Genomic DNA, 57671 nt, shown 5'->3' on the forward strand with positions numbered 1-57671 from the left:
ATGGCTTCCAGAGAGATACCACATCAGTTTTATAAATTATATCAGCATAAATATTAAAACATCTGATTGTAATGGCTCGGGTTTCTGTACAGGAAGTAATCAGCTTTTTTGTGAAATTTTTTAAACCAAATTAAATCATCATATTATGAACAGTAAAATAAAAGTCGCTTTAGCGCTTATCGGAGCAGGAGCTCTTGTTGCCTGGGGAATCAAAAGAAAGAAAAACGGGAAGCTAAAAACATTTACAGCACCGGATGGGAATACTTATCAGGAAAACCAGCTTTACAGAACCTTTGACAATAAACTCTATAAGAACGGAAAACAAATTCATTTTGAAACTCCTGTAATGGAACATAGTAAGTCGGGCAATCATGCATTCGACGAGCATTCCAATACAATTCCGAAAAATTACGAAAGCGTAAATCAGAATATCACTTATCATCAGAAAGGCGTAAGACATCACTAAATCAACAAAGCTTCGGTCATCTAACCGGAGCTTTTTTATTAAACACCACTGAATTCGTAGTAATAATCTTCAATAATAATAAGTTATCAGTATTTTTTTGGTATTTTTAATTAATTAAAATGAAAACACCTTTCACCTTAAAATATTATACTAATGAAAAAACTGACTTCTTTTTCAATCCTTATTCTTCTAATGGCTTTTTCTTTTTTGAAAGCTCAGAAAATATCGGATGGACAGACAATCGATGTTAATGGTTTATCCGTTACATTCAATATACTGAATAAGGAATCGATTACTGTTTCAGGTAAGGATTTTGACCGGTATAAAGTATCTGCCAAGCTGGTGAACAATTCTCAGAAAAGTTATACTGTAAGATTAAGCAATGCTCCACAAATTGTCACTAATACTTCATTAGTAGAACTTAACTGCATCAATGCTACCGGCGCAAAACTAACCTCAAAAAAAATTGAGCTTAAGCTCAAAGCACAAAATGTAAATGTTACTTATTGGGCTTATGCAAAGGACGGAAAATACCAAAGCTTTGTTATCCCAATCGTAGCAGGATATTATCTTGATGGTGGAGATTCTGTAAGTGATGACGCTATCTTTATTGTACCTAAAGGAGAATCTCCGAATGTTAATGTAAGGAGTTTACAGTAATAATTTAAGATTTGTTTTTTATTTAAACTGCAGCGGCGGCATCAACTGTAGTATAATCTTCCTTTTTAGGAATAGTAAACCAGAAAGTACTTCCCTCACCTATTTTGCTGTCAACTCCTATAGTTCCGGAATGTTTCCTTATGATCTCCGAACAAATATACAATCCCAGACCAAGTCCCGAATAGGAAGCTCCCAAATGGTCTGCACGGTAATAACGATCAAAAAGATTAGGAATAACGGACTCTGAAATTCCCTGACCAAAATCCTGCACAGACACTTTAATATGATCATCAAACGACTCGGCAAAGATATGGATCTCAGGAGATTCTTTCGCATATTTCACAGCGTTATTCACCAAATTGACCACTACTTGTTCGATCCGGTGTTCATCGGCAAATATTTCAAGAGATTCATTACTTTTCAGAATGAGCCGGTGTTTATTTTCAAGCCTTACATGATGGCAGCTTTTGTTAAGCATCTCATATAAATTGAACTTTTTATATTCTAGCATAAGCTGATCCTGCCCCAGCCTGCTCATGTTAAGCAGATCGTCTATCAGCAGGCACATCTTCTCTATACCTTTATCGGATTGCTCGATCAATCGTATGTGTGTTTGTGAATACGGTTGATGTTTAATTCTGTTAAGAAGCTGTATAGAAGCTTTTACAGCAGTAAGAGGGGTTTTAAGTTCGTGGCTGGCAACACTCAGGAAATCATCTTTTCGCTGTTCTGCCAGTTTTTTATCTGTAATTTCAGTGGTCATCCCTACCATTCTGTCGGCAACGCCATTTTTATCATATCTCGGGCGGCCGTTTGCCTGAATCCAGTGGATGGAACCATCTTTCCACTTTACAGGATATTCAGCTTTGTAAATTCCGTTTGTACGGATGGCTTCCTGCACCAATCCTCTGATATGCTCTCTGTATTCCGGGAGAATTGCTTCATAGAGATCGGAATAATTAAATTCTTCATCCGGTAAAAAACCAAAATTATATTTAAACTGAGCCGAACTTTCCATTGTTCCGGTGGCAAGATTCACTTCTGTCGATCCCAATCGGCTTGCATCCATAGCGATCTCCAGACGGTTTTTGAATTCTAAAACAGCATCTCTTGCATTTACCTGCTCTGTAACGTCACTTGCCACCACAAGAATCGAAGTGCTTTTATTGTTTTCGTCAAAAATAGGCTGATATGCAAAGTTTAGATAATATTCATTCAGCTCATTTCCATTTTGTATTAAAGCCTTGATTTCTTTACCATAATAAGGCTGTCCTGTTCTGTACACTTCCAAAAGAACATCAATAAACACCTGCCCTTTCAACTCCGGAATAGCTTCTGACAAAGGCTTTCCAACAATTGAACGATCTTTGTTCCAGATTTTAAGAACCAAATCATTCACAATTTCCACCTCAAAGTTTTCGCCTCTTAGGGACGCCATAGCAACAGGTGATTTTTCAACTAAAGTTTTGAAACGTTTTTCATTTTCAGTCAAAGTATGATTGGCAGTGAGCAATTCTTTTCTTATTTTAAGGAGTTCACTGTTTGTAGCAAAAAGCTCTTCATGTTTAGAAAAAAGATCTTCGTTGGTGGTGAGATATTCTTCATTTAAAGCAGAAAGATCATTAATAAGCTTCTGTTCGGATTTGGATTTTTCTTCTACCATATTCATGGCTTTTTTTCTTTCGGTAACCTCAAATGCGGTATGCAGAATATATTCTGTTTTTCCGTGTTGATCCAGAATGGCTTTATATTCAAAATCAAAATAAAACTCCTGGGGTCCTTCATCAGTAAGCAGAACGGCAGGATAATTTTTAGCCTTAAAAGTTTCTCCCGAATCCCAGACATTCTTCAGAATAGTAAAAAAAGGCTGCTCATTCAACTCGGGAAGAACAGTCCGAAAATCTTTACCAACAACACTTCTGTCCTTACCCCAAAAATCAAGCATTGCCTGATTGGCGCTTAAAATCCTGATGTTATCACCCTGATAAACAGCAGTAGCATTGGGAGAGTAAAAAAGTACTGACAGTAATTTTTCTGCCTCAATTTGTTCCGGAGAATTCATATTGCTAAATATTATTAAATATAATTATTAAATGTAATACTGTCTGTACTGCAGAACATTATTTCAAATTCACAGTACAGAATAATGTAGTTCAGCAATGGGAAAAAGTAAACCATAACAGGAACAACTGCTATGGTTTAATGATCATTCTATTTCTAATCTTTATATTTAAAAGAGTATAAAATACATCCATTAAAAAAGATCGTTGAATTTGGGACTTCCTGATGCTCCTTTAGGAAGAAAAACGACTTTTCTTTTGATCATTTTTGCTTTTTCAAGAGCTTTTAAGGCTTTCTGACGTTCAATCTCTCTGTTAATAGACGGGGAATTTTCCCATTGTGTAAATTCTTTCATAATTTAATATTTTAAGTGTTGGTGTCTGGTGTGACTTATTATAGTCTTAGCATAAAGCAGACCAATTTTTAACAAACATTAAAATATTTTTTAACTTTTTAAAATTATAAAATTTCTGATGCAATCATTCCAAATGAAATCTTCTGGGATCAGGATATTTAAAAATAAAACCAAGCTCAGAAACTAGTTTTTCAGATGAGATCATCCTTTGTTCATCATTATAAAGCCTATCATTGAGAGGAATATTATTTTGAGCCGAGATAACTTCCTGTTTTGTCGGATGAAGTGGTGCCACAACATTATAAACTTTAGATTCCACATTCTTTTCCATCATGATCCGTATTACTTCTGCAACATCATTATAATGAATATGATTAACAATACCTCCGAGATCTGAAACTGTAAAATTTTTCAGGAGCCTCCTGTCGCCCATCAATCCTCCGAGTCTCAGGATATTAATATGCGGAAACTTTTTAGATATTTCGTTTTCTATAAACACATTTTCTACAGGCATCATTTCTTCAGTATAAATTCCCGGTTGATTGGGATAAACACCTGTTGTACTCGTAAAAAACATTTGTTTTTCATGTTTTCCGATAAATGAAAATAGCTTTGAAAGTATTGTTTGTAATGACTCTCGGGACGATCTTCTTTCCGATAACGGAATGGTAATGATCACAGCATCAAGCTGATGAATTATTCCCCAGGATTCCGGATAACCATTATCTGTACTGTTACTGAACACTGCTATTTCAGCATGAAATCCCTGTGACTGAATGCCATGGAGTTTATCAGAAGATGTAGTTGTCGCGTAAATATCAAATTTTCCATCCAGATGATCAGCAATTCTCGATCCCAGCCATCCGAAATCCTATAATTCCTATTTTTTTCATTTAAATTTAATAATTAAAAGAAATCTCTGTTATTCCCCATGAATAAAGGATAAAGATATTGAATTTAAACTAACATCAGATCACAGAAATATGAAATTTTGTAAAATAATCAGGCATATTATTATATTGTAGGCATATTATTTGCGTTGGAGATTATTGAATATGCAATTTGCAAACCGACGGACTTTTCCACATATTTGCATATCAATGAAAGTTTAAAGCTATTTCACAAAACAGCTATATCCGATGAATAACAACATTGAAATATATATACAGGCACTTAACTCGGCAAACTGTGGGATTATTATTACAGATAATTTGCAGCCTGACAATCCTATTGTGTATTGTAACAAAGCCTTTGAAACTATAAGCGGCTATTCTCACGACGAGATTATCGGTCACAACTGCCGGTTTCTGCAATCTCAGGACAGATCCCAACCCGAAAGACAATATATCAAAGACTCCATAAGAGAAGGAAAAGATTGTAAGGTGGAAATACGAAACTACAACAAAAAAGGAAATCTTTTCTGGAATGAGCTTTTTATCTCTCCCGTAAAGAATGATGATGGTGTTATCACCCATTTCATTGGTGTTCAGAATGACATTACGGAAAGGAAAAAAGCAGAACACGAATTAAGAGAAGAGAAATCTTCTGTAGAAAGGAAAATTCAGGAAAGGACTAAAGAACTTGTTGATAATGAAGCGTTTCTTTCGAGTATTATTCAGACGGTAAGAGAAAGTTTGCTTGTTCTGGATGCCGATTACAAGGTTTTAAGTGCCAATAGTCATTTTTTAAGTTCATTTAAAGTAACTCATGAAGATACGGTAGGTAAAATTCTGTTTGAGTTAGGAAATCATCAATGGGATATTGATACATTGAGAGAGCTTCTCATGAAAATTCTGCCGACTAATAATCCGGTTATTGATTATGAAGTAGAACATGATTTTCCACATATCGGTAAAAAGGTTATGCTTCTTAATGCTTACCGAATTGAATTTGAAGGACAGTATAAAGACCGAATACTCATTGCTATTGAAGATATTACTGAGAAAAAAGAAATTGACCGCCGGAAAGACGATTTTCTCTCCATCGCAAGCCACGAGCTGAAGACACCGCTGACAACCATCAAAGGATTGGTACAACTCCTTCAGCGAATGAAACCCGATGGTTCCTCTGAGAAATACAATGGAACATTAAATAAAGTATCAGTGTACGTAGATCGTCTTAATATATTAATATCTGATCTTTTAGACACCTCCAAAATACAATCGGGAAATATAGAACTTCATGTGGAACCATTTGATATTGATAAGACAATCCATGATACTGTTGAAAATCTGTCTGTATCAGCTCCCGGTCATACTATCACATTATCCGGTACTACCAACGCAACACTTTTAGGAGATGAGCTACAGATATCACAGGTAATCAATAATCTGATTTCCAATGCTATCAAGTATTCTCCCGGCTCAGATAAGGTAGATGTTTATATCAACAGAGTTGGGAATTTTGTAAAAGTTTCGGTAAAAGATTACGGAATGGGAATCAGCTCGCAGGACAAAGCCAAAGTTTTTGACAGATTTTACAGGGCAAGAGATATACAGAAAAAATTTCCGGGGCTTGGTATAGGACTCTATATTTCGCATGAAATCGTAGCCAACCACAACGGCACTCTATGGGTCGAAAGCGAGGTCGGAGAAGGCTCAACATTTAGTTTTACGTTACCCATAATGAAAAATCACTAAGGAAATGAATAGTAAAAAGATAATGGTCTGTGATGATGATCAGGGTATATTGGATGTCCTGCAGATGCTTTTAGAATCGGAAGGGTTTACCGTATTTACAGAAATTAACAGTACAAATCTGATTAAACAAATCCATATTGATAATCCGGATCTTATCCTGCTGGATCTATGGATGCCACTTCTTTCCGGTGATCAGGTTTTAAAGGCAATAAGAAGCACCAATGAGATAAAAGATCTTCCGGTAATTGTACTTTCGGCGAGTGTAGACGGTGACGATATTGCTTCAGATGCGGGTGCTAACGACTTTGTTGCCAAACCGTTTGACCTTGATGTGATCGTTTCAAAAATAAGAAACCTTTTAGTTTAAATATTTACAAATTAAAATAGTAAAAAAGGAATATGTGTACTTTACCACGTATTCCTTTTTTTGCAATTATTCACCAAATAAAAATTCCGTAGAATTAAACTTGCGCTAATTCTACGGAATAGATTGGATTTATAATTGAATATATTTAGAAATTAATTAACGGCTTTCTTCGCTTTTTCAGATTCCATCAGGTGATGCTCCAAAGTAGGTAGCGTTGTACTTGCGAAAGATTTCAGAGATGCTTCTGAACCTTCAGATGCCTGTTTTTTAAATTCAGCAATATCTTTTTTATGATCGGTTACCATCAAATCAGTGTATGCACGATCAAATTCTGCCCCTTTTTTAGATTTCAGGTCGTCATACATTTTCTGTTTTTCTGCATCCAGGCTCGTTGGTAATGTATATCCTGCAGTTGATGCCCACTTTTTAAGCTCATCATTTGCCTTTCCATGATCTTTCACCATCATTGCCCCCAAAGATTTTACGGTTGCATTACTTGCATTGCTCGCGGCAAGCTGTCCCATCATGACTTCCATCATTCCTCCTATTGCTGCTGCATCTGCAAATTTCTTATCCTGAGCGCTCAGTGTAGCCGTTGCTGTATTGGTATCTGACACAGCAGTTGTAGCAGAATCTGTCGTAGCCATCGAAGTATCGGCGGGTGCAGACATTGAAGCCGTACTATCCGCAGACTGATCAGAATTCGTTGTTTCTTTTTTCTTGCAGGCTACCATAGCAGCCACTGCCAGAATAGTTAAAATTGAATTTTTCATAATATAATTGTAAATGGTTAAATAAAACAGCAAAGAATATTGCTTATCGCTGATAGTAACAATTAATTTGCCAAAGTTTTTAAAATCAATTATTTATGATACCACAAAAGTATTTATGGAAGAAATTTTTAATCAACACAATGGAATATGTCGTATATAAAAAAATACAGTTTAAGTTGATTAATTGCAGTTCAGATAAAAAGATTATTCTGTTTAATAGGAAATAAACATTTCCATCATTATCATGATAGAGATGAACTTTTTGGAAGACTGATATTCTAGAAGTAAGCATTAAAAACTACAAAAACCACCATCACAGTTTACAAAAGCTGCTGACCCCAAAAATCCGGCATCTGGCAAAAGAGGTAAAATGACGATAAAGTTTAAATTGCCCCAAAAGATACGCTTCCGGGGCAGCTTATTTAATTTTTAATGAATTTTGAGCTTTTCAAGTCTCCATCCGAATAGATGGTAACTAGGTAATTTCCTTTAGGCAGCTGAGAAATATTTAAAGTACTTTTTACCTTTCCTATATCCTTTTTAAAGAGTTCCCGCCCGGAAAAATCAGAGATCGTTACATAATCGATTTTGGTTTCGCTTTCAAGATTGACTTCATCCTGAGCAGGATTTGGATAAATTTTAACATTCTTTACTTTCCGCGTTTCCGAAGTTGATAAAGAATTATTTGTTATCTGAAATACATAGTCTCTTGTTTCACCGGATCCGAAAGTCGAACATGCATCGGTTGCCAGGATAGAACTTCCGTAGGCGCGCGACCGGATTCTTACTTTTATACTTCCGGAAGGAACGGAAGACGGAACAGAAAAAGATGAGGTATTCTGTGTAATCATCGAATTTGTCAACAGCTTATATTCCTGATCTTCAAACAATCCGTTATTGTTAAAATCCAGCCAGATGGCGGTTACAGCTTCTGAAGATGTAGAAGTATAAATATCATAGCTGTTGCCGGCTACTAACGTTGCTGTCGTCTGTCCTATTGCAGGATAGCTGTGATAGTAAGACGTAAGTGATGAATACGTCAAATGGTCGAAAGCAGTATTATTGATCCTGATCTCAATAAAAACCGGATCATCTCCACCGCCAAGATTTGAGGTACAAGGATCTGACTGAGCCTGTAAAATGCTGCTCAGCAGAACGCTAAAAAATAAGATTGATTTCATAAGGTATTATTTAAATTAAAAAATATGATAACAGCAGTCCTGTCTTGCCAGTAAATGAACTGCAAAACTGATATGATTTGTAAAGGAATAGTGCGGGTAAAAGCTCTCGTTTATTCTACTAAAGCCGCTTTCAGCATAAGGTAATGTAAATCTGTATTTTTAATAAAAGGCTGTAAAAGTTCACTTCCGGGGCCAAACATGGCCAGCTCTACATAATCTCCGGAATGATCCATGCTGATCCATCCTACGGAATTATGTTTTTTCTGAATTTCAGAATATGCTTTAAATGGAAGTTTTTTGTAATTGTAAAGACCTGCTTCCTGTTTTTCAAGACCTGAATAAAAACTCAGCATATATTTGGCTTCGTCATCGGCCAGCCTTATTTTATTGGTTTCATAGATCCAGTCTTTTATCTCTTGAATATTAAAATCTGCATGAATGGAATTCAGGATAAATTCATTGGTATATCTGTAGTTGGCAATGCTGTTGAATTTCTCAGTCGCCTCCGAACCATAAATCGTTCCCGGATTTGCATTTCCGTGATCGGTAGTAATAATTACGAGTGTGTTACCGTCTTTTTCTGCAAAATCCATCGCTACTTTTACGGCTTCTTCAAATGCAATCTGATCATGAAGCAAAGCAGCAATATCATTGGCATGAGCCGCCCAGTCTACTTTTCCACCTTCAACCTGCAACACAAAACCTTCTTTATGATCCTTCATCTGCGAGATGGCCGATGAGGTCATTTCCGCGAGTGTAGGAATAGTCTGCAATTCAGGGATATTTTGTCTGTCGATACTGTAAGGCAATGCACCTGTATTGAAAATACCGAGCGTTTTTGTATCTTTTTTTAAATTTTTCAGATCAGCTTTCGTTTTGAGAACCTGATACCCTTTCTGCTTGTAAAGATTATACAAATCTTTTTTATCCTGTCTTTTTGAAGGATTAAAAAATTCGTCTCCACCGCCCATCATCAAGTCGAATCCTATATTGGCATACATTTCGGCAATCTCGGGTTCGGCGTTTCGGCTGTCGGAATTGATGCAGAATCCGGCAGGTGTCGCATGGGTGATCGTAACCGTCGTTACACAACCTGTCTTTTTCCCTGATCTTTTGAATTTCTGCCAAAGAGGAAAATATCTTTCACCGTTCGGTCCGACATTGAGAACTCCATTTTTTACCCGGAATCCACCACCAAAAGAAGAGCTGGCAGCGGCAGAATCCGTAACAATAGAACTTGCAGAAGCAGTATCCATCAAAGCTCTTGAGATTTTATTTTCCCGGTAAAGATTCATCCAGTTTCCGCCGTAGCCCATGATATTACGCGAATATAGATCGGCCATAGCCAATGTTCCCGAGCTCATCCCATCACTGATCATGAATATTATGTTTTGGGCCTGCTTTCTTTTTGCTGACAAATTGCGTTGGCCAGCTAATAAATCCCAGGAATTTAATGTTAATGCTCCCGACAATAAAGCCGATCCTTTTAAAAACTTACGTCTGTCCATTACAATGAAATTAGGCGTGCAATTTAGATATAAAACTTATTTATTGAAACAATGTTGCATTAAAGAATTATTAAATTTCAGATTTAGAATTCTTATTGTAACTTTGTTGCAAAGATAGTCATTAGAATTAAAAAAGCAACACTGTTGCATTATCATGAGACAAATACGCAATACTCAGGCAAAAACGGAAATACTGAATCTTCTTGATCATACAGAAAGCGCTTTGTCACACAGCGAAATACAGGAAAAACTTGATGGATTATGCAACCGTGTAACGATCTACAGGGTTCTTGAGCGACTGGAAAAAGAGGGAAAAATTCACAAAATTGTAAATGTTGATGGGGTGATAAATTATGCAAAATGTCATCACTGTAAGGAAGATAAACATTCTCATAATCATCTTCATTTTAATTGTGAAAACTGTAAACTTGTAACGTGCATAGAAAATGTAGTTCCTGAAATCGAACTTCCTGAAAATTTCATTGCACACAGTTATAACTTCATCATCAGTGGAATTTGTCCGAAGTGTAAATCTCTACTCAATGTTTAGTAAATAATCATAATTTCTTATCAAAAACTTTAAAAAGCATGATAATAATCAGCAATTTCTTAGGAAGTTATCTGATGTATTAGGATAAATAAGAATTTTAGAAAAAATCAATAACTATAAAAAAGCTTTTGAACGGTGTAACAATATTAGCCTTAACAGCTTACACAGTAAGCAATCGCATGATTATTCACTATTTTAAGACATTTGAAATCTTTTGAAATATATACCAAATATTTTATTTATTCGTTAAAATTTTAATAGAATGTTATAACTTTGCGCAAAAATTATTTTAATCTATGCGGAAAACGTTACCAATTCTACTAGTACTGAATGTTTTCATTTTCTTTAATGCTCAAAACAAATCAACCTTAAACATCAACTCTAAATCATTAAGTACTCTTACCGTAGAGTATAATAAAATCTATGAGTCTGCTAAGGAAATTATTTCAAACTTATTGGCTGATAATAAAAGTACTGCTGAAAAAAGCAACTATGATTTTACATCTGCTGATGTCTCACTACACAAAAATGACTTCACTTTCAACACCAAAACTTCTGAAGACAAAAACAGGCTTCATCTGAACTGGGTTTCCGAAATGAGCTACAATTTCAGCCCCGGATTTGGTGATGATGAAAATATCTTTTATCGCGCTAGGGTATCTTCAGGGCTAGACTGGCTGGCTTTGGGAGAAGGAAGTTCAAAAAACCAGAGAATCCAGAATTCTTTGAATGAAAAACTAAGAAATATTGATCTTTTAGAAAAAGTAAAATATAAAAGAGAAATTGACCACAGACTCAATATTGATCATGTAAGAGCCGCTTTTGACGAAAAAAAGATCAGCCTTTTATCTGATTACGAGAAAATTTTAAAGCTTCTGAACGATTTTACAATCAACCAGAATAAAATCGGGCTGAAGAACAATGCTGAAGCTGCACAGTCAAAATATCTTCTGGCAAAAATTTCAATTGAAAAAAAATCACTGGAAGATCTTCTGAAAACTTCTGGCAGAAATCCTGTAAACAAAGAGATTTTTACGACAGATATCCCGGATCTGATCCCTGTAGAAAATATTGATCTGAGCGTATTGATAAAGGATAAGGCCATGGCTTTAAAGATGGAAAAGGAAATACTGGACATCAAACGCAAGAGAGACAAGCAGCTTGATCTTAGGTTTAAGCTTCGTTATAATTATTACTCAGCATTATCAAGAGACCGTAATTTTGCCAGCGTAGGCGCTACGATCAACCTTCCGCTAAGCAAAAGCAAAACTGATCTTGAAAGTGATAACGATCTGAAAGCTAAGGAAAACAGCCTTCAGGATATGCAGATGATTTATCGTAATAATCTCAGCAATATGTACAGAGATTATTATCTTCTGAAATCTGAAATAGAAATATTACAAAGCGAAAGCACCTATCTGGAATCTGAACTTAAAGTAAATTCTACCAACGAGAAGAGCAATACCTTCAGTCCGGCAGCTTATCTCGCTACAGCTGAAAAATTTTTGAACAACCAGATACAGATCTGTGACAAAAAATCTGATCTGTACGAAAAATATCTTGAATACAGAATGATTTCAGGAACAGACAATAAAACAGAAGGTTTACAAAACCAGACCAACGACGACAACGCAGGGCAGGAAACTTATATCTGGAGCAGTTTCTTTACAAACTATTCTAATACATATATCATCAATCTGATGAACCACTGGCACATCAACAGGGTTTTTCTGTCGGTGGGAAAAGTAGCGGATATGGTAAAAGTAGCAGACTTTATGACGAAAGCCGCAGAAAACAATATTCAGGTGTATCGTCTTATCGGTGAAAATTCTTATGCTAAAACAGATGATGGATTTGCAGACTTGCAATTGGTGATGGAAGATGCTAAAACCCTTGGATTTACTGGAATTCACCTTGATATTGAGCCTCATACTTTTGATGATTATAAAGCCAATGTTGATCTTTATGCACAAAGGCTCATCAATCTGTTTACCAACTCAAAAACATGGTGTATCCAGAACAATATGGATCTTGGAGTGAGCGTTCCGATGCAGCTGCCGGCGGAAGTTGCAACAGCATTACATGACAACAACACTATGGCTTACATTATGGCTTATGATGTTCTGAGCCTTGACAAAAAGCTCAATAAGACAGCCATTATTAGAAATATATTAGGTCCGGATTATTACGTTTGGGTATTCCGTATTAATGATTTTCAGGCTTTCAGTGATCTGCTGGACGCCGAAGAAGCGGTTCAGACGGCTGGTGTTACCAAAATAGGATACTACGATCTATCACAAATGAATAATTTTAAACCATAATGGAAATCAATTTTAACGACGATAAAATAACCGAAGAGTCTTACGAAAAACCCATAAAAAAACGAAAATGGGACCGCTGGATTTACTTCGCCATCATGTTGTTGATCGTATTTTCTGTTCTGAGGTGGCTTATTTCATCCTGGATCTTTGATTATGCCGACGGCTTCCTGAAGCAGCAGCAGTTTGATGTGAAATTTACCAGCGATGTAAGAATTCTTAATTATAACATAAAGGAAGGTGCTGCCATAAAAAAAGGAGATACCCTATTCAGCTATGAATTCTATGATGCCAATTTTCGCAAAAATTCTGTACAGGATTCATTAAAAAATCTTGTCGACAATACGACTTTTGAAAATCATCTTGCTTCCATCAGCTCAGAGATTTCAAAAAAACAGAGCCTTGTTGCCGATTTGAGAAAAAGAGTTGACTTCTGGAAAAAAGAAAAAAGCAGAAAAGAAAAGCTGGTGTACATTAATCAGATTACACCCAATGAGCTGGCCAATGTAGAGCGCTCAATAGATGACCTCCAGTACGAGATATCCTCTCTTGTTGCAGATATCAGGGCTCTCAATGATGAGAAGGGGAAAATCTCACTGATCAATAATCATAAAAATCTTCTCGCAAAAGAGGAAAACAAAGCAGCTGCCATTCAGAATTATTACATTTCACCCGTTAATGGGAATATAGATCGTTTCCGTGTGACAGACGGACAGGTTGGATATAAATCTGATATCATCACTTCGGTAATCCGTAAAGGACAGTTTGTACAAGCCTATATCAATATCAGTGATGTAGATGAGTTTCATGAAGGTGATCATGTAGCCATTAAACTGCCATACGGATTCAATAAAACACTTACCGGCAAAGTAAGAAAAATTTATTCTATATCGGAGATAAAGGATAATACCATGATCAATAAAAATGTTAATGAAGATAAATACGGAGTAGTCATTGATATTGTACCATTAGACGGAAAATCATGGGACAACGTAAAGATCAGTAATATTCCGGTGAAAGTAAGGAAACTAAAATTTACATAAAACGATGCCTGATAAAATACTGACCCTTGAAAACGGAATTAGAGCTCAATTATTGTCTGACTGTATCGACAGAAATGAAATACCTGATACCAGCCTTGCGGACATCTGGATTATCAACAACGAAAAAGCCTTGGAGGTAAGAAAATTTTTAATTTCCGTTATCAGACATCCAGATCCGAAGGTTTTTCTAAAACCGGTTTTCCTGCAGAAAGATTTAAAGAAAATCTATAAAGAATTTAAGAATTATAACCTGAAACATTTGTGCGACGGGTATATTCAGGATTTAAATATTCAAAATAAAATACCCTACATACAGTTTATTTTAAATTTCATAGCAAAGCTTGATGCTTCCCTTCATCAAGGAGATTTGCTGAAAAAAACATTGCTGTATTATCATTCAAGAAATAAAGATATTGATTTCTACGAAAGTGCCAACTCGCTCAACGGATATTCTTACCCGAGAATTGAAGCCTATTATGATGGTACTACCGATGCGTATATCAATGGAAGAGCTTTATTGCATGATGCTTACAAGGATGATCTTCTTCATAGAAAATATGTAGATACCTCGCATATCTGCAAAAAATGTCATTCCGGATTTCTGAACTACCGGGAAGAATGTCCGAAGTGCAAAGAACACAACCTTCAGGTAAGAGTTCTGATCCATCATTTCAGATGCGCTCATGTTGCTACAGAACAGAGTTTTCAGCAGGGAGACAGGCTCATTTGCCCAAAATGCAGCATGGAGCTGAGAAATCTGGGAGTTGATTATGACAAACCCGGGAAAGTATTTTACTGCCTGAACGAAAAATGTAAGAATGAATTTCAGAAACCTCTGATCGGGGTACACTGTATCAATTGTAAAACAGAGCAGGCCCCTGCTGAGCTGCACCTGGAAAAGATTTACAATTACGAGCTTACTCAGAAAGCAATTAACGAAATTCTCAATTAAAAGCAGACGTGGACAGTTTCTGGGAAATTATCTATTCAAACTTAAGGTATTCGGATTGGTCTACAATCCTGAACTGGGGCTGGTATGTCTTTATCATAGATATTCCAAGGTTTCTTGTTCTGGAAATCATCGTACTTTTCGTAACCTTCAGAAAGCGGTTTCTCGCCAAAGATGAATGGCAGCTGGCACGTAAAAAACTGATGAATGAGCTTCCGCTGATAACGGTTCTTGTTCCGGGACATAATGAAGGGAAGCATCTCCACAAAATGGTGATGTCTATGCAGAAACAGACGTATAAGAATATTGAAATCATTGTGGTGGATGATGGTTCTACCGACCACACCGGAATTATCGGGAGATCGTTTGAAGAAAGAGGGCTTATCACTAAATTTCTCCGCTCCGAAATCCGTGGTGGTAAAGCATCGGCAGCCAATCTTGGCCTCAAATACTCGAAAGGGAAATTCATTGTACATATTGACGCCGATTCGTCACTCGACAATGATGCGATTGAAAAGTCACTACTCCCCTTCTATGTGTACAAAAACTTAGGAGGTGTAGGTGGAAACCTGATGGTAAGGAATGATGAAGACTCCCTTACTTCAACCATGCAGTATCTGGAATATCAGCAATCGATAAGCATATCGAGAATTGTGACTTCCAGTCTGGGGCTTTACAAGATCATTTCAGGAGCTTTCGGTGTTTTTCCGAGAACTATACTGCAGAGAATCGGCGGATGGGATGTGGGGCCTGGCCTGGATGGTGATCTTACGGTGAAGATCAGAAAGATTGGTTATGATATTCACTTTGAACAGACAGCGATCTGCAATACGCACGTTCCTATAGAATGGGGAAAGCTTGCCAAGCAGAGGTTAAGATGGTCGCGTTCGCTGGTACGTTTCAGACTTAGAAAACATTATGATATATGGCTGCCCAATAAGAATTTCAGATGGACAAACTTTTTTTCGTTCTTCGAAAATGTATTTTTCGGATTGGTGCTGGATATCACCTGGCTGATTTATATGCTTAGAATAATAATTGAGAACCCGGAATTCTTACTTTTTTGGTTGCCTTTCAAATATTTAGTATATTTGCTGCTGTATTTCATGCAGTTTCTTATTTGCTTGTTAATAGTGAAAAATAAAAGAAAATATTTCTCAAAAATCATTTATGTTCCGCTTTATCCCTTGTATATGGGATACTTTATGCGTATCGTAAGAACAATTGCCTATTTTGATGAATTCTTCTTTTATGATTCCTATAAAGACCCCTGGAACCCTCAGAAAACCTCTAAAAAAGCCCGTGAATTCGGTGCATGATATTTAATAATAAGACCCTAATAAAATAATATTTACCCTTAATGACAAAAAAACTAAGCGTAGCAATGGGATTTTTCCTTCTTGTTGCTGCAACCGGGTGTTCTTCAGAAGAGAGTTCGCTTACTGAAAACAGTGAAAGTTCTAATTCTATTACCAATGGCGACATTACCCTTCGTTACGGAAGCGGCGATCTCAGCAAAAGTATTGAACTAAAGAACGCTGCTGTTAACTTTATCAAATTCGATCAGAGCGGTCAGAAACTTTCTGCATCACAGAACAAAACAACGTATACCCCTAATCTGTCCGGTGCAATAGCAGCGGTAGGCAGCAACTGGTATAACATCAACAACGGAGAGACCTATTACATCCCGGAAGGAACTACTTTTACCGGTGGATTCAACTTCAATTCAGCAGGAAAGATCATTATTCTTGGTGAGCTGGGTGGTTCAAATTGGATGAATGTTCCCAACGGTGGTAAAGTAGAAGTAGGAAACAACGGTAAAATCTCAAGTTCAGCCAATTTCCACCTGAATTCAGGAGGTAGATTAGACAACTACGGATTCGTGACGTACACTACAGGATCTGTCGACGGTATAATCAACAACTACAACAACCTAAACTTCAGCAATTCTGAAAGCCTTAACGGAAGCTCTACAGTAAATAACTACTGCAGAATGGTCTTCAATGCACAGAATAATTACCTGAACGCAAACCTGAACAACGAAGGATATCTTACGTTCGAGAAAGGATTCCATATCAATGGTTCCGGAGTACTGAACCTGAAGCCTCAGTCTTACACAGATGTTACCGGCGGAAGCGTATCGGTAGACGGTAAAGTAAGCAATACAGGAAGCGGTTTTGCTAGAATGGATTTTTCAAATATGTCTTTCGGGAATCTTAATGCATCTCCGGCCTTCACAGGACTTATTGACATGAACTTTGTTAATACTTCTTATACTGTACTTCAGAGCAATAATAAGATTAATAACCAGGTTACTTTAAATTCAAATGCATACATCCAGGCAGCAGAATGTACTCCTCAGAAAGGTATAGCGCCTTGCTCAGACGATCAGTTGCAGTTCACGCTGGTGGCAAATGTAGTAAGCCCATCTATCACCAATACTACGCTGAGCGCAACAGGTGTTACCATGAACAACGGTTTCGCTTATGTATCTTACCATACCAATGATGCTGTTGCAGGAAGTACTACAAAAGGTGCAATCAGAATCTTTAATGTAACAGATTACAGCGCTCCTTCTTTGGTGAGCGAAGCATTATTCAACAATATAGAATTCAACAATGTAGATGTTGCGAATAACAAATTATATGCAGTAGGTGGAGACAAAAACGGTTCTAAGCTCGTTACCGCTCCATTAAACAATAATGTGTTTAATACTCAGGATCTTTCTTCATTCCTAACTTATACACTACCTAGCTCTACTGCTAAAAATTCTTATTTCTACAACAATTATCTGTATGCATCCACAGGGACAACCGGCGGAGGATTCTTTAAACTTGATCCGAACAATGGATATACTGTATCTGAGCAGTTCAATTTTGCAGGAGACAGAGCAAAATATGTGGCACACAACAATACGTATCAGGTATTTTTTGCAACTCAGACCAACGGAGCATCACTGAGAGTTGCCAATAACGACGGTTCCAATCCGAAAGTGTACAATTATCCGGCTCTTACACAAACGGTTACCGACGGGAAGAATGTAATTGTTCTTGATGAGGAGTATGTGTATGTTGCTTTAAGTGACAAAGGGGTAGCTAAAATCAGATTGAACGACGGACAGCTGATGAATAATTTCGTACCTAGAAACTTCAAGGTAAACAATCAGAATGTATTCAGCCAAACCGGGCTTACCAATGCTGTTGCCGTAAACAACTGCTACCTGTATCTGGCTAACGGTACAGACGGGGTAATCGTTCTGAACAAAAACACCTTTAAAGTGGTAGGTTATTACAAACTGAGCGGTTCTGCAAACTACATTTACATCAATAGCAATCTTGCTTTTGTAGCTACAGGACAGTCCGGACTTAATATCCTTAAAATAAACTAATCGTTCTGCAGACTATTGATCGTCAGTAACGAAAAAACAATCATCCGTCCCGGTTTTGGGACGGATTTTTTATGTATAAATGAAGCTGAACTTTATTAACTATCAGAGAAAAAAATTTAACTAATATTCAATTTTTATATTAGATCTGTTTAAACTAATATAAAATTTAACCGCAAAAGGTTCAAAAGAAATTATTGAAAATAAGAAATTCAAAAGCTTATAAATGTATGATTTTTCATTCTCATTTTTCCCTATTTTGAATAGCTAAATAACCTGAGTTCGGGATAATTTTATATAAAAACGCAAAGCTAAACAAAAGTATTAATCACATGGTTTTTAAAAATTTAAGATATACAAAGGCGTGAAACTTATCAAAGTAATACAAAATTCTTGTATTACTTTAATAAACGAAGTGGCATTGTTTAACTTAAAAGTGCTTCAAAAATTAAACATTTCTTTGTTTCTCTTTGCGATAAAATAATTTTATTTTGAAAATCAATTATTTAAAATATCTCTTATCCCGAACTCAGGTTAAATAATAAGAGAAGATCTTTTGTAACTTTTGTGGTTAAATAAAAAGTTTAAGCAATAATTAAAGATTGGCTTTGTTTTTGCCCGCCAAGGGTATGAAAACAATTTTTATACTTGAAGATGAGACAGGCATCAGAGATGCATTACAATTGCTCCTGTCATTTGAAGATTATGATGTACGTTCTTTTTCCACGGTAGATTCATTCAACAAAAGAGATCTGTCTGCCAAGCCTGACATCTTTATATTGGATGTTATGATGCCCGACGGATCGGGAATCGAAGTATGCAATGAATTGAGAAATACTCCGGAAACGGCCAATATCCCGATTATGATCATGAGCGCACACGCAAAAGATACGGAAGTAACCAGCAGATGCAACGCTGATGAATTTGTAAGCAAGCCATTTGATATCGATGATGTACTTGTAAAGATCGAGAATCTGATTGGTCAGAAAGCAAGCATTTAAAAGCATTGACGATCAATCAAAAATTATATCAGCAATAAAGGAGACCGGCATGGTCTCCTTTATCATTTGCAAAAAGTGACGGCACAGCCTTTGAATGAAGGATAAAATGTTAATATATCTAATCTTTATTTAAATCATCATTCTCTTATAACAGAAAGATACACCGAGCGTACGAAATATGAAAAAAACCCTGACTGCCATTATAGCCGGAACTTCAGCGATTGTCGCAGGCATTTACCTGTCCGGATACGGATTTATCTTTAAAGCTTTTGTAATGAATGTGAAGAAAGGGCCGATCACCCCTTCAAGCGATGATGCAGAAAAATTTCCATCACGCAGCATTCCCAATCTTCATCCCGAGCCGTGGCAGAAAGATAAGGATTATAATACCTTAAATCTAAGCGAAAGCTTAGTCGATGAATTAAAAAAAACACGTGCTTCATCGCTCATTGTCATCCGCAATAACAAGCTTCTTTATGAAAACTACTGGAAAGATCACGATGCTTCCTCATTGATGAATTCCTTTTCAATGGCTAAGGGCATTCTGTCGATACTCGTAGGATGCGCCATTGATGACGGTTATCTGGAATCTGAAAATCAGCTGGTATCCTCGGTTCTTCCTCAGTATAAAAACAACCGTTACGGAAAGCACCTTACCTTCGCTCACCTGATGACCATGCAGACCGGACTGAACTGGAAGGAAGAATACCACCACCCTTTTTCGGAAAACTCTAAGCAGTATTTTGTGGAAGATCTTGCCCAACAGGCTTTCGAAGTAGAATTTAAAGAAATGCCGGGCTGCAATTATGAGTATCAAAGCGTTGCGGCGCAGCTGCTCGGTTTGGCTTTAAGGAAAGTTATCCGAAAAGACCTCACAACCTACCTCTCCGAAAAAATATGGAAACCTCTGGGAATGGAGCGCCCTGCACAATGGAGCATAGACGAGAAGGGAGTTGAAAAAGCTTTTTGCTGTATCCATGCAACCCCGCGAGACTTTGCTAAAATAGGACAGCTCATCATGCAGAACGGTAACTGGAAAGGCAGACAGCTCATCAATGAAGACTACTGCCAGAGAATGCTCACTCCTACTAAAGCCAATGATGCTTTCTGCTTTACGGTTTGGGCAGACGACGAACATCAACTCAAATACCGGTTTTTCTACGGCTTTTTGGGACAGTTTATCATCATGATCCCGGAGAAGCAAATGGTTATCGTAAAGACGGGCTTCTACAACAGGCTTGATGTGGATGAGAAAAAAAGGCCCCTTCAGGTAAAACTCTTTGCCGAAGAATTTGCTCGGATGATATGATTGAATGATTCGTTGTAAAGCTTTGATCTGTCATCTTTCAACGTAAACCCATATTTAGAAAACTCATCGTATTAAACGCAAAGTTCGATCATCATTCCGTTTATTTTTAAGGAAGTGAAGTAAGGTGACAAAGCCGCTGATTAAGCGTGCGTATCATCCGTAAGCTTTATCAGATCAGCTTGCTGGTCTTCTTTGCCTCTTCAACTATATACAGAGAAATATAAAACTTCGCGTTAAAAGAGCTGAAAAAAAGCTGAGTGATAGCTCAAATTTAGTATCAAAGTTTAATTTTAATAATAACTTATCATACCACACGCTCTACAACAGGCTGCTACTGGCATACGCTTTGAATGAGACACAACGACTGCAATACATCACAGATTCAATAGTCGTTAGCTATTGATATTCTTGTTTATACATTGTATCACTGCAAAAATAGAAATATAGATATGAAAAAAATCGACAGTATCGGAATTGTCGGGGGCGGCCCGGCAGCACTATTCGTTGTGAAGCATCTGATCTCCGAAAACGTATGCCCTCAAACGATATATATTTTCGAAAAGAGCACAAGACTTGGTGCAGGAATGCCCTACAGCCGGGAGGGTGCTGCTCACGAGCATGTGGCCAATGTTTCGGCGAATGAACTTCCCGAACTGCCGGAAAGCTTCACTTCATTCATTGAACGTAAACCACATAAGGACTACAAAGGTTTTGGCAATGACCAGGATATTAATGAATATAAAGTAATCCCCAGGCTTGTTCTTGGCGATTATCTTGAGGAGCAGTTTAAAATTCTCCTGAAAAACATCAGGAAAATGGGTGCACAGGTAAAAGTATGCACCGAAACAACCGTTACTGATATCCGCAAAAAAGAAGATTCTTTTGAAATTGTTACCGAAGACGATAATGTTTACGAATGCTCTGCGACCATCATTTGCACCGGTCATCACTGGCCCAAAATACATGAAGAAAAAGTTCCGGGATGGTATGATTCCCCTTATCCCCCATCAAAATTCTCAGAAATCACAAACCATCCCGTAGCCATACGCGGGACTTCCCTTACCGCTGTCGATGCGATAAAAACACTGGCACGTCTCAATGGTAAATTCAGTGAAGAAAAGGATGAAATTATTTATACCCTGAATGAAGGAAGCCCTGATTTTTCCCTTACGCTTTTCTCTAAAAGAGGTTATCTACCCGCATTACGCTTCCACTCGGAAGGAAGCGCATTTTCTGAAGGCTGGATTATGTCGCAGGACGAAATTTTTGAATATAAAGCCAGCCACGGCGGGTTTGTAGATCTGGATTATGTATTTGAACGGAATTTCAAGCAGCCGCTAAGAAAGAAAAATGAAAAATTCTACAACGAGATCAAAGACCTCAGTATCGAGGATTTTGTAGAGAAAATGCTCAGCATACGCGAAGAACTGGATAGTTTTGAGCTTTTTAAAGCAGAATACGATGAGGCACAGAAATCAATAGAACGACACCAGACTATTGCCTGGAAGGAAACACTGGCAGCATTCAGCTATGCCATTAATTATCCTGCCAAACATTTCGCGGCAGAAGATATGATCCGCATGAGAAAGACACTGCTTCCCCTCATTTCCGTGATCATTGCTTCATTACCCCAGTCATCGTATAAAGAAATCATCGCCCTTTACAATGCAGGACTGATCAGACTGGTAAGCGTGGACGACGAAAGCTACGTAGAACCCCACTCGGGAGAAGGTATTGTCTATCATTACACCGATCATACAGGGGATAAAAAATCTGATCATTACAAAATGTATATAGATGCTATCGGGCAGCAGCCGGTACAGTTCAATGATATTCCTTTCAGCACCTTGCGTGAAGATGGAATCATCAGTTCGGGATATCTTAAATTCAAAGATACCGATGCCGGGAAAGAGCAGTTTCAGCATAATAACGGAAATATTCTCAAAGTAGAACCCGATCATTTTTACCTGCGTGTTGACGGTCTTAATATCAACGACCATTTTCAGGCACTCGATTATTACGGAAAAGCAAGTCCTTATCTTTTCATCATGGCAGTTCCTTTTATTGCAGGACTCAATCCCGATTATTCCGGTCTTGATTTCTGTGATACCGCCGGAAAAAGAGTCGCCCGCTCTCTGAAATCAATTATCACCGCTGATCAAACAGTATTTTAACTGTATTCTTATTGGTGGTTGTTTTGTCATTCTGAACACTGCGAAGCGGAGTGAAGAATCTCTATTAGCGCAACGATTTCGCAAGGTTTTATTTTAAAGGATCGCGTATATTTCCTTTCGCAAAGGTACTTCGACAGGCTCAGCATAAACTATAACACTCAGCAAATGATAGTAGCGAAGTGATGCGCGCAGTTACTTGAACACGGAGAACACGAAGGTTTCTTTTTACGGGGACGCATAAGTTTCGCAAAGGCGTTTGACTACGTCGAATCTTCGATTTCACTTATAAAGCGCTCAGAGAATACAAAAGTCTTCAATTCCTATGGTGGCTGAGGCAACTCGAAGCCACCTTTCCCTCCAGTGTACGCGAACCTTAGGGAGCCTCAGGGTCCGCCAGCCGACTACTTTTAGTCGTTCCATAGAAAATTCCATATTCATATACTCTAAAACCCTCCGACTCTAAAACACACACCTTGTCATTCCGGTAGGAATCTCGGCATAGCTTTTAAAAGTTAGCATGGAAAGATTCGCGCTTAGATTCTTGAACCACCCCGTCAAAAATTCTTTGAATTTTCGCCACCCCTCCATGGGAGTGGAATTTAGAAGTTGTGTTTATTATCAATTGCAGCCAGCCTTTACAATAGGGGCTTTGTGTTCTCTTTTAAGTGGAACGCCTTTGTGAAACTAAATATACGTAATGCTTTCAAAAATCTTAGTGGGCTTCGTGTTCAAAAAACAATTGAGTATTGTTACAACGTCCCTGTCATTCTGAACACAGTGAAGCGGCGTGAAGAATCTCTAATAATAAGAAGCTGTAGATATTAACGCAAGGATGCAAGGATTTTCTTTTAAATTAATTGCGCACATTTTCCGTTCGCAAAGGTACTTCGACAGGCTCAGCATAAACTATAATGCTCAGCAAATCATAGCAACTCTTAATAAAGTCTCGGTGGCTGAGCGGAGCCGAAGTCACCAAGATTTCCCACTCTCAAACTCCAAAACCCTCCCACAAAAAAGACTGCCCTTCCGGACAGCCTCTCTACTAAAATATTCACGTATTGTCAACACCGCTTACATCGTACCGTCAACACACCCTTGACAGTACGGTCAACACCTCGTTGATGCTACCATCTACACCCCCTTGATCGGGCGGTCAACGAGGTGTTGACAAATATGACTGATTTTCTTCATCATACTACCGTAAGCAATTTATCGAATGTAGCGGTTCTCGGTTCCTTGAGCAGGGCACCTTGGGTAAATTGCGTCAAGATCTCTAAGCGATAGGTTCCTGCTGACAAGTTCGGAATCACCACCATAACCTCCGAAAGATTATTGGTTACCATATCACTTTCTTCTACCATCGTTCTTAGATTAGTGCTTACATTCACAAAGAATACCCCGATAAAAGGATCGTTGCCCGCTACTTTGATCTTGCTCCCTGCAATTTTAAGGTTTCTGCCCGGAGTAAGAAGATCATTGATTGAACCGCTCTTCACATCTGTTACCTGCAAGATTATTGTAGAAGCCTCCGCCACACCCAGGATTTCGACCTCAATATTAGGAATCTCTGCCCTTAGCTTTTCTCCCTGGTTGAACTGGAAAATAATGCTGTGCTTATCTTTATTAAAAGTCTCCGAAGGACTATCGAAGACCCCGCGGATGGTGGTATTGGCTGTAAAGTAACCCGTATTAATGGAATACCCATCGCACAATTGATACGTCATTTCTTTCAGGAAAAGCTCTGTGGCATGTTCCATCGCCGAAGCGGAGATATCTGCCCCGCCACGGCTCACGGCTGACTGACAGATCTGTTGTACATTGAGACTTCGTTCGCTTGTCGTTCTGGCGGTGAAATCATTGGGATTATCTTTGGTTAAAACATTATCGTAGAGATACGCTTTGATTCTGTGAAGAATTGTTGCCATTGTTGTTTATTTTAAGTATTGATATATTGAATTTTGGTTATTAAAACCTCACAGGTTTTGAAAACCTGTGAGGTTTAGTGTAAAAGGTATAAAACTAGATTTTGGACTGCTGTCGTATTCCATTCGTGACCACATCCTATCTAAAATTGACACGAACACAACAGCGGAGGAATTACGTATCGTTACTTCTGATATTCTACGTATATATATCCTAGTGCGCCAAATCCTAAACCATCTCCATCAGCAATGTGAACGTTAACCCTGTAATATGTACGATCAGTATAGGAGAAAAAAGAGAATTGAGCATGTCCGTCGTAAACACAGTTGAGCGGGTACGATGTAAGATCCGAAAAGGTTGTTGAAAGCGTGACAGGCATAACATTTACAAAACCTGATCCTGATTGATTATCTGTAAAAGCTCCATGAAAAATACCTGCATTATTTGCTCCAGAGGCAGATCTTACCTGTAGGTATCTATTACCATCGATACAGGTTCCTGTAAATCTAAACTCCAGACTTCCCATAGAAAATAATGAATTGGTAGCTACATTACTATCAATAGAGAAAGACTTAAACTTGGTTTGTACCGGGGCGGCACTTTGTACTACTACATTTCCACTGACATCTACTCCTAAAGTTGACGCATTAGTGGTAGAAGTAGAAGTACTATTTAAATTTGTAAATTTTAGCCCGGATGTATTACTTGTACCTGAGTTTACTTCTAACTTAGCAGACGGAGCGCTTGTGCCTATTCCGACTTGTCCGTTATCTTTTACTACGAAATCTGCTCCTGTGGTTCTTATTGTTGTCCCATCTGAATTTGTTCCTAACTTTACCATTGCATTAGTTGTATCATTAGTCCACGCATCGTTAGTATTGTCAACAGCAGTGGGAACCCAGGCTGTTCCGTTCCAACCTAGCACCTGCCCGCTGCTTGGGGCCGTTGCCGAAACCGCATTATTCTGGATTTTAGCAACCGTAGGTGATGTGGCGGTTCCTGCCAAGTCTCCGGCCAACTGAACAATCCCCTTAGCCGTGGTAGTAGCATCTGTTGCAGAAGTCCCTGTCATTTTCTGCCAAACACTGCCGTCAAAATAATAATATCCCGGAGCGGTAATACTGGCCGTTGCCCCTGCCGGAGCTGAATCAGCGGTGGATGCATAGACGATGAGACCCTTTTGTGCCGTTCCGTACACCGGTGTGGGTGTTGCTGTGGTGGCTATACGGATCTGATCTCCGGTTAATTGTGGGATGATCAGTCCTTCTGGTTTGGTTCCGTTGGTTTTGGAGGTAATGTCGAGAGTTGCTTTAGGAGAAGTATTGTTAATCCCCACCTGAGCGAATGCTGTCATACTGAAAAGCAGAACAGCTGGTGTAATTAAATGTTTCATTGTTTTGTATTTATGTTTGTTGTTTGTATTTTTTGATGACTTAGTAAGCGTTTATTTGAACACTAAGTGTGCTAAGATTTTTTTATATATGATGTGTTTTTAGTTTCACAAAGGCGTTTCACTTATAAGAGCTCGCAGAGTTTTTAGAGTTGGAGGGTTTTAGAGTTTGAGTGTAGGAGAGTCCTGGTGGCTGAGGTGACTCGAAGCCACTATTTCCCCTCTTAAATCCTCCCATATTCTCCAAACCTAAAACCCTCCCACTCTCAAACCCTCCGACTCAATAATAGCTTCGACAGGCTCGTCACTTCGAGTAGATTTTGAAGAAATCGTATCGAGAAGTTTGTGAGTTTGAAGATAAGTTCATTCTCGATACATTTTTTCTTCACCTTGTTACGAAAAAACACTCGAATTGACGAACACGAATGGCACTAATGGCACGAATGGTTGAACACTAATTTCACAAATGTTATGTGGAATTTTTTGTTGAGATCCCTACGGGATGACAAATAGAGTGGATAATCTCCTTTGCTAAAGCATTTGTTTTATTGGCGTTCAACAATTTGTGTCATTTGTGATAAAACATTCGTGTTATCCGTGTTTAAAATTGGGCGGAGGACGACCGAAATGATTGATGGTAATGCGTATAATTTGAAAAGGATAGAAAGTGACATAATCATGTCTTTCTTGATCCCTTCTTGCGCTTATAAATAGAAGAAAAGATGATGGTATTATTTTATGCTGAAGCTTTATCGGAGAAGGATTTACGATAATAGCTGTAAGTGAAGAATTGAAAAGGAGTCCAAGACTATGTTTGCCTGTTGGACCATTTTTATAGCAAGTATTCTCCGCTGGACTATTTATGGACTTCTTATGGGAAACTTTGGAACAAGAGGTTTTGATCAAAACCCTGGACCACTTTTTAAAAGAATCGTTTCTTAAGTTCTGACCGGAAATATATATTGGAGATTCTGCATATAAATAGGAGTCTTTGGATACAAAGACTACAGAATCGGAGGATACAAAAGTTTGAGCGCTCAACAATGATGAAACTATGACCACAAAAAAGCACAGCAACACCACGCGAAAGCGTTTGAGGGAGAGGGTTTTAGAGGGGATCATTTGTAGTTTCATTATTTTGTGTAAAAAAGTAGTCTAGGTTAGACTACTTTTTTACATAACAAACTGACCAATATAAAACGTCGTAAAAAACAGATGAAAAACGGTGCGAAATTCCGGTTGTTTTGCTCCAAAAATTTGTAATGAACAGATTTATGATACAAAAAAGCAAGAAATTAGAAAACAATATCTTAGTGTTTGGAGGTAAAAAGAATTTGTTTACATTTGTAGCTGTAAAAAGTAGTCTAACCTAGACTACTTTTTTTGTGATGTTCTACCGTCCCTCAGGAAAGCGCATCAATAAAGAGTTTAGAGAGCGTCTGTGATTTACTATTACTGAAGATTACATACAAAAGGAGCTTACCTTGCGGTAAGCCCCCATCATAAAAAATTTAGTAAAGCATTTATTTCTTGATAATACTTGGAGGAGTCAGCGCATTCTGATCCCATCCTCCACCAAGTGCTCTGTAGATTGCGACGCTGGCTTTCAGCTGGCCGACTCTCTTTTCAACAAGCTCAAACTTAGACTCCAACGCATCGCGCTGGGTAAGCAGTACCTCCATATAATCGGCTCTTGCATATTTGAAGAGGTCGTTGGAGATATCTATGGACTTCGTTAAGGCATCCACTTCTTTTGCCTTGATGTCATAACTGCTGTTCAGGTTTTTGATCTTAGACAGCTGGTTGGCCACCTCAATATAAGCACCCAGAACTGTCTGCTCGTAATGATATACTGCCTGTACCTGTTTGGCATTGGCATTGTAATAGGCTGCTTTAATGGCACTTCTGTTGATGAGCGGAGCGGTAAGTTCTCCCGCCAGCGAAAACAGGAATGACTCCGGCTTGATAAGATAAGCAGGATTAAAAGCCTGTAAGCCTACTCCTGCACCAATATCCAGCGAAGGATAAAATCTTGCCTTGGCAGATTTGATATCCAGCTTTGTGGCAGCCAGCTCATATTCTGCCTGCTTGATATCCGGACGGTTTTCCAGAAGCTCCGAAGGTATCCCGGCATAGACTGCCTGAGGAACGACCTCATCAAAATTGTCGTGGCTACGCTCAACAGGCTGGGGAAATCTTCCTACCAGGTAATTGATCCTGTTTTCAGTCTCCACGATTTTCTGCTGAATATCATACTGCATTCCCTGGGTTTTCAGTACCTGAGCCTCAAACCTTTTCACGGCCAGCTCATTGGAGCGGGCATTCTTTTTTAATTCTTTGATAATGCTTAAGGCATCGTTCTGAATTTTGATATTCTGGTTTAAGATAACCAGCTCATTATCCATCGCAAGCAGCTCATAATAAGAATCGGCAATCTCTGAGATCAGGTTGGTCATCATGAAGTTTCTTCCTTCAATACTTGCCAGGTATCTCTGTACCTGAGCTCTCGTGGCATTGTGAAGTTTTCCCCAGATATCGGTTTCCCATTTGGCCTGCACGCCTACGCCAAAATCAAACAGCGGATCCGGCATTTCCCTTCCCGGTTCGATCTCGGTATTGGCTTCCATCGCTCCGATATTGGTGTAACGGCTTACCTTATCTACACCCGCACCGGCTTTAAGGCCTACGGAAGGAAGGTACTCCCCTTTTTTTGCTCTGATTTCGTTCTTTGAAATTTCAATCTCCTGAAACATGATATTCAGCTCCTGATTGTTTTTCAATGCTTCATTAATGAGTGCCTGAAGGTTGGGATCGCTGAAGTATTCATTCCATTTCAGCTTTCCCGAGTTTTCGGTGTCGTTATTTTCAGCGGTATATTTTTCAGGTACGGATCTGTTTTCCGCACGCTGCTGTATTTCTATGGGTTTGCAGGCTGCAAGGCTTAATAACAGCAAAGACAATCCTGCATATTGATAAAGTTTATTTCTGTTCTTATTCATAATGGATCATGTCTTCGCTTAGTGGTGATTCGTCTTCGTCTTTAATCATCTTTCTGCCGTCTGATAATTTGGCAAAAATGTAATAGAGTCCCGGGATGACAATCACCCCGAACAGGGTTCCGATCAGCATTCCTCCCAATGCCGAAGCACCGATGGTATGGTTCCCTATTGCTCCTGCCCCGCTGGCAAAAACCAGAGGGATAAGCCCTGCAATAAAGGCAAATGAAGTCATCAGGATCGGTCTGAAACGTGCTTTTGAACCTTCAATGGCCGCATCGAGGATAGAATCTCCGGCTTGCCGCTTTTTAACCGCAAATTCTACGATAAGCACAGCATTCTTACCTAATAATCCGATAATCATGATGAGTCCTACCTGTGCATAGATATCATTTTCCAGTCCCATTGCTTTCAATAACAGGAAAGACCCGAATACTCCTACAGGAAGGGAAAGCAGCACGGCAAAAGGAATGATAAAGCTTTCATACTGAGCCGCCAGCACCAGATACACAAATATCAGTACCACAAGGAATACATAGATGGCTTCATTACCACGCTGTGCTTCATCATAGGATAATCCTTCCCAGGCCACTTTATAACCGTGAGGAAGACTCTTCGCAGCGGTTTCATTAATCGCCTGAATAGCATCGGCGGTTGTATATCCTTCGGCCGGAAGCCCACGAATCGCCGCTGAATTGTACATGTTGTACCGCGTAATCTCGTTTGGCCCCTGTGTTTTTTTTAAGGTCATAAATGCGGAATACGGAACCATTTCACCATGATCGTTCTTCACATACAGATTCATAATATCCGAAGGAAGCCTTCTGAATTCCGGAGAGGACTGAACATAAACCTTAAAGAACTGTCCGAAGCGGATGAATCCCTGTTCGTAGGTACTTCCGATCAATATGTTGAGATTATCCATGGCTTTACCGATGGAAACGCCTTTCTGCATGGCGGCATTGTTATCAAAAACCAATTCATACTGAGGATAATTGGCGGCGAAGAAAGTGAAAACTCCCGTCAGCTCCTTGCGTTTTTTGAGCTGCGCGATAAAGGCTTTATTTACTTTATCGAAATCCTGGTAATTGGTGGTTCTGTTCAGATCGAGCAATCGTACGGAGAATCCACCTGAAGATCCGAATCCCGGAACAGCAGGCGGTTCAAAAAACTCGATGGTTGCCCCAAGGTTTTTAGATTTCTCTTCCAGCTCTTCCATGATTTCTTTTACATTATGCTCACGGTCGCCCCAGCTTTTCAGGTTGATGAGACAGGTTCCGGCATTGGAACCACGTCCTTCAGTCATGATTTCATACCCCGCCAGTGAAGAAACAGATTCAACACCGTCTACCCCCTGACAGATTTTCTGCAATGCTCTTGAAACTTTATTAGTTTGTTCCAGCGTAGATCCCGGAGGGGTCTGGACAATGGCATAAATGGTTCCCTGATCTTCATTAGGAATAAAACCTCCCGGAAGTGTTTTATTAATGACAAAAATCCCTGCACAGAAAGCGATAAGAATTCCCCAAGTCACTACTTTACGGCTTACGATCTTTCTTAAGAATGAAGCATACTTTCCTGTGATCTTATCAAAACCTTTGTTGAAGGAATCCAGAGACTTGGTAAACAGGTTTGATTTTTTCGGCTTTCCATGATTGTTTTTTAATAACATTGCTGCCAATACCGGTGTAAGCGTAAGTGCCACTACCGCAGAGATCACGATGGAGCTTGCCATGGTGATGGAGAATTGACGATAGAATGTTCCGACAGGTCCTGTCATAAACGATATAGGAATGAATACGGCTACCATTACCGCTGTAATGGCAATAATAGCCCCGGCAATTTCGCCCATTACTTCTTTTACGGCTTTGTATGGTGAAATATCGCTTTCTTCCATCTTTGCGTGCACTGCTTCGATGACCACAATCGCATTATCTACCACAATACCGATCGCCAGTACCAATGCAAAAAGTGTTACCAGGTTGATCGACAATCCGAACAGCTGGATCACAAAGAAAGTTCCGATCAGGGATACCGGTACGGCAATAATCGGAATTAATGTCGAGCGCCAGTCTCCCAGGAAAATAAATACTACAATCGCTACAAGAATGAAGGCGTCCCGCAGGGTATGCATCACCTGCTCTACCGAGGCATCCAGGAACTGAGAAACGTCATAACTGATCTTATAATCTACTCCCGGAGGGAAGTTGGTTTTCATTTCTTCCAGCTTTGCCTTTACATCTTTAATCACGTCATTGGCGTTACTTCCATAATTCTGTTTTAAAACGATGGAAGCAGACGGATGCCCGTCCAAGTTGGAATAAATATCAAAGAATTCACTTCCCAGCTCCACTTTCGCAACATCTTTCAGCTTAATATTTTCTCCTTCGGAATTGGACCGGACGATGATGTTTTCATATTCCTCGGGGGTATTGTACTGGCCTTTGTATGTCAACACATATTCCAGCGACTGTGCGGCAATCCCGGAACTCTGCCCGATCCTTCCGGGACGCCCGATGATACTCTGTTCACCGATGGCTTTCATTACCTCATCTACGGAAAGATCGTAGGCACGCATCCTGTCAGGATTCAGCCATATCCTCATGGCATATCTTCTGCTTCCCAGAATCTGGGATTTGGCAATCCCGTGAATACGGTTGATTTCCGGGATGATATTGACGGTGGCATAGTTATACAGGAATTTTTCATCCATGTCTTTACTGGTACTGTACAGGTTCACGTACATCAGCATACTGGGCTGAATAGGATTTACCACTACCCCTTCTTTCTGCACGAGCTCCGGAAGAAGCGGCATTACCTGATCGACCCTGGTTTTTACCAATACTACTGCGGCATTGGGATCTGTTCCGGGATCAAAAACCACATTGACGGTTGCTTCCCCGGCACTGGTAGCATCGGTTGTGATATATCGCATACCCTGAACACCATTGATGGCATTTTCGATGGTAATTAATGAAGATTTCACCAATACATCCGCACTGGCTCCCGGATAAGCGATGGAAACAGCGACTGTGGTCGGGGCAATTTTGGGGAATTGTTCTGTAGGCAGCTGCTTAATCGCCAGCCCGCCGATAAATAAGATCACCACCGATATGACAATGGCAAAAACCGGTCTGTGTATTACTTTCTTAAACATAATTCAGCTTTTGGGTTATTCTGCATACAGATCCAGGTTCGACATTACTTTTTCAGGTTTCTGGTATTTTGAGGTGATCTTCTGGTTTTCCTGTACCAGTCTGAGACCGTCCAGAAGGATTCTTTCATTTTTTCCGAGTCCTGAAGCTACAACATAGACGTGCGGTAATTCGGCAGCGATTTTAATTTCCCTTGCTTTTACCTTATTATCTTTGGTAATCACATACACGTATTTTTTCTCCAGCTCTTCAAAGGTGGCTTTCTGAGGAATCATAACAGCATTTGGATATGGTGAAGTGATGAGGATATTTCCGGTTTCACCGTACCGTAAGAGTCCCTGAGGATTCGGGAAAGTAGCTCTGTAAGCGATATTTCCGGTTTCATTGTCAAAATCAGATTCTATAGTTTCTACAATTCCGTCCTGACTAAATTCTTTACCATTCGCCATTTTTAAGCGGACGTGAAGCGGCTCATTTTTATGATCGGCCATCTGATTGAGATATTCTGCTTCAGGAACATTGAAATAAACCCACATTTTGCTGTTGTCGGAAAGTTCCGTGATTAATTCTCCGTCGTCTACCAGGCTCCCTTTACGTACATGCAGCTTCCCGACAATCCCTGAAAAAGGAGCGCGGATTTCGGTAAACTGAAGATGAGTGTTGGTAGAAGACAGTTCGGCTTTCGCTTTTTCATATCTTGCTTTAGCCATTGCCATTTCCTGTGGAGCTACAATATCTTTGTCGGAAAGGTTTTTCGTGTTCTGGTATTCGATTTCGGCATATTTGGCTTCTGCCTTGGCACGGTTTACATCAGATTCATAAAGGTTAGGCATGATTTTAAATAACAGCTGACCTTTGTGTACAAATTGCCCCTCATCTACATAGATCGACTGGATATAGCCTTTCTCCTGCGCCCGGAGTTCTATATGATTGATGGAACGGATCTGCGCAACATATTCTTTGTCGATCAACGTGTCTTTTACAAGGGGACTTGTAATGTTAAATGTTGCCGCCTCGGTTTTTTCTTTCTTTTCAGACTGACAGCTTACGCACCAAAGAATAAGGCACAGGTTTACATACATGAGACTTTTCTTGACCATGATAATAGTATTTATAATAATTTAAATTTGAAAAATAGAGGTTCGGGCCTTCGTTGGGAAAGCCACAGTTTTACGTAAAAAGTATCATAAAAATCACAGTCTGATGACCCTGTACTGGATGTACAGATCATCATGCAGAGTTTTTAGAAGCCCGGAATGAGCAAGAGTGACGGCAATTTTCCTGTCGTGGAATGTAGTGACAAAACCTGAGATCAGATCCCAGAATCCACCTCTCAAAATGCTGAGCATTTCCGAGGATTCTGATGAATCTATATTGTCATCATTCTCATTGTCGTTTTCAGAAAGATTTGCCTTTAATTTACTGTAATGGGGATGGCTGATACCGTAATGATCAGCTGTATTGTGATTTTCTGTCAATAGAAAGGAAGAATCCGATTTTTTATTTTGCGAAAGACCCGTATCGGAAACGAATACAATGCCGGAATTTTCATCTCCTGACATATATTGCTGAACCTGCCCGTAATACCAACCCAGAACAGTCAGCAGGGCAAACAGCAAGCTATATACATATTGATAAAACCTTCCTTTCATTGCAGGTACAAATCTAAGCAAACTTCAATTTGGCCACAAGAGACAAGAGATTAAAAAAACGTTAAAAATACATATGACATGAGCTTTTAAAGGCTTATTTAATTGTATAATACATTTATTTATGATGACGAAGTACAATATATTGCATATTATTCTTTGAAGGCATATTATAAAGTTCACTCTTACGTTTAACACTATCTAAATCTATTCTCATTTCATCAATAGTTTTGTTACTGAGCATTCTGCTTAATGTATATTCACCGATTGGCTGTAATGTCAGAATTCTGTCGCTCTGATTAGTATTTAACAGATCAACACTTTTATAAAGCTGTTTAACCGCCATAAGCTGATGTCCCGTAAACGGATTTTTACTCATCACCGTCAAAGTATTAAGAATAGATGCCGCACTATAATTAACCGCTGACTCATTGTCTATAGTTCCATTCAGAATATTTATGATTGTAAATTTCACCTTGTAAGAAGGGTTTTTCTCCAGATATTTTTTGAGTGCAATATATACCTCCATCGTTGTAGAGGTTCCGGAATTCTCAAAAACTCCCCCGTCGGCAAGACGTCCTACCCCATGAAGAAAGCTGTAGGCATTAATTATAGGGAATGCCTGACTGGCATTTACGCAGGCTGACATGGGTAATTCTTTATTAAGAGACCATTCACAATGACGGAATATTCCATAAGCATCTTCGTAAAAAGTAAATAATGCATGATCTTTATGTGCTGATTTACCGATTGTATGGCAAATAGGCGTATTCAGCTCAACAGGACTGAATACAGCTTTCTTTCCGTTTTCTATAATGGCAGTATTCAGAAAAAACAATGGCGTTTTATACTTACCGCTATCCATCTTTTTAGTATAATGATACATGAAATCTCTGGTGAAAAATTTATCTGAAGATTCTTTCCCTATTTTTATTCCATCTTCTTCCTGATGTGCTTCAGCAAAAGCACGTTCCTCCTCCTTTTGAAAATAATAATTCCGGTCTCTTTCAACGCCTTCAAAAATACCTTCCATTGAATCTATAAAGTCACCGATAAGAAGCCCATAGAGCGCGCTGCTTAAATAATTTCTTGAATAAATATTTTTCGCTACATCTTTAGCTTTACCAAGAGAAGGCAACTTATAATATTTCTTAGATGCCAAAAACATCTGCGCCCCCGAACTCGATCCGGAAACAGTTGAGATTGAATATAAATTGTCATAAAAATTTTTATATGTGTTGTCCAGTTCATACATATTTGATAAAAACCAGTATCCGGCCCTTGATCCGCCGCCTTGTCCGGAAACTAAATATACTTCCAAAGAATCACCATTTTTTGGAGCGCGCCGCTGATACCAATTTTCAAAATGATCTTCAATAGTTTGTCGTTGATAATATTCTTTATCATTAATAACCTGTGTTTTGTTAATTGCATGTGTATTGGTACTTTTAAACAACAGAAGAACCCATCCGGCAGCAAATACTACAATAATGACTTTGTACAATCTGAAACGAAAACTTTTAGTATCAAATCCTTTGAGCATAATGTTCGCAAGAAGTAGTTGTGAGGTAAAAAAAAGTTCTATGATAAGAATATAAAAACTCATTACCATTGTACCGATTGTTATGGGCGAGATATGATTGATCGTTCCGTTGACCTGCTTGATATAATAAATTATCATTGTTCCTGCTGCAATAATCAGCAAAAAGATATGCGTATAGAAGGTTTTCCTGTGAATCATTTTCATTTTACGGCGGTCTCCGTCCGGATAGTCTTCCGAATTTTCTTTCACCAGAAAAAATAAGTATGATAAAATAACTCCCAGAATATTGGCAAAAGTAAATACATAAGTGAACTGCTCACCTTTGCCAAACTGCAAAATGATATGTTCAACCAATAACACTGCGGCTAGTACAAGTATTTCCCAATATTTTTTAAACTGTAAAAATGTTGTATCAAGAGTTGTGGTAAGAAGAGAAGAATAAGAATCAAGCACTTTAATGATAATAAATATAACAATACCTGTAATAATCATGATTCCTTTTCCGAAATACACATTCGTTAAAGAAAAAACAAATATAATCCAGGGTATAATGGCCAGATATCTTACCGGAATTTGCAAAATCTTCCTTGCATTATTAGCCTTCGGTTTGGCATTGTAAAGATCCAGCAGTTTATCCAATATTGCTTCTACTTTTTCAGAGGGTACTTTGGTGAAAAACTTAAAAATATAAATAGAAATCGTAGGAATACACCAAATACTGAGACCAAGAAAAAGAAAAGATGCTACGGCAAAAAAAACTTTATTTCTGTCATCCTGCTGATATGCCAGGTCTAAGACTATTTCCTGTCCGGCTCCAACTTTATAAAGCAACACCGGAAACAAGACCGCAAGAAAGATAAAAAGTCCATTATCTTTTATTGTATCAAAGATACTTTCCACAAGATTGAGTAATTTTTCCATGATATTAATTTTTTTGCCAACACTATTACACATTATATTGGTCTGGTTATTTTTTTATAAAATTAATACCATTCCGAAGGCCAGGAAATACTACAAAAGGGTTATTTTTAAAGAATACTCATTCGAAGTGTTTGTGATTTACCTAATGTAATGTGGACTTTTTGTAACTTTATGATCGTCATTTTTTATTCAGGACATTGAAGGCAATGCTCTGAATTATAATTGGCATTAAATCAATTACCATGATAAAACTGATAACAGACCATATTAAACAGATAGAACATGGCTTTAAGCATATTATAGAAGCCGGTGACCAGATTTTAGGAGATAAAAATGAAAATCATTTTGAACTGGCCCTTAAATTTTTGGACGACAGTACTTATCAGGTAAGAATGCTCGGCACTTATATACTGGGACAGCTTTCAGCCGTTCGCCCAGACTCATTAGAAATTCTGGAAACGAAAGTAGCACATGACCCGAACTGGCGTGTGCAGGAGATGCTCGCCAAAGCTTTTGATAATTATTGCAAATGCATTGGGTATGAACAAAGTCTGCCCAAGATAGAAAAATGGCTCTCAGATCCTAATCCCAATGTAAAGCGAGCCGTGATCGAAGGTCTGCGCATCTGGACGGGCAGACCTTATTTCAAAGATCATCAGAAAGTTGCCATAGAATGTATCAGCAGATACAGATCAGAAGACAGTGAATATCTGAGAAAATCGGTTGGAAATGCGCTTCGCGATATTTCTAAAAAATATCCGAATGAAATTGCAGAAGAGCTATCAACCTGGAATCTTCAGGACAAAAAAACATTGTTCACCTATAAGCTGGCAAAAGGGAAACAAAAATGAATATCTTTTGAAATGTAAGCAAGTTTAAAAAATTATCATACCCTCAATAGGGCTTCACATAGTCTCGATTTGACTACATATTCTAGCACTTTAAGCACCATCTTTGCTTTATCAATATAAATCAATACATATTATGCAGACCAATGAAAATAAAGTAGCCCTGATATCAGGTGCCAATACAGGTGTGGGATTTCAGATCGCTAAAGCCCTTGTGGAGAACGGACATACCGTGTATGTGGGGTCCCGTGACTTTCAAAAAGGTAAAGCAGCGGTAGAATTGCTAGGCGGATCAGCTAAAGCTATTCAATTGAATATTACAGATTCTGATTCCATTGATGCAGCAGTAAAAACTATTGAAAATGAATCCGGATATCTGACATTATTAGTCAACAATGCTGCGATCTCTCATGCAGGCGCATCAGGGCGCACAATGGAAGAAGTGCTGGGTTCGCAGCGTGCCTCAATCGTACCCATTAGTGAGCTAAAAAAAGTGTGGGAGACAAATGTGTTCGGGACACTTGCTGTAACACAAGCCTTCTTGCCTTTATTGCATAAAGCGCCCAGTGCAAGGATTGTGACCGTTTCCAGTGCCTTGGGATCTCTTACCATCAATGCCAATCCGGAAAATCCTTACCGATCTAATTTTGATGCGGCGTATGGCGCTTCAAAAACTGCACTCAACGGGATCTTTTTATCCCTTGCTATTGATCTGGAGAATACCGGCATTAAGGTTCATATGGTTAGTCCCGGATTTACGGCTACAGCGCTTAATAACTTTCAGGGAACAGATTCCGTGGAAGAGGGTTCAAAAGAACCGATTCGTGTTGCTTTGGCAGAGGATCTTCCTACCGGAAGCTTTACCGGTCCTGCCAATTTCAGTGGTAAAGACAATATTCTTCCCTGGTAGATTTTTAATACAAAACCTATGATTGCTGGTCATAGGTTTTTTATACATTTATAGTATGAAAGCTAAAGAAGATAAACTGATACGCTTTATATCAATATCGGAAAGCCATCAGGCCTTCGGGTTGCCGGCGCCGCAGCATCCGCTGATCAGTCTTGTACATTTCAACAAGGAAAATCCTTTTAATACGGCAATGGCGCCAATCTATGATGTTCTGAGTTTCTATAAGATCACCTTCATCACAAGAAATAGAGGCAGGCTGAAGTATGGCCGGAATTATTATGATTACGATGAAGGCAGTATGCTTTTTCTGGCACCTAATCAGTTGGTGGGAAGTACTGATTATAACAGCGAAACCTATTGTTATATTTTGCTGATCCATCCCGACTTCCTGTTGGGTCATCCTTTAGCCCGGAAAATAAAACAGTACGGTTATTTTTCATACGCTTCCAATGAGGCGCTGCATCTGTCAGATGCTGAAAGGGAGATTATTCTTTCCGTCTATAGAATTATGCAACAGGAACTTAACAGCCGCGTGGATGAGTTCAGCCAGGAAGTCGTGATTGCCCAGCTTGAGTTGCTGCTGAGCTATGTCAACAGGTTTTACAAGCGTCAGTTCATTACCCGGAAAGTGGTTAACAATGATATTCTCCAGAAAACCGAAAGCATCCTGGATGACTATCTCAACAATCAGGTATCACTGCATCAGGGCCTTCCAACAGTACATTATCTCTCGGAACAGCTGAATATATCCCCCGGTTATCTGAGTGATATGTTGCGCTCACATATTGGACAGAACGCCCAGCAGTATATTCGTGAAAAGCTTATCGAAAAGGCGAAGGAAAGACTGACCGGCACGGACCTTACAGTGGCTGAAATAGCCTATGAATTGGGATTTGAACATCCACAGTCTTTCAGCAAAATGTTCAGGATACGGATGGGGCTTTCCCCATTGGAATTCCGAAAATCCCATGATTGATATGGTTTTTATCCGTTTCTTTTCAATAAGGAATTATTTGCTTGCTTTACTGTGCATCCGACATAATAAAAAGGAATTTTGCCGTAACCATAGTATTTCCCAATAATATGATCAACAATGAACGTTCGCGTTATGAGATTGAATATCATGAAGACGGAATGCTGAAATCTTTGAACAGAGATAAATAGTCATATTTATTATTGATAAATCAACCATAAATATTAAGCTATAAAAATAGAGATAATAATAAATCTATATTTCCATCAATTTTTAATTTTTTAATATAAAAGTTCAATATATTTGTTGATAAGATTTCAACATAGCTATTCATTTTAGATGAGAAAACATTTTGAATTTTTATTGTTATTATTACTTCCTTTTCAGGCTTACAGCCAGCAGAAACTTTCTGCTGACGAATTATTTGCGAATGCCAGAACCGAAGCATTTGAGAAAAAGGATTATCCAAAATCGATATCACTTGCCAAACAGGCACTGGAAATAGCGCCCAACTATACTGATATTTCAGTTTTTCTCGGCAGGCTATACACCTGGAATAAAGACCCTGATTCTGCAAGAACTGTTTTTGAGCAGCTTGATAAAAAAAATGTACAGGATGAAGATTATTTCATCGCGTACGCATCTCTGGAATATTGGAATGATAACAATACTAAAGCTATAGAAATCATTGACAAAGGTCTTTCATATCATTCTCAGTCCGAATCGCTTTGGCTATTGAAGGCGAAAAGCTATAATTCTGCGAAGGATTACACAGCTGCAAAGAATGCTATTGAAAATGTGCTGAAGATTAATCCAAAAAATACTGAAGCTAATAGTCTTGCCGTACGAATCAATGACCTTGCTTCTAAAAATGCAGTAAGCATTACCTATAATTATTCTCACTTTGATAAGCAATTTGCCAATGATTGGCACATTGTGAGCGTTGGTTACAAAAGGGTGACACCAATTGGTTCAATCATTCTGCGGGCCAACTATGCCAATAAATTTGCGGAAAATGGCGCTCAGTTTGAACTGGAGGCTTATCCAAGATTATCTGATATGTTCTACCTTTATGTAGGAGGTGCCTATTCTAAAGATGTAGGGATTTTTCCAAAATACAGAACAGGTGTTTCACTGAATGCAAATCTCCCAAAAAGCTTTGAGGCAGAGATCGGTTACAGACAACTCTACTTTAGCAGCAATATCTGGATGTACACAGCCTCTGTGGGGAAATATTATAAAAATTTCTGGTTTAATATTAGAACTTATCTTACACCTGATAATCAGAATATTTCACATTCATACACAGGTACTGTACGTTATTATACCAAAAGCGGCCAGGATTATTTTGCGTTTCAGATTGGGACCGGAATCAGTCCGGAAGAATCTATCAACAACCTGCTTCAAAATGATGTCTATAAACTTAAAACATTCAAAATCGGAGGTGAATATAATTTCTCTATAGACAGAAACTTATTTTCAGTGGGAACAATGTACTACAACCAGGAATATCAACCTCACACCAAAGGAAACCAGATTGATGTAACGGTCGGTTACACCAGAAAATTCTAAAACATTACTTTCCTTTCCTCATAAAATTGGTAAAGACAGAATCCGGAATCAGCTTTTTGCTCTGATAAAATTTTGAATTCATCCTTTTAAAACGGTTGAAACGCCCTTCTATTTTTTTATAAATCTGAGGATTGTCAAGTGCATCCTCTTCAGAATTGTTGAGAATAAAGAGATCAGAATCGTGCAGGTAATATTTTTCTGAAACGAAGTCCGTAAGCAATGTTTTACTCTGCATGATCGGAATATCACCTTTGCTGATTTCTGAATCCGGAGAAAAGCCTCTTCCCACCCAAGCCACTGTGGAAGGTGTACGCAGGTTATAATTCTTTTTGTAATAGGCTAAGAGAGAAGGCGCAATATCAAAATGACTTACAATTTTCTGGAATCTTTTTGCCTGTTTCAGCATCGGTGAATATATCATCATCGGAACGTGGAACCGGTCTATCTTCGACTCTAGTAGAATCTCCGGCATACTGTGATCACCTGTGATGAAGAAAATAGTTTTCGCAAAATCTCCTCTTTTGCTGTAGCTATTAAAGAACTGCTTCAGTGCATCATCAGCATTAAGAACTGAAACCAACTGATCTTTATATTGTCTGCTCCATTTTTTTTGCTCTGATGTCAAGAGGTTTGAATTAATTCTTTCATTATATAATTTTTCATAATAACTACTGTTGTTTATTGCAAAAGGATTGTGAGTAGAAAGGGTAAGGATCATATTGAAATAAGGCTTAGAATCTACCTTTTGTACATCCAATACTTTTTTGAAAACAGCCTGGTCTTCAAAACCCCAGCTTTGGTTGCCGTTTTTAGCCGGAAGTTTTCGGTACGTTTTATCATAAGCTTTCAGATCAATAATATTATTGACTTTGCTATATTTCAAATATTCTCTGTACCTGTCAAATGAAAGATTACCACCATAATAAAATCCGGTTTCAAAACCATTGGCTCCGAGAATGTTGAAGAGATTAAAATGATCGGGCGTGTCTTCAATTTCTAAAAATCCGTTTTTCCCAAAAGGCAAAGAACCCGTGAGCGATGGCAATGCACCAAAAGTACGACCTGCAGAACTCAAACCGTTTTCCCAATATAGGCTTTTCTGGGAAAGAGAATCCAGAAAAGGCGTGAAATTACCGATATAGCCTTTCGGCGAAGAATAGGCATGTCCGAAACCTTCCATCACAACAAACACGAGGTTAGGAACTTCTTCGGAGTGATTAAAATATTGACCAAGAAAATCCTGCGTATCTTCTTTTCTCCAAAATGGAAAAGCTTCATTCAGAATGTTTTTTTCATAGCTGATATTTTCTTTTTCGCTGAAAAGTTCATTAATCTCAGGATGTTCGCTTATAAAATTTTCTTCATTGGCCTTAAAGAAATAAGCCCACTTGCTTTTAGCTGCATTCTGATTAAATTCATTGGCATTGCTCAATTCTTCAGAGTGTAAACTATTTGTCGGGACAAAGAATGCCACCAATCCCAAAATAAAAATCGATAATGAAGGATAAACCGACTTTAGACGGAATCTGCTTGCTAACCACAACGGAATGAAAGAAGCCGCCAATAAAATCCCTAATAATGCATAGTTTTTAAAATTAAGCATTCCGCTGGCTTCAAGAATCTGTTTGATTTCTTCTTTACTGTAATAAATAAGGTCTGATCCCAGCAGATTTCCTGTCTCGGAAAAATAGAGAAACAGAATATATTGCAGCACAACGACTAGTCCACAGGCAGCAATAGCCAATTTCTTCGCCCAATTTTCTTTAACAAAATTTATCAGCAGATAGATGATTCCGAATCCGAAAATCAATTCCAACAAAAATAGGAGATTATCTATGAAAAGAGCTCCGATAACTGCCGATGTATCAACTCCTTTAAAATTGTAATGATACCACAGCCACTCTGTTACAAGGCCAAGCAGAAACAGAACAGTGAATGTAAGCGCAATTGTACCCCACTGTTTAAGACCGAATTTCAGAATTGTAAAAATCCTTTTTCCTAATGGAAGATTCTGCGTATTCTGATTAAATCCCTGTCTCGTCATTTCTCCCCAGCCATGTGATTTTTTGAAATAATCCACGAAGCCATTCACTCCTGCACGAACGGTAATCGGATGGAAATAAAACGGTTCTGAAAACGCAGTTCCTATCAGCGCAAAGAAATCTTTTCTCTTACTGTAAACCTGATAACTAAGCATATCGACAAGTATTCCATAAACAGAGTATAGAAATCCCAACGAAAGAACAAGCGCGAAAAGAACAAAGAAAAAAGGCCAGCTGATAAGCCCTAAAAGAAGAAAAATGATAAAAACAAAATATCCTGAAAACTCTACCAATGGGCCTAAAAATTCGAAAAAAAACCAATATGGCAGGCTAATCATACCCAATTTCTTATACTTCGGGTTGAACATCATTTTACGGTGCTTCCACAAAGTTTCTATAGTGCCGCGCATCCAGCGGTTTCTCTGTTTTTTGAGGATATCTTTCGTTTCGGGAACTTCTGTCCAGCAAAGCGGATCCGGAATGGTCAGAACTTCATAAGGTTCGTTCCGTTCTTCCATGTATTTCCTCATCCGTACTACCAGCTCCATGTCCTCACCTACAGTTTTTCTGTCATATCCCCCACATTCCAAAACAATTTTCCGGTCAAAAACGCCGAAGGCACCTGAAATAAGAATTAATCCGGATGCTCTTGACCACGCCATTCTTCCTAGTACAAATGCTCTTATATATTCCAACGCCTGCGTTCTTCCTAACAATGTTTTCGGCATATTGACGCTGACAACTTTTCCGTCTTCAATCACACAATTATTAGCAAGACGGATAACACCTCCGCAGGCAATAATCTTTTTATCAGTCTCCTCAAGAAATGGTTTTGCCAGCTTAAGAATCGCATCCTGTTCCAGAATACAATCCACATCTATACAGACCAGATATTGCCCTGAAGAAACATTGATCCCGACATTGAGAGCATCGGCCTTTCCACCATTTTCCTTATCAACAACAAGCAGTTTATTGAAAGCAAGATTCTTACTCTTATAAATGCCCCTGATTTTGTTAGTCTCAATCTTACCCTGCACAAAATAAGACACACATTCCAGGTCATAAGCTTCTATAAGCTTTTGCATAGAATCATCCTTACTGCCGTCATTGATGATGATGATCTCAAGATTATGATAATAAAGCGACAGAAGCGACCTTACATTTTCCACGATGGTCATTCCTTCGTTATATGCAGGCGCGAGAACACTGAAAACGGGCGCATTGGGATTAGAAGCAATAATGCTGTAATCTGTAAAAACATTTTCTTTTTTATAACGAAGAACGGCTCCGAAAGCATAAATGCCTACCCAACCATAAATAATAACGATGGCTGTACCATATAAAATATATAGCCAGATGACAACTTCATATACTATGTGTGAAAACTCTAACATACTTTTTCCTGTAAAGCGTATTTTACAATTTGAATCAGCTCTTCGGACGAATCTTCGCGATGGGCAAGCTCTGATAAATAATCCTGATGTCCGAGCTTATAGAGCGCCTGTGCCGCATTAACTTTAATCCCTGGTGATAACTCATTTTTCAGTTCATCTTTAAGCAAATCTGTACAACATTGATCTTTGGAGATCTGTATAACACGAAGAATCTCTAGCTTCACCTCCTCCGGCTGCTCATCATATATCTCGCTGAGATAAGCGACCGTCTCAGGGTTTTCTAATGACATCAGTACCTTAATGACTTCAATTCTGACCTTAACAGAATCTCTGTTAAGCAATTCTATGGTTTTAGAATAAAGGGTCAGCATCTGAAACTTTTTTATCAGTTTAAGTACGAAAATCACTACAGAATCATTGGTGCTTTCCAACCATTTCCCAATGGTGGCATCGGAATTTTCAGGTATTGATGATATGGAAAGGAGCAACCTCAGCTGCTGCCATTCCGAAATTTTTGAACTAAGTTTTTCCAGAAAATATAAGCCTTCAAAACCTTTGAATCTTACCATTGCATATTGTGCTTCCTGATATACCTGAATGGAAGGATGTAATAAAAATGTAGTGATCTTTGGCACAGCATCCTCTACGTCCATCACCGTCAGCTCCGTAATGCCTCTTACGATGAGATGTGGTTTTTTCTGATTAAGTTTTTTAAGCGCTTCTTTCTGAAGGTTATAATCATTGAATAAACTTTTTATTTTATCCTTGGCACCTCCTGAAAACTTTTTTTCGGAATCCACCAGTTTCTGGAGAAATAAATTTCTGAATGACGCATTTTGGCTGAGAATCTTGAACTGGTCATCATCATCTATCGACCCTTCTTCCCAATACACAATCACTTCAGAAATCTTTCTATTGATAATATCAGACCACTTGATTATGCGGAGAGATTGCTTATATTCTAGAAAGTTGTAGATCAGGACAGCGATAATCAATGCCATCACCAATGACAGCATTATCATAAATACAATGAAAAGAAAATGTACCGATGAAATTATTAGCATTAAATTTTATTTAGGTATAAATCTTTTGATTCTCAGCATGAGTTCATTAGGACTAAACGGTTTTACAATAAAATCGGAAGCTCCCAAATCAAAAGCATTGAGAATCACCTCTTCCTGTCCCATACTGGAAAGCATAATCACACGGGTCTGCTTCCCCATAGACTGCAATTCGGAGAGTATTTCTATCCCGGAAGCAAAAGGCATCATAATATCGGTAATGGCGACATCAACATCTTTTTCCTTCAGGGTATCGATGGCCTCTCTTCCGTTTCTGGTCAGGATTACCTCGTGTCCTTCTTTTATTAATTTATGTTCGATTGTTTTGAGAATCAGCTCATCATCTTCTGCAACCAAAATCAGCATACTTATGTAAATTTTATTTTATTAAACTTTTAATTATTTCTAATCCTATTCTTATTTCTTCACTTATCTCTTTGTAAAGCGATGCAAAATCCATGCTCTTACTCAATTTTATTTCCCATTCCCGAGCATATTCCGATAGTCTGAAAAGTCCTGCTGTTCCTGCCGTCCCTTTCAGCTTATGAAGGATTATCTCCATATCTGATACATTTTTAGCATCTTCCGCAGTTTTAATATCTTTCATTGCCTGATCCAACTGCTGAACAACGAGATTCAGAAACAAATTTCGAAATTCTGCATCATCGCCTATTTGTCCGTTGAGCATAGGCATGTCAATATGTTTATCCGGAGTATTTGAATCGTTACTATCATTAGGGTTATCAATAACAGGAAAATATTTTTTCAACATTGTTTCCAGATCATTTTGTCTTAAAGGTTTTGGGAGAAAATCATTCATACCGCTTTCCAGACATTTTTCTTTTTCACCCAGTACATTTCCGGCCGTAACACCTATAATCGGCACAGTTTCGTATCCCGGCAAAAGCCGAATTTGTTTCGTAGCTTCTATGCCGTCCATCACCGGCATCTGCACATCCATCAGGATTATAGAAAATTGCTTTTTCCTGCATTCCTCTAAAGCTTCAAGTCCGTTCACCACCTCTGTAAGATCGGAATGAGGCGAGATTGCTTTCATCATCCTGTTGTTCAGAACCATATTAACCGGATTATCATCAACCAGCAATACATCCATTTCCTGAAAAACAGATACATGGTCTTTCTCTATATCTTTTACAACAACAGGTTCTTCTTTAAAACTATTCTTCTCCACACGTCTGAGCGTTTTGTACAGCTCTTCAGACTTAATGGGTTTCATCAGGAAGTAAGAATTATCTTCTTTTCGGAAGGAATTGATGACATCGTGTTCTTCGGAAGAAGTATGGAGAATGATCAGAGGCAAAACCTCGTTGCGTTGGCTAAACAGCTCTTTAATTTTATCAATAGTCTCCAGACCGGATATAATCGGCATATGATAATCCATCAGTATCACATCAAAACGTTCACCTTTCAATAGCATTTGCAATGCTTCCATACCATTAGCAGCAAGCACAGATTCCACATTTTTATAATCAAGCATATGTTTCAGGATGATTCTGTTTGCTTCGTTATCATCCACAATCAGGACACGTTTAATCGAAATAAATTCATTTTCATCTTTTATTTCGGACGTTTCGTACGGAATCTCTATATCAAAGAAAAATACTGACCCTTTTTCCGGGGCGCTAATTAAGGAAAGATTACTTCCCATATACCCCAAAATATTATTTGATATGGTAAGCCCAAGACCCGTTCCACCATATCGTTTACTGATGGAGCTGTTTTCCTGTGTAAAGGCATTAAAAATGTACTTTTGTTTATCCGGCGGGATTCCTATTCCCGTATCTCTTACTGAAAAACGTAATTTAATATTCTGATTGTTAATATTCAACTTTTCAACCTTAAGTTCTATTTCACCTTCTTTTGTGAATTTAACGGCATTGCCGAGAAGATTAATCAGAATCTGCTTCAGCCTTGCTCCGTCTACTAATAAAGTTTTCGGAAGCCCCGGCTCGATATTAAGGAGCAGCTCAATATTCTTTTTCTGCGACTGGTAAAGAATCACATTGATAACCTGGCTTACCATATCGTAAACATCGTAAGGTTCTATCAAGAGTTCAAGCTTGCCGGATTCTATCTTAGAAAAATCAAGAATATCATTGATGATGTTCAGCAGATTCTCACCGGATTCATTGATATAATTAAGATATTGTGTCTGAATCTCATTAAGAGGTGTTCTCAGAAGAAGGTCGGAAAATCCTATGACGCCATTCAGCGGCGTACGAATCTCGTGACTCATATTGGCAAGAAATTCTGATTTGGTTTTGCTTGCAATATCTGCCATTCTTTTGGCTTCTTTCAATTCTTTATTGATGATGGCTGCGTTTGTGATATTCTGAATAGAAACAATCACACCTCCTATTTCATCATCAGAAACGTACCAGGGTCCCACCTTCAGATTATAGTGCTGTGTTTCTTTCTTACCTTCTATGTTTAGAATAAAATCTTCATTGACGTAAATTTCCCCCTTCAGCGCGGCCTGGTAGATTTCCTTTCTTTCTTCCGGTACATTGGGTGAAACAGTGAACAAATTCTGTCCGATAAGATCCGGATGATTCATATTAAACTCATCCCTCCAGCTGCTACTGACTGCAAGATAGTTAAGCTCCTTATCAAACATCGCTATGGCATCGGGAGCATACGTTGCAAAAGACTGCATCATTGCTTCTTTTTTTGTCACCTCTAGCAACATATTCTTGAACTTATTGATATCTTGGATAATACCAAAGACTCTTACACACTCACCGTTTTCGAATTCCGGTATCGCTTTCACCCTTACCCAGATTGTAACACCATCATTCCGGACCAGCTGAAACTCTTCATCATAAGGGATACCTTCCGTAACCGCTCTGTTGAATAAAAATTTAACCCTATCCTGGTTATCTTCTTTATAAAAACCAATTGCATTTTCGAGATCCGGCTGATAACCACTTTCTATTTTATGAATTTCCTTAGTACTTTGTGACCAAAATATAGTATTGGTTTTCAGGTTCACTTCCCAGCCGCCCACCTGAGCCACAGAGTTCGTCTGCTCCAGCATTTTTTTTGTATGAAGCAGGTCTTTTTCCAGACTCATTCTCTCTGTTATATTGAGCGCTGTACTTACAACATAAGGTCTGCCATCCTGATCCATCTCCACGAGATTATGATACATCCATATCAATTCAGCACCTTCCTTAGTTTTGAGAATCATTGTTCCAAAATCCTCTTTATTTTTGTTAATGCGCTCTAGATATTTCATCAGTAAAGGATGGTTATTTTCAGGAACCAAATCCTTGAGATTAAGCATTGCTACTTCCCCGGCAGAATATTGCAGGGTTTCACGGCCTTTTTCATTAACAGCAATGATATTCCCCTCCATATCGTGCATACTCATCAATCCTATTGCATTCTCGAAAAAACTCCTGAAGCGCCTTTCGGAACTTTCCAGCTGACGCTTTTCTTCCGATTGCGATGTAATATTGATACCGAAACAGAATACTTCAGAAAATTTTTCGTTTTGCTTCAGAGACCACTCAACAATTGTAGAAGTATCATTGCGGTTTCTTGTGGATGTTGTAAATGATACTTCTTTTCCATTTTCAAAATCATTTAGGACTGACGAGAACTGGCCGTCTTGATCTAAAACATCTGGAAAATACTGTCCGACAGCATCTTCTCGTTTGATAGAATATATTTTTTCAAATGCAGGATTAACGTCCTTAAATCTCAGTTTCTCATCAAGAACGCAGATTATATTATTTGATATATCAAAAGTTTGCTGGAAATATTCGGCATTGACGGTTTTTCTTTTGGATGTCAAAATTTTTGCAATAACATCCGAAAGTTTTTTAAGGGCACCAATCTGATTTTCAGAAATTGTTTTAGGAACATAATCAATTACGCAGATCGTACCCAAAGCAAAGCCGTCCTCGTCTATAATTGGAACTCCGACGTAAAATTTTATCCCTCCTTCAAGAATTATAGGATTATCAGAAGAGCGGTCATCTAAAAGTGTATTATTGATTACAACGACTTCACCGGAAGCTATGGAATACTGGCAAAGCGTATTTTTTCTGTCCACAGAATCTATCGAAAGTCCAACACAACTTTGCATCGTTTGCTCATCACTTCGCATAATGGCAATCAATGATGAAGGACAATGCGAAATCAGACATGCCGTTTCTGCAAACACATCAAACTGTGGATCTTTGCCCAGATTCAACAAATTGAGAAAGTCTAATTTCTTCAATCGTTCTGCTTCATTCTCGGGAAGTGGGTATTTATTCATCGTGCAAACTAAGTTATCTAAAAAAATTAAATATTTTTACAAATTAGACAAAAATAATTGTTTATAACTTTTGAATATTACAATATTTAAGAAATAGCAAAAAAAATTATCATCATAATATCTTTATGATTAAAAAATAATTTAATCACTTATAGAAAGTACATGACCGTTTGCAGAATATTTTAAGTAATATTTATTGAAGATGAAAAATTTTGAGTTTTTGTAAAAGTCTATTACTATTTAATTTGGCTCAAACGAACCAAATCATCTATAAAACTGTCTGAAGAAAATCCCGTATTGGTAATTGATGCTGCCTTAAATTTATTAGTTAACCACGTCTTAGCCCTTCATATTCAATCTTTCTTCCTGAAGATCAAGTAATCGAAGATGTTTTCTAATTATTTCTTCATCTAACAAAAGTTCTTCGCGGTTTTTATTGATGAGCCAGTTTCTTTGAGTGTCGAGAATGTCTAGATAAATATTTTTATATTGCTTATAATTAAGAATAATTTCAGAACTGTTTAATTGGTTTTCATATTTCTGCAATTGATCTTTCAGTGCCGGGAAACTTTCTATCCTGTGGGCATAATCGCTTCGAATTTTATCAATCGCTACTTTTGCCAAACTATTCTGAATTTCGTAATCTATTTCTTTTTCACTTTTTATAAAGTCGCGGTCTACCGGTGGAAATTTTTTAAGTAAAAAAGGAAGCGTAAGCCCCTGTAGCAGCAGTGTTGACAAAATAACAATAAATGTGATGAAGAGAATCATATTTCTTTGCGGAAAAGGAGTTCCATCATCCAGAGTCAAGGGAATGGAAAGTGCTGCTGCCAAAGAAACTACGCCTCTCATTCCTGTCCAGCCAATAATTAAAGGCGTTTGCCAGCCGGGATGCTGTGCATCTGCAACGTTGATAAAATTTCTCATAATCAAGGTTGTAACTACCGCTGCATAACCTGCCAAAATTCTTACAATAATTAGTACAGCGGTAACTGCAATTCCATAACCCATTGCTGTGTAAATATCTGTTTCCCCTAAACCTGAAACAATTTCCGGCAAATCTAAACCGATAAGCATGAAAACAATTCCATTTAACAAAAAACATAAACTTTCCCAAACTGTTACCGTACGTATTCTTGATGCACTGCTTAAAAAATCATGACTCCGGTAAGAAAGAAATAATCCGCCAGTGACTACCGCCAAAACTCCGGACGCATGAAGCTGTTCTGCCGCCAGGTACATTGAAAACGGTGCAATAAAAGTCAGTAGAATATCTATATTTGAGTCGGTAGGTAAAATTTTGTGCATTTTCATAAAGATGTACGCAATAACAAGTCCGATTCCCAACCCACCAAAGCACATCCATACAAAACTCCCGGCTGCTTCATGCCATACAAATTGTCCGGTTGCAGCAGCAATCATTGCAAATCTGAAAATGATGAGAGAAGAAGCATCATTCAGCAAACTTTCACCTTCAAGAATTGAAGCTAGTCTTTTCGGCACTTTTACAAATTTCAGAATTGCTCCGGCACTAACTGCATCTGGTGGAGAAACGATTCCACCCAATAAAAAACCGAGGGCCAGAGAAAATCCCGGAATAAAATAATTCGCAAAAACAGCAACTGATAACGCGGTAAAAAAAACGACTACAAAAGCAAAACTGAAAATGATCCTGCGCCATCTCCAAAGTTCTTTCCAAGAGGTCGACCATGCAGCTTCATATAGTAAAGGAGGTAAAAAAATGATAAATAATAATTCGGGTTCTATTTTAATTGGTGGCACGCCAGGTATAAAACTTATAAAAAGCCCGGCTAATACCAATAAAACCGGATATGCAACCTGAATTTTCTTGGCCAGCATGATGAGCATTGTAATTAAAAGAACCAAAAAAAGATAAAATTCAAAGTTTTTGAGCATATAAAAATTTTAGATATTTAAATATATCAAATTTTTAAAAATATTTAAATGTTAACTAAAGATTTAAAATGATGTAATAAAAAAAGAAAGCCAACTGCTGTCAACTTCCTATAAAATTAAAAAAAAGAATGAAAAGAGCTATTTTTTGTTTTTAATAATACTATTCATTTTTCGGGTTTGATTATTTAACTTTACCTTTATGAAGTCTTTGGTAGTCCGATAGTTCTGAATACAAGCTTTAAGTTCTGATAGAAGCAGTTCATATTGAGCATAAGAACCTTTCAATTTCAAAATGTTATGGCGCAAGATTTTATCTTCTTGCTCAGTTGTTGTAAAATTTCCGTATTTCTGATGGAATAGCTTATACCGTTCAAATAGATCTACCAAATCCTGATATTCTTTAGTATCAATTTTTTTCAATATTTCTAATTCTTTAATTGAAAATTATATGTAAAATATATTTTCCAAAATATTAATTTGGGTTTAATTAATTTCCTGTAAAGCTTTTTTAAGTAAGGTTTCGTTAGGATCACCTAAGTCTAAGATTGGCAAGGTTTCAAATTCGTTCTTTATAATGGTTGGTGATAATCCACTACTGTAATTTCCCACGTTGCCAGCGTTAAATAATTTGTAAATCATCGGATGAATCTGCCAAGAAATTTTCGGTGGTTTTCGTTGGTCAGTAATATCCCAACCCGACATATCTTTCCCCATTGTTTTTTCACCGATCTGTACTACCTGAATGTAAGGTTTGAGATTATTAATCACCGTTTCGGAAGCGGATGCTGTACTTGCCGTTGTCAAAACATAGACTTTATTAAGTCCTAAGTTTTGATTTAATAAAGTATTAAAACTTGGAGCAGAGTTGTCATAGGCTATTTGTTGGGCAAAAGTTAAAGTTACTTCACCGCCGTTTTTGTTTCCTTTATAAATAATAAATGGAGAGCTAGCCGATATTCCTGATGGAATCATTGCACAAAGAGCGGTAGAAGATGCAAGTATTCCACCGTAGTTGTAGCGAAGATCCAAAATTAAGTCTGAAATTCCTGCAGATTTAAACTCTGTAAATTTACTAACCAAAGATTGTGCAAGTCCATTTTGAAAATTATAAATATATAAGTAGCCGACTTTTTTTCCGTTATGCTCAAAAATCCTGGAAACTAAAGGTTGATCAAATGTAAAACTTTGATATATTGTAATTTCATTTTCGTTGACGATATTTCCATTATCCCAAACACCAACCGTTAATTTTATCGGTGAAGCAGAATCGATAATCAACGATTCAACCTGATTTTTATTTCCAGAAGTAATTGCAGTTCCATTTATTTTCGTAATAATTCTTCCACGTTGCAAACCGGCATTTTGGGCCGGAGAATTTTTCATTACTAATTTAACAATGGCAAATGTTTTCCCATTCTGCTGTAAAACAGAGTAATCAAAACCATATAAACTTCTCGTAGTTTTGGAATATGTCGAGGCATCATTCTTATTTAAAATATTGGAAAATTTATCTTCCGGAGAAAGGAGACTTTTAAAAAATTCCTGTGTTGGAAGACTGTAATTCGGTTTTAGAGGCATGGTTGCGGCCCAATAATAGTAACGTTTCATTGAATCCTGAACCCAAAGATTCACGGATTCAGTTGTTCCCTCGGCAAAATCGGGCCTGAAGTCTTCATCATCAATCCTGTTACAGGAAAATAGCGTGAAAACAAACAGTAATAAGAACCAAATTTTCATTAATTTTTATTCTTTATTTTAAAATTATAAATACGGAGCAATATCAATATCTCCCTTCACTGTCCACATTCCATTTTCCATTACCTCTTGCAGGACGATAAGCTTTGCTCTATTATTATTGATGTAGGCCGTGCTCATTTTTACTGTTATTAAAGGAGTTCCGGCGTAAGGATCTAAGGAATTAGGTTTGTAGAGCTCAAGCAATACATTTCCAGTAAAATAGGTAATGGTTGGCTTTAATTCAGTGAAAGTATTCTTTCCGATGTTATCATAAGTTGCAAGGACAGCCCCGGAACTTTCTCTTTTGAGAATACCCTTAACGTTTTGGAGGCTTGAACCCGAAAATTCTCCCAAATTTGGAAAAATAAACTCAAAGCCGACTCTCCCCAGATTTACTGTCGGCTTGGTTACTGATGTTTGGAGAAAAATTGTGGGTAAACTGATAAAATTTATCGTTTTATACTGATCTATATTATCATAGTTGATATTGAATGTTTTAATTTCCTTCCCCGTATTACTATTGTAAATGCCAAGTAAATTATTTTCACCATTATCCAAAACAAATTTTAATTGGGTTAAAATATTATTGGTGTAAGAAGTCGCTCCCCCAATTACTACGGGTTCTCCATTAAACCTTAACTGTAATAAATCAGGATTGGAATATCCTTTAATGTTTACTTCTCCATATTTCTGGTCAGCATCATTCAATTGTAAAGTTTCGTCTGTACATGAAAATAAACCTATTGCTATGACAGAAAATGTAATAATATTTTTAGCCATTATACTTATTGTTTTAGCTATTTTGCGTTTATTTTCGTTTAAGAATTCGAGAATATTCGATTTCATTTTATTTATTTTAATTATTTCAATATTAACTAAGAGTTCTCCCTGATTCTGTTTAAGCTGATAAAAACCATGAACGCTACTTTTAGACTGCCTACTGCAGTTTTTAAGTGTCCACAGGTAAAATCAATCACCTGTGGACGTATTTAAACAATATATCTTCTATTTGATTCGGATAAAGCTTACATCATTGTGCTAAGTTTTTCGATATAAGGGGCAATAAAACAACTAACAATATATAAAGACTGTTACAGTTTAGATGAAAAATGGTTATTTTTTGATGAATTTCGTATTGTATGATTTACCATCAGCACTTATAGACAGCATATAAATACCTTTTGGCAATGTACTAACATTAATCTGCCCATTGTTTACTGTTTGGTTTAATACCAGTTGCCCTGCTGCATTGTATATTAATACAGAAGCCTTAGTCATCTCTTTCAGATAAAGCACATCAGTTACAGGGTTCGGATATATCGTTACCGCTGATTTAGGATTTGCTTCACGAGTCGATAAGGTTGATTGTTGTGTTGCAAAAATCTGCATCTCATCGATTTGAAAACTTAAACTTGAATTTGTATTGAGAAAAGGTAACTGATCAAATCCAATACCGCCTGAGTAATTGCGGTTGGTCCAAAAACCTATATAAATTTTTTGACCTGCATACTGCGAAAGATCTGCTGTTGCCTGTGCAAATAAAGCATTGCTTGCCGCAATATAATCTGCATTGGTGATATTTAATCTTGGAGGCAATGCATTAGGATTAGTGGCATAAGCCGCCACAATATTAGCACGTATTGCCTGAAAATCGGAAACACTCGGTACTGGTTTACTTGGAGTGCTTACATACACAAAAATATCTTTATAGGTATTGTTACTTGCAGAAGTCGTGTTATAGGTAATCACTCTTCCGATCATTGCCGCTAAAGTAATTTCTCCACTATATGTTGACAGATCAATTTGTGGGGAAATTGCCCAGTCTTCAACATCATTTTCATAGCCTGGCTTAAGGTTAGCAGGACTGCCTGTTACATTAGGAATATACGCAGTATGTCTCAAAACAAAGTTTGGTGCTACCTCAGTGTATACGTTGGTACTCGACTGGCGAACAACGTGTGGCCCAACATTCCATGTATTGCTATTATTATTACCATCGATAAACTGCCAGCCTGCTACTTCTGCAGGAGTATCAAAGGTTGTTTCCCAAGCAACATATAAGTTTTGTGATTTTAAGCTGATACTTAGCAGTACCGCTAAGCTGATAATTATTTGTTTCATATTATTTAGATATAAAAAACAGGCAGCAGCTTACTGCTGCCTGCTATTGTTAACATATTAAAAAAAATTAAAAACCGCTGTATTTTGTCCAAACACCATTATAATTCCATGATCTTGGAGCAATAGTCCAGCTACCTGAATTAAAGAATGGATTTCCTGTAAGGAAGAACACTGAAGCCGGTGATCCCGTAGCAACATTAGCAATCGTAGGTGTTCCTATTGTAGCATTGGTAAATCCGTGTGCATAAATCGTTGAAAGATTAAGTGGTGCTAAGGCAGAACCTGTTCCTTCAACTCGAATACCTGTAGGATATCCGGTAACTAATGCATCATTAAGTGTCAAGCTTCCACGTCTTCTGATATGGATTCCGTTTTCGTATAAAGCTCCTTGAGTTCCGTTTTGTGCACCAATAATCGTCAGATTATTAATAACCGGATGAGTAATTAACGAAGTTACAGTACCTCCTGAATTGTTATCCAGCTCAATACCGTTAGAGTCAGGACTTCCACCACTTAAGCTATGTGTGGAGTTATAATCAGCCAGGGCAAGTGCATTTGTAACTGTACCAGTATATCCATTATCAAAATCAAACCCATCATCATCTTGTGCAAAAGCAATTAAATTAGATGCATTTACAGTTCCTCCGAACCATTCAAAAGCATCATCTTTTCCATAAGATACCTGAATGTGATCCAAAACTGTTCCTGATCCAACACCACCCAATGTTAAACCATTGATCTCATTTCCAGAATTAATACCAATGTCAAAACCGGCATATTCAATACGAACATACGTTAATGAACCACCGTTGTGAGTTGAATTTGTTCCACCATAAAAATATTGAGACCCAGATAGACCTTCAATTGTAGTGTCAGTACCTGTATTTGTTGGTGCATCTCCTAAAATAACTACTCCTCCGAAATCACCAGGAGCACCGGTTGTTTCAGAATCACAATCCAATAGGTTATAGCTTGTAAATACTACTGGAGCAGAAGCTGTTCCGTTAGCATTTAACACCCCTCCTTTCTGTACAACTAAAACACCTGTAGCCGCGCCATTGGTGCTAGGTTTTGCTTTGATAAAAGTTCCCGGCTGAATGGTTAATGTTACTCCACTTGGAATATTTACGATACCATCAAGCTCCCAAATTTTATCTGACGTCCAAGTCATCGTTGTCAAATTACCTGACACCGTCTGTACAGGTTTAGAGCACTCTGCATAATCTGCAGATGCAGAATGCATGTCAAAGTTAGAATCTGCTTCCGCTACGGAATCGTTTTGGCGACAAGCTGTCAGAGACAAAGCTGCGATCGCTACAAGAAGAAAATTTCTCATAATATTGGTTATTTGGTTACTTTTGTTGTGGGCTTCGCTATATTTATGCCCACAACGGATTAAATTCGGGGAGACAATGCCTTTTGTCTCCCATTTTGTTTTTTGTTTCTTCACATTTTCAATGTCGAAAGGCACAACAATGAAAAGTGCTTTACCAAATTACCCCATTAAAACCGGCACTTGACGAGCATGGTTGATATTTCTTAATCTCAAATGGTCTCACTCCGAAAGGCGGGTTTTCCAAGGTAATATTACTATTAACAATGAACGCTATTCTTATCAGCTTACAGGCCGATTGTATTTTAAAATTCTATCTAGAATTTGGTGTAAATTTCATATAATTCTTATCCGGCATTTTCCAAATACATTTACTTTAAAAAGTATAGCTTATGTTTATTCCAAAGGTTCTTCCTCTGTATGCACGGAACAATACTTTGTCTATATTTCTATCATATTTATCAGTGGCTCCGGGTATGAGATGCATAGATTCTCGGGTAGTAACAAAAGTACCGGGAGTTGCACCTTCCGCTGAATAGGAGTTATTATTGTTATAATATTCTATAACCCTGTTAAAAATATTTTTTGCATTAAGTTTAATTTCCAGATTTCTATCTTTAAGCATCTTATATGAAATCTGTGCATCAGCAACAGCGTAAGGAAGCTGGATTTCTTCGGCATTATAATCATAACCAACCGTAACATATTGCTCTCCTTTAGCATTCCAGAGAAGATTGAGTCCCAACCGATCGCTTTCATAAGAAAATCCGAGGTTGTATGCCCATGGTGTTTGTCCGTAAAGCGGCCGTTCAACTTCATATGTTTCTGCACTATTCTTTGTGTCAAAACGATTCTTAAAAGCAATCACTTTGGTATCGTTATAAGTGAAATTTCCGCTGATAAAAAAATGTTCTAAAAAGGAATCCTTTACAATAAAACCAAGGTTCTTTCTGACTTCAACCTCAAAACCTTTCAGTTTTGCATTTTTAGAATTTCCGTTATAGAGGTATAAATTACCCTCATTAGATATATATCCTTCGCGTTCAATAGGGAGATCAAGGTCTTTATAATAAAGCCCGGCAGAGATAATTTCACCTAATCCCGGAAACCATTCGAACTTGAAATCATAGTTTTTAATTACAGATGATGTCATTTGTGT

At 38.0% G+C, this 57671-nt stretch carries 40 protein-coding genes (1 of these 40 only partly in view); 17 read left to right on the top strand and 23 right to left on the bottom strand.

What is annotated here, in order from left to right; translation table 11 throughout:
- The first annotated feature begins 145 nt into the window (after nucleotides 1-145).
- Together ACWNCI_RS05680 and ACWNCI_RS05685 are read left to right on the top strand one after the other, a co-directional pair.
- Nucleotides 146-466: a hypothetical protein gene (locus ACWNCI_RS05680; RefSeq protein ID WP_449387517.1), complete on the top strand. Its 321-nt coding sequence runs from the start codon at nucleotides 146-148 to the stop codon at nucleotides 464-466.
- A gap of 153 nt (nucleotides 467-619) precedes the next feature.
- On the top strand, nucleotides 620-1126 hold the full coding sequence (locus ACWNCI_RS05685) for a hypothetical protein (RefSeq protein WP_449387518.1): 507 nt from the start codon (nucleotides 620-622) through the stop codon (nucleotides 1124-1126).
- Nucleotides 1127-1148: 22 nt separating this feature from the next.
- Here ACWNCI_RS05685 and ACWNCI_RS05690 read toward each other — a convergent pair whose 3' ends face one another.
- The 3 genes from ACWNCI_RS05690 to ACWNCI_RS05700 all read right to left on the bottom strand — a co-directional run bounded on the left by ACWNCI_RS05690 (nucleotide 1149) and on the right by ACWNCI_RS05700 (nucleotide 4287).
- Nucleotides 1149-3188, bottom strand: coding sequence for an ATP-binding protein (locus tag ACWNCI_RS05690; protein WP_449387519.1), 2040 nt, complete (start codon nucleotides 3186-3188; stop codon nucleotides 1149-1151).
- A 192-nt stretch (nucleotides 3189-3380) separates the two neighbouring features.
- Complete coding sequence (locus ACWNCI_RS05695) at nucleotides 3381-3542, bottom strand: hypothetical protein (RefSeq protein WP_199897975.1); 162 nt, start codon at nucleotides 3540-3542, stop codon at nucleotides 3381-3383.
- A gap of 124 nt (nucleotides 3543-3666) precedes the next feature.
- Nucleotides 3667-4287: a hypothetical protein gene (locus ACWNCI_RS05700; RefSeq protein WP_449387520.1), complete on the bottom strand. Its 621-nt coding sequence runs from the start codon at nucleotides 4285-4287 to the stop codon at nucleotides 3667-3669.
- Between the two features lie 394 nt (nucleotides 4288-4681).
- On the opposite strand from ACWNCI_RS05700, the gene ACWNCI_RS05705 reads away from it, so the two are divergent.
- Both ACWNCI_RS05705 and ACWNCI_RS05710 read left to right on the top strand, forming a co-directional pair.
- On the top strand, nucleotides 4682-6181 hold the full coding sequence (locus tag ACWNCI_RS05705; protein WP_449387521.1) for a PAS domain-containing sensor histidine kinase: 1500 nt from the start codon (nucleotides 4682-4684) through the stop codon (nucleotides 6179-6181).
- 4 nt (nucleotides 6182-6185) lie between these two features.
- Nucleotides 6186-6548 carry a response regulator transcription factor gene (locus tag ACWNCI_RS05710; protein ID WP_346985204.1) on the top strand — a complete coding sequence of 121 codons (363 nt, stop codon included), beginning with the start codon at nucleotides 6186-6188 and terminating at the stop codon, nucleotides 6546-6548.
- 152 nt (nucleotides 6549-6700) lie between these two features.
- Here the strand turns inward: ACWNCI_RS05710 and ACWNCI_RS05715 are convergent, their stop codons facing one another.
- The 3 genes from ACWNCI_RS05715 to ACWNCI_RS05725 form a co-directional block, all read right to left on the bottom strand.
- Nucleotides 6701-7321 carry a DUF4142 domain-containing protein gene (locus tag ACWNCI_RS05715; protein WP_449387522.1) on the bottom strand — a complete coding sequence of 207 codons (621 nt, stop codon included), beginning with the start codon at nucleotides 7319-7321 and terminating at the stop codon, nucleotides 6701-6703.
- Nucleotides 7322-7743: 422 nt separating this feature from the next.
- Nucleotides 7744-8502 (bottom strand): GEVED domain-containing protein, encoded by a 759-nt coding sequence (locus ACWNCI_RS05720; RefSeq protein WP_449387523.1) that lies wholly within the window; start codon nucleotides 8500-8502, stop codon nucleotides 7744-7746.
- A 110-nt stretch (nucleotides 8503-8612) separates the two neighbouring features.
- Nucleotides 8613-10010 (bottom strand): alkaline phosphatase, encoded by a 1398-nt coding sequence (locus tag ACWNCI_RS05725; RefSeq protein WP_449387524.1) that lies wholly within the window; start codon nucleotides 10008-10010, stop codon nucleotides 8613-8615.
- Nucleotides 10011-10164: 154 nt separating this feature from the next.
- On the opposite strand from ACWNCI_RS05725, the gene ACWNCI_RS05730 reads away from it, so the two are divergent.
- The 9 genes from ACWNCI_RS05730 to ACWNCI_RS05770 all read left to right on the top strand — a co-directional run bounded on the left by ACWNCI_RS05730 (nucleotide 10165) and on the right by ACWNCI_RS05770 (nucleotide 22739).
- On the top strand, nucleotides 10165-10560 hold the full coding sequence (locus ACWNCI_RS05730) for a Fur family transcriptional regulator (RefSeq protein WP_346985200.1): 396 nt from the start codon (nucleotides 10165-10167) through the stop codon (nucleotides 10558-10560).
- A 296-nt stretch (nucleotides 10561-10856) separates the two neighbouring features.
- Nucleotides 10857-12881: a hypothetical protein gene (locus ACWNCI_RS05735; protein ID WP_449387525.1), complete on the top strand. Its 2025-nt coding sequence runs from the start codon at nucleotides 10857-10859 to the stop codon at nucleotides 12879-12881.
- A complete protein-coding gene (locus ACWNCI_RS05740; RefSeq protein WP_346985198.1) occupies nucleotides 12881-13921 on the top strand; it encodes an HlyD family secretion protein in 1041 nt (346 codons plus the stop codon). The genes ACWNCI_RS05735 and ACWNCI_RS05740 overlap by 1 nt, the downstream gene beginning before the upstream one ends.
- Nucleotides 13922-13925: 4 nt before the next feature.
- Nucleotides 13926-14873, top strand: coding sequence for a TackOD1 domain-containing metal-binding protein (locus ACWNCI_RS05745; RefSeq protein ID WP_449387526.1), 948 nt, complete (start codon nucleotides 13926-13928; stop codon nucleotides 14871-14873).
- An 8-nt stretch (nucleotides 14874-14881) separates the two neighbouring features.
- The gene (locus ACWNCI_RS05750) at nucleotides 14882-16189 is read left to right on the top strand and encodes a glycosyltransferase family 2 protein (protein ID WP_449387527.1); all 1308 of its coding nucleotides are present in this window, start codon (nucleotides 14882-14884) and stop codon (nucleotides 16187-16189) included.
- A gap of 41 nt (nucleotides 16190-16230) precedes the next feature.
- Entirely contained in the window at nucleotides 16231-18258 is a 2028-nt protein-coding gene (locus ACWNCI_RS05755) for a hypothetical protein (RefSeq protein ID WP_449387528.1), read from the top strand.
- Between the two features lie 626 nt (nucleotides 18259-18884).
- Complete coding sequence (locus tag ACWNCI_RS05760) at nucleotides 18885-19256, top strand: response regulator transcription factor (protein ID WP_346985194.1); 372 nt, start codon at nucleotides 18885-18887, stop codon at nucleotides 19254-19256.
- A gap of 178 nt (nucleotides 19257-19434) precedes the next feature.
- Nucleotides 19435-20565, top strand: a complete 1131-nt coding sequence (locus tag ACWNCI_RS05765) for a serine hydrolase domain-containing protein (protein ID WP_449387529.1) — start codon at nucleotides 19435-19437, stop codon at nucleotides 20563-20565.
- 449 nt (nucleotides 20566-21014) lie between these two features.
- A complete protein-coding gene (locus ACWNCI_RS05770) occupies nucleotides 21015-22739 on the top strand; it encodes an FAD/NAD(P)-binding protein (RefSeq protein ID WP_449387530.1) in 1725 nt (574 codons plus the stop codon).
- A gap of 1190 nt (nucleotides 22740-23929) precedes the next feature.
- On the opposite strand, the gene ACWNCI_RS05775 is transcribed toward ACWNCI_RS05770, so the two are convergent.
- The 7 genes from ACWNCI_RS05775 to ACWNCI_RS05805 form a co-directional block, all read right to left on the bottom strand.
- A complete protein-coding gene (locus ACWNCI_RS05775; RefSeq protein WP_449387531.1) occupies nucleotides 23930-24664 on the bottom strand; it encodes a DNA-binding domain-containing protein in 735 nt (244 codons plus the stop codon).
- Between the two features lie 182 nt (nucleotides 24665-24846).
- A complete protein-coding gene (locus tag ACWNCI_RS05780) occupies nucleotides 24847-26055 on the bottom strand; it encodes a hypothetical protein (protein ID WP_449387532.1) in 1209 nt (402 codons plus the stop codon).
- A gap of 1520 nt (nucleotides 26056-27575) precedes the next feature.
- Nucleotides 27576-29051, bottom strand: a complete 1476-nt coding sequence (locus ACWNCI_RS05785) for a TolC family protein (protein WP_449387533.1) — start codon at nucleotides 29049-29051, stop codon at nucleotides 27576-27578.
- Complete coding sequence (locus ACWNCI_RS05790; protein WP_449387534.1) at nucleotides 29044-32205, bottom strand: efflux RND transporter permease subunit; 3162 nt, start codon at nucleotides 32203-32205, stop codon at nucleotides 29044-29046. Before ACWNCI_RS05790 ends, ACWNCI_RS05785 begins: the two co-directional genes overlap by 8 nt.
- Before the next feature lie 15 nt (nucleotides 32206-32220).
- Nucleotides 32221-33303, bottom strand: a complete 1083-nt coding sequence (locus tag ACWNCI_RS05795) for an efflux RND transporter periplasmic adaptor subunit (protein ID WP_449387535.1) — start codon at nucleotides 33301-33303, stop codon at nucleotides 32221-32223.
- Nucleotides 33304-33396: 93 nt separating this feature from the next.
- Nucleotides 33397-33855, bottom strand: coding sequence for a hypothetical protein (locus ACWNCI_RS05800; RefSeq protein ID WP_449387536.1), 459 nt, complete (start codon nucleotides 33853-33855; stop codon nucleotides 33397-33399).
- 115 nt (nucleotides 33856-33970) lie between these two features.
- A complete protein-coding gene (locus ACWNCI_RS05805; protein ID WP_449387537.1) occupies nucleotides 33971-36316 on the bottom strand; it encodes a hypothetical protein in 2346 nt (781 codons plus the stop codon).
- Between the two features lie 242 nt (nucleotides 36317-36558).
- On the opposite strand from ACWNCI_RS05805, the gene ACWNCI_RS05810 reads away from it, so the two are divergent.
- The 4 genes from ACWNCI_RS05810 (at nucleotide 36559) to ACWNCI_RS05825 (ending at nucleotide 40619) form a co-directional block, all read left to right on the top strand.
- Complete coding sequence (locus ACWNCI_RS05810; protein WP_449387538.1) at nucleotides 36559-37167, top strand: DNA alkylation repair protein; 609 nt, start codon at nucleotides 36559-36561, stop codon at nucleotides 37165-37167.
- 133 nt (nucleotides 37168-37300) lie between these two features.
- A complete protein-coding gene (locus ACWNCI_RS05815; protein WP_449387539.1) occupies nucleotides 37301-38074 on the top strand; it encodes an SDR family NAD(P)-dependent oxidoreductase in 774 nt (257 codons plus the stop codon).
- A 55-nt stretch (nucleotides 38075-38129) separates the two neighbouring features.
- A complete protein-coding gene (locus ACWNCI_RS05820) occupies nucleotides 38130-39050 on the top strand; it encodes a helix-turn-helix domain-containing protein (protein WP_449387540.1) in 921 nt (306 codons plus the stop codon).
- Between the two features lie 336 nt (nucleotides 39051-39386).
- On the top strand, nucleotides 39387-40619 hold the full coding sequence (locus tag ACWNCI_RS05825) for a YaiO family outer membrane beta-barrel protein (RefSeq protein ID WP_346985179.1): 1233 nt from the start codon (nucleotides 39387-39389) through the stop codon (nucleotides 40617-40619).
- Nucleotides 40620-40623: 4 nt separating this feature from the next.
- Here the strand turns inward: ACWNCI_RS05825 and ACWNCI_RS05830 are convergent, their stop codons facing one another.
- The 10 genes from ACWNCI_RS05830 to ACWNCI_RS05875 form a co-directional block, all read right to left on the bottom strand.
- Entirely contained in the window at nucleotides 40624-44055 is a 3432-nt protein-coding gene (locus ACWNCI_RS05830) for a sulfatase-like hydrolase/transferase (protein ID WP_449387541.1), read from the bottom strand.
- The gene (locus ACWNCI_RS05835) at nucleotides 44049-45119 is read right to left on the bottom strand and encodes a HEAT repeat domain-containing protein (protein ID WP_449387542.1); all 1071 of its coding nucleotides are present in this window, start codon (nucleotides 45117-45119) and stop codon (nucleotides 44049-44051) included. The genes ACWNCI_RS05830 and ACWNCI_RS05835 overlap by 7 nt, the downstream gene beginning before the upstream one ends.
- 6 nt (nucleotides 45120-45125) lie before the next feature.
- Nucleotides 45126-45482: a response regulator transcription factor gene (locus ACWNCI_RS05840; protein ID WP_449387543.1), complete on the bottom strand. Its 357-nt coding sequence runs from the start codon at nucleotides 45480-45482 to the stop codon at nucleotides 45126-45128.
- Between the two features lie 13 nt (nucleotides 45483-45495).
- Nucleotides 45496-49404, bottom strand: coding sequence for a response regulator (locus ACWNCI_RS05845; RefSeq protein WP_449387544.1), 3909 nt, complete (start codon nucleotides 49402-49404; stop codon nucleotides 45496-45498).
- 339 nt (nucleotides 49405-49743) lie between these two features.
- Complete coding sequence (locus ACWNCI_RS05850) at nucleotides 49744-51321, bottom strand: Na+/H+ antiporter (RefSeq protein WP_346985172.1); 1578 nt, start codon at nucleotides 51319-51321, stop codon at nucleotides 49744-49746.
- Nucleotides 51322-51804: 483 nt separating this feature from the next.
- Nucleotides 51805-53058: a S41 family peptidase gene (locus ACWNCI_RS05855; RefSeq protein WP_346985170.1), complete on the bottom strand. Its 1254-nt coding sequence runs from the start codon at nucleotides 53056-53058 to the stop codon at nucleotides 51805-51807.
- 24 nt (nucleotides 53059-53082) lie between these two features.
- Nucleotides 53083-53904: a hypothetical protein gene (locus ACWNCI_RS05860; protein WP_449387545.1), complete on the bottom strand. Its 822-nt coding sequence runs from the start codon at nucleotides 53902-53904 to the stop codon at nucleotides 53083-53085.
- Between the two features lie 267 nt (nucleotides 53905-54171).
- Nucleotides 54172-55179 (bottom strand): T9SS type A sorting domain-containing protein, encoded by a 1008-nt coding sequence (locus ACWNCI_RS05865; RefSeq protein WP_449387546.1) that lies wholly within the window; start codon nucleotides 55177-55179, stop codon nucleotides 54172-54174.
- A 67-nt stretch (nucleotides 55180-55246) separates the two neighbouring features.
- Complete coding sequence (locus ACWNCI_RS05870; RefSeq protein WP_449387547.1) at nucleotides 55247-56515, bottom strand: hypothetical protein; 1269 nt, start codon at nucleotides 56513-56515, stop codon at nucleotides 55247-55249.
- 373 nt (nucleotides 56516-56888) lie between these two features.
- A protein-coding gene (locus ACWNCI_RS05875; protein WP_449387548.1) for a TonB-dependent receptor domain-containing protein crosses the window boundary here: on the bottom strand, nucleotides 56889-57671 show its final stretch. 2505 nt of this gene lie beyond the right edge of the window; 783 of the gene's 3288 nt are visible here — the last part of the coding sequence; its start codon lies off the right edge, out of view — the gene reads right to left on this strand; it ends in the stop codon at nucleotides 56889-56891.

It is taken from the genome of Chryseobacterium lineare (assembly GCF_977014045.1).

What these genes read in the sequence shown, in the direction of transcription:
- ACWNCI_RS05720 (WP_449387523.1), bottom strand. Translation starts at nt 8,502, where the DNA reads ATGAAATCAATCTTATTTTTTAGCGTTCTGCTGAGCAGCATTTTACAG.
- ACWNCI_RS05695 (WP_199897975.1), bottom strand. Translation starts at nt 3,542, where the DNA reads ATGAAAGAATTTACACAATGGGAAAATTCCCCGTCTATTAACAGAGAG.
- ACWNCI_RS05765 (WP_449387529.1), top strand. Translation starts at nt 19,435, where the DNA reads ATGAAAAAAACCCTGACTGCCATTATAGCCGGAACTTCAGCGATTGTC.
- ACWNCI_RS05850 (WP_346985172.1), bottom strand. Translation starts at nt 51,321, where the DNA reads ATGCTCAAAAACTTTGAATTTTATCTTTTTTTGGTTCTTTTAATTACA.
- ACWNCI_RS05860 (WP_449387545.1), bottom strand. Translation starts at nt 53,904, where the DNA reads ATGAAATCGAATATTCTCGAATTCTTAAACGAAAATAAACGCAAAATA.
- ACWNCI_RS05690 (WP_449387519.1), bottom strand. Translation starts at nt 3,188, where the DNA reads ATGAATTCTCCGGAACAAATTGAGGCAGAAAAATTACTGTCAGTACTT.
- ACWNCI_RS05735 (WP_449387525.1), top strand. Translation starts at nt 10,857, where the DNA reads ATGCGGAAAACGTTACCAATTCTACTAGTACTGAATGTTTTCATTTTC.
- ACWNCI_RS05830 (WP_449387541.1), bottom strand. Translation starts at nt 44,055, where the DNA reads ATGTTAGAGTTTTCACACATAGTATATGAAGTTGTCATCTGGCTATAT.
- ACWNCI_RS05805 (WP_449387537.1), bottom strand. Translation starts at nt 36,316, where the DNA reads ATGGAAAAATTACTCAATCTTGTGGAAAGTATCTTTGATACAATAAAA.
- ACWNCI_RS05870 (WP_449387547.1), bottom strand. Translation starts at nt 56,515, where the DNA reads ATGAGAAATTTTCTTCTTGTAGCGATCGCAGCTTTGTCTCTGACAGCT.
- ACWNCI_RS05725 (WP_449387524.1), bottom strand. Translation starts at nt 10,010, where the DNA reads ATGGACAGACGTAAGTTTTTAAAAGGATCGGCTTTATTGTCGGGAGCA.
- ACWNCI_RS05780 (WP_449387532.1), bottom strand. Translation starts at nt 26,055, where the DNA reads ATGAAACATTTAATTACACCAGCTGTTCTGCTTTTCAGTATGACAGCA.
- ACWNCI_RS05790 (WP_449387534.1), bottom strand. Translation starts at nt 32,205, where the DNA reads ATGTTTAAGAAAGTAATACACAGACCGGTTTTTGCCATTGTCATATCG.
- ACWNCI_RS05820 (WP_449387540.1), top strand. Translation starts at nt 38,130, where the DNA reads ATGAAAGCTAAAGAAGATAAACTGATACGCTTTATATCAATATCGGAA.
- ACWNCI_RS05685 (WP_449387518.1), top strand. Translation starts at nt 620, where the DNA reads ATGAAAAAACTGACTTCTTTTTCAATCCTTATTCTTCTAATGGCTTTT.
- ACWNCI_RS05770 (WP_449387530.1), top strand. Translation starts at nt 21,015, where the DNA reads ATGAAAAAAATCGACAGTATCGGAATTGTCGGGGGCGGCCCGGCAGCA.
- ACWNCI_RS05715 (WP_449387522.1), bottom strand. Translation starts at nt 7,321, where the DNA reads ATGAAAAATTCAATTTTAACTATTCTGGCAGTGGCTGCTATGGTAGCC.
- ACWNCI_RS05815 (WP_449387539.1), top strand. Translation starts at nt 37,301, where the DNA reads ATGCAGACCAATGAAAATAAAGTAGCCCTGATATCAGGTGCCAATACA.
- ACWNCI_RS05775 (WP_449387531.1), bottom strand. Translation starts at nt 24,664, where the DNA reads ATGGCAACAATTCTTCACAGAATCAAAGCGTATCTCTACGATAATGTT.
- ACWNCI_RS05705 (WP_449387521.1), top strand. Translation starts at nt 4,682, where the DNA reads ATGAATAACAACATTGAAATATATATACAGGCACTTAACTCGGCAAAC.
- ACWNCI_RS05865 (WP_449387546.1), bottom strand. Translation starts at nt 55,179, where the DNA reads ATGAAACAAATAATTATCAGCTTAGCGGTACTGCTAAGTATCAGCTTA.
- ACWNCI_RS05800 (WP_449387536.1), bottom strand. Translation starts at nt 33,855, where the DNA reads ATGAAAGGAAGGTTTTATCAATATGTATATAGCTTGCTGTTTGCCCTG.
- ACWNCI_RS05845 (WP_449387544.1), bottom strand. Translation starts at nt 49,404, where the DNA reads ATGAATAAATACCCACTTCCCGAGAATGAAGCAGAACGATTGAAGAAA.
- ACWNCI_RS05785 (WP_449387533.1), bottom strand. Translation starts at nt 29,051, where the DNA reads ATGAATAAGAACAGAAATAAACTTTATCAATATGCAGGATTGTCTTTG.
- ACWNCI_RS05795 (WP_449387535.1), bottom strand. Translation starts at nt 33,303, where the DNA reads ATGGTCAAGAAAAGTCTCATGTATGTAAACCTGTGCCTTATTCTTTGG.
- ACWNCI_RS05810 (WP_449387538.1), top strand. Translation starts at nt 36,559, where the DNA reads ATGATAAAACTGATAACAGACCATATTAAACAGATAGAACATGGCTTT.
- ACWNCI_RS05745 (WP_449387526.1), top strand. Translation starts at nt 13,926, where the DNA reads ATGCCTGATAAAATACTGACCCTTGAAAACGGAATTAGAGCTCAATTA.
- ACWNCI_RS05760 (WP_346985194.1), top strand. Translation starts at nt 18,885, where the DNA reads ATGAAAACAATTTTTATACTTGAAGATGAGACAGGCATCAGAGATGCA.
- ACWNCI_RS05840 (WP_449387543.1), bottom strand. Translation starts at nt 45,482, where the DNA reads ATGCTGATTTTGGTTGCAGAAGATGATGAGCTGATTCTCAAAACAATC.
- ACWNCI_RS05755 (WP_449387528.1), top strand. Translation starts at nt 16,231, where the DNA reads ATGACAAAAAAACTAAGCGTAGCAATGGGATTTTTCCTTCTTGTTGCT.
- ACWNCI_RS05825 (WP_346985179.1), top strand. Translation starts at nt 39,387, where the DNA reads ATGAGAAAACATTTTGAATTTTTATTGTTATTATTACTTCCTTTTCAG.
- ACWNCI_RS05730 (WP_346985200.1), top strand. Translation starts at nt 10,165, where the DNA reads ATGAGACAAATACGCAATACTCAGGCAAAAACGGAAATACTGAATCTT.
- ACWNCI_RS05855 (WP_346985170.1), bottom strand. Translation starts at nt 53,058, where the DNA reads ATGAAAATTTGGTTCTTATTACTGTTTGTTTTCACGCTATTTTCCTGT.
- ACWNCI_RS05740 (WP_346985198.1), top strand. Translation starts at nt 12,881, where the DNA reads ATGGAAATCAATTTTAACGACGATAAAATAACCGAAGAGTCTTACGAA.
- ACWNCI_RS05835 (WP_449387542.1), bottom strand. Translation starts at nt 45,119, where the DNA reads ATGCTAATAATTTCATCGGTACATTTTCTTTTCATTGTATTTATGATA.
- ACWNCI_RS05680 (WP_449387517.1), top strand. Translation starts at nt 146, where the DNA reads ATGAACAGTAAAATAAAAGTCGCTTTAGCGCTTATCGGAGCAGGAGCT.
- ACWNCI_RS05710 (WP_346985204.1), top strand. Translation starts at nt 6,186, where the DNA reads ATGAATAGTAAAAAGATAATGGTCTGTGATGATGATCAGGGTATATTG.